Genomic DNA, 44,419 nt, shown 5'->3' with positions numbered 1-44,419 from the left:
AGCATCCCACCAGCGGTTGGCCAGCGCGGCGAACTTGTCCAGCTCGGCCTGATCGAAATTGGAGGAAGCGTGGGGGGCAGTCATGAGGGGTCCTTGCGGATGCAGCGGCTGGGCGGTGGCGTAGGGCATGGGCGTGGTTCTACAGGCGTCATGGAAGTCAGCGCGAGAAGCCGGGCACCGGGTCCTGGCTGACCGGCCCCAGCAACCACGATCCCCATTCGGGAAGATGCGGCTTGGCTTCGCGCTCGCCAGGCAGCGGCAGTTCGGTATTGCGTGCCAGCGGCTGCACCAGACGCGGGGTGACGATGATCACCAGCTCCTTGTCCTGGCGCTTGTAGTCGAAGTTGCGGAAGAACGAACCAATGATCGGCAGGTCGCCCAGCAGTGGAATCTTGTTGACGTTGGAGACGATGTTGGAGCTGACCAGGCCACCGATGACGAAGCTCTCGCCATCGCCCAGCTCGACCGTGGTATCGGCGCGACGGGTGGTGATCGAGGGAATCTGCACGTTGTTGAGCACGATCGCGTTGCTGTAGTCCAGGTCGCTCGCCTCCGGCGCCACCTTCAGCGCGATCCGGTTCGGCGCCAGTACCGTTGGGGTCACGGTCAGGCCGATGCCGAAGGGCTTGTAGGTGATGGTGGTGGTGCCAAGCCCCTGCGGCTCCAGGATCGGCAGCTCGCCACCGGCCAGGAAGCTGGCGCTCTGGCCGGACAGTGCCACCAGCGTCGGCTCGGCCAGCACGCGCGCCATGCCATTGCTCTGCAGCAGTTCGACATCGGCGTTCCACAGTCCCTTGGTCGAGCCGAACACCAGCCGGAACGCCGAGGAAATCGGCGACACGGCCTCGTTGCTGCTGTTGCCTTCCTTCATGCCGGGCAGCAGGCCGGTATTGCCAGGCAGGCCAGTGCCGGGCCGCGCGAAGCCATAGGCGAAGCCGCCGTTGCGGTTCTGGAAGTTGATGCCGATCTGCTTCATCGCGGTCTTGTTGAACTCGACCACCTTGACCTCGACCTGGACCACGCCCCCACTGTTGATGGTGGACGCATCGGCAAGCATGCCGTCCTTGCCCAGCGCCATCGCCGCAGTGCGCTGTTCCTGCATGTGCGTGAGCATGCTGTCGGTGCTTCCCTGCAGGAGGCCCTGCTGGTCCTGCTGGGTGAACACCAGCCCGGTACCGCCGGTGCTGGCAGCGCCCTGTACGGCGCTCTGCACCCTTACCGTCAACCGCTGTGGCTCGGCCTGTCTGCGGTGCCACAGCAGCAGGGTGGTGGTACCGGGCATCTTGCCGACCAGCAGCGCCTGGCGCTGCCCGCGCAGCATCACGATGTCGGCCACACCCGGGTCGGCAATGGCCACCCGCTCCAGGTCGGCCGGCAGGTTCCAGGGACGCTGCTCGCGCGCCTGCAGCACCAGGTCATCGGCGGCCACGCTCGTTGCCGGCGCCAGCAGCACCAGCAGCAGGGCCAGCCAGCGCTGGCGGAGGGAGAGGCGTGGACGGCGGCGACGTTCGGTCATGGATGCACTCGATGCAGGTCAAAGGGAGGCACGGGATGCGGAACTGTCGCCGCGGATGATCTCGATCCCCGACGCGCGCGGTGCACTGCGACGTGGCGCCGGCGCGCGCGACGGTGAATCCGGGGTGCCGCGTTGCGGTGCACTGCCACGTCCGGCCAGCGCGTCGCTGTCGATACCGGCAAAAGCGTGGTTCTCCGGCCGCTGCAGGGCGAGCTGCTGTTCGGCGTCGAGCCCACGCAGCGGGTCGATCACTCCGCGCGATTGCGGGAACAACGCCAGGTCGGGCAGGCCGGTATCGGCGGGATTGCGCAGGGCCAGGAAAAGCTTGCCCTGCTGCGCACCCAGCAGCAGCCGGTTGGCGTCGGCCACCGGTACCGCAAGCACCGCGCTGCGTGCGGGTTGCGGCGCTTCATTGCTGTTGCTGTGCGTGCTGCCACTTCCGGTGATGTCGGCAGCGCGCGGGTCGTTGCGGGAGTCGGCCTCGCTGTTGGAAGTAGTCTCTGTGGCCACCGGCACGATGTCCTGCTGGCCGTAGCTCAGGACGCGCAGGCGCGACAGCAGCAGGCGCGTCTGCGCGGCTTCGCCAGGGCTGTTGATGTTGGGCTGGGCGTTGCGGAGGTTGAGGAAGACGTCGACGAAATCACCGGGAAGGATGCGGTTGCCGGCACCGACCAGTTCGTCCACGGGCACGGCCAGTGCACGCTCGCCCGGCCGCAGCTGCAGCGAGAAGCCCTGAGCCAACGCGCTGCCGTTGATCACACTGCCTTCGGCAATGTCCTGCACCGGCACCTTGCCGGTCACGGCGGCAATGCTGGTAGCGGCGCCGGGGACGGGTGAGGTGCGCTGGGCCAGGCGCAGGCCGTTGGCGCTGATCGGCTCGCCCGCAGGCAGGCGTGCCACGGCTTCGACCACGGTGATCGCCTGCGTCTCGTTGTGAGCGACTGGTGCGACCGTTGCAGGTGCGGCGGGTTTGCGCCCGATCATGAAGGCGATCAGCGCCAGCAGCACGGCCAGGCCGATCAGGGCGACGGCAGCGATGCGGGTCAACTTGAGCATGGAACCGTCTCCAAAGTACCGATCATCAATTGCCGCTGCCGAGATCGAGCTGCGCGACCGCGACGCTGCGGATGGGGGCCTGCATCACCCACTTGTAGAGCGTGGCGGTGCCGGGCAGGAAGGGATGGTTGGCGTAGTCGTAGCTGACCGTCACGGTCATGCACTGGGCCGTGGCCAGACCGGCGCAGGGCGCCTGTGCCGACACCACGATGGCGTCGCTGCCCCCCGCGCTGCAGTCCACGTTCTGCCTGGAAAACTGCAGCAACCATTGCATCGAGGTGCGTGCGGCGACGCAGGCGGCTGTGCGTCGTTCGCTGGCGGTGCCGTAGCGCAGCGAGGCGCGCGCGCCTTCGGCCGAGGCGGTGGCCAGGGTCTGTTGCGCCGCCATGATCATCACCCCGGAGAAGGTGAACAGCAGCAGCGGCAACAGGCCGAGCATCAGCATCAGGGCGAACTCGATGCTGGCGACACCGCGTTGCAGGCGTGGGCTGCGGATGTTCATGGTGCACCTCCGTAGATGCTGGCCAGCACCCAGCCGATGGCGGCCAGTGCCAGGTAGGCTGCATAGGGAATGCCACGTCGTCCCTGGCGGGCGGCCTGCATGTCACGCAGCACCGGATGCGCTTGCCACTGCGTGCTGGTGCGATTGACCTGCATCTGCAGGTGACCGGGCAGCAGCACGCCCAGGCGGCGACCGGCCAGCACCAGCACGGCATGCAACCCAGCCGTGAGGCTCGCTACCAGCCAGACCGGCAGCAGCGCCTGCCAGCCCAGCATCAGGCCCACCACGGCGAAGAACTTCACGTCCCCGGCGCCCATCCAGCGCAGGGCATGGAACGGCAGCAGCGCCAACAGGCCGATCGCCGCGCCGGCCAGGTGGGGCAGCCACGGCTGGCGCGGCGCACTGAACTGGCCGACCACGATCACCGCAGTGGCGATCACGCATGCGGCGACCAGCCAGGTGTTGGGCACCCGACGGGCATACAGATCACTGATCGCGATCCGCAGGCAGACGCCGATGGCCAACAATCCCAGCACTGTCATCGCACACTCCATCGTCCGTCACTGGACGGTCTTCGCCTGGTTCCATGCGCCCCGCCGTCGCGGCCCTGCCGGCCGCGCGCGGTCGCCGCTCAGGTCGTCGAGCCCGACGCCTTGGTGGCCAGTGCGGAGAGGTTCTTGAACAGCGTTTCGAAGAACCCCTTGATCTGGTCGTTGCCGACCGCAATCAGGACGCCAGCGATGACGGCAGCCAGCAGCCCGTACTCGAGCGCGGTGACGCCGTCTTCTTCCTTCAGGAATTTGCGGATCGATGCGTTCATGACCAATGTCTCCCTCTACCTGTCTGCGGATGCAGTACACCTGCGTTGGGCGGTGGCCCGGCTCCGCCGGGATCGTCCGTGGGCCTCCGCGCGTCCTGGCGGAGGAGGCACGGCGGGACTGGCCCGCTGTGCTCAAGCAGGGTGATCGTTTCCAGGCGGGACATCGGCCGCACGGTCGCGACCGGACGGCCCGGGGCCGGTGGTCGAGGCATTCAGTGATGCGTGCGTGGTCATGCTGTCCCCCTGGGTGCGGCCAGATCAGATGGCCGGATCACCGTAATGTCGACTTTGCCTGAATGGCGGTTGGCTGCAACCGGAACCTATATGCAAATTCGGCAGAAACCCCGGAAGCCTGAAAATTTCAGATGGTTTCTGTGACGAAAATCCGTTCGCACGCAAAACGATTCATTGTCGTGCAGATAATGTGATTCGCTTTGTGGTCCATGCGAAAACCGTGCCAGCCGCTCCGACATTTTCTTCACTTGTGTATCCATTTTCATCATGCCGGGCCGCGGGTTTACCTTTGCCGATTATTGGGCATACTCGCATTCAAGCTCTTGCATTGATTTGTACGATCGCATCGACGCCGGCGCCGCCGGCGTGGCAACAGAAATGGATTCTGGATCGTTGTGCGCCCTGTCAGGCAGTGGGGGCCGCAGCGGATGGCGGATCAACGGGGGGACAACACTGTCATGGTCGATGGTGGGGTAGAGGACAGCGACGACAGCGGCCTTCGGTCCATAGACCTGGCCACGCTGAGCGGCGTGCTTCGCGTCTGTGATGTCGAACTGCTGCTGCTGGATGGCAACGGGCCACGGGCGGCGTTCGCTTCGCGCGTGCACGAGGAAGCCCTGTTCTGCAGCATCAGCTGCGGCTTCCATTGCCGTGGCCGTTTCATGCTGCCGCCGGACTGGGCGATGCTGGGGTACCTGCACGCCACCGATGAAACGATGAGCTGGTGCCACGGCGTGCCGCTCACGCCGGGCATGGCGCTGACGATCATGCCGGAGGGCATCAGTGAGTTCACCCTGAGCCCGGGCACGCACATGACCCTGATGCTGGTGCCGGTGGCCCGCGTCCAGCGCAAGCTGACCGAACTGAGCCTGCGCAGCACGCCACCTGCTGGCCAGGCACTTTCGCTGTTCAACCTGGCCAGCGACGCCACGCCGCTGGCGCGCCATTACCAGCAGCTGCACCTGCAGCTGGGACAGGGGGCAGGGCTGCAGCCGGATGAAACCGAGAACCTGCTGCATGAGCATGTGCAGGCCCTGCTGGGCGCCGGTGCGGCGGATCGCCCGGGCTGTACCCGTGCGCGGCGCACGCATTATCTGATCGCGCAGCGTGCAGAGAACTTCATGCGGCTCAACCTGCGTCGCAACATCTACATGAACGAGATCTGCGATGCCGCCGGCGTCAGCGAGCGCGGCCTGCGCTATGCGTTCGAGGACCTGTTTGGAACCTCGCCGAACCGCTACCTCTCCATGCTGCGCCTGTGCGCGGCCTGCCGCAGCCTGTCGATGGCAGACTCCAGCCGTCGCTCGGTGAAGGCGATCGCCCTGAGCTGCGGGCTGTGGGACCTGTCGCGCTTCGCTGACAACTACCGCAAGGTATTCGGCGAACTGCCGCGCGACACCCTGATGCGCGCACCCGCGCAGATCGGCCAACCGGCCTGATCCAGGCCCGGCAAGGGTTTTTGCGGTGTTTATGCCGGAATTGCGTATCCGCTTGCCGATCGTGTTGCCGCTTATGCATAGCCGGCTGCCGATTCCGGCCGTGGATTTGCCGGAATGCGCGATTGCCGTGCCGGATTGAAGTGCACCGCCCTCGTTGCAACCGCTGAAATGTCAGTCACCTGCCTAGCGGCAAGTCCACTGACATTCCAGTTGTTCGCCTACGGGGGAAATGCTCATGAACCGCATCTACCGGCGTGTATGGAACCGCCAGCTCAATGCTCTGGTTGTGGCCTCGGAACTGGCCACCGGCGACAGCGGCGGCAGCGCCGCACGCGATCCGCGCGCCTTCCTGCTGATGCCCACGGCCCTGGCGCTGGCACTGCTGTGTGCGCTGGCCAGCGGTCACGCTGGGGCCTCGGAAACCAATCAATCGCTGCGTGACCTGCAAGCACTCGCGGCAAAGTATGCGCAGCCGATGCCGGTCAAGGTTGACGCGGCAGTGGCCCTGGCTGCCGCCGCGCGGCAGGCGCAGAACAGCCCCGCAATCAGTGCGGATGCTCGTCTGGGCCTGCAGTTGAATACCACGTCGCTGCCGCAGGTATCTGACGTGTTGCCGGCCACCGTGCAGGTGAAGCTGGCAGCGAACACCGTGCCGAAGCAAGTGGCCGTGCCGGCGCTGGTGGCTGATGTCCGCGCCAATGTTGGCGTGGGCAACGCTGCGGCCAGGGCGGCACAGGTGGATGCATCGCTGGCTGCGCACGTCGCGCCCGGCGCCCAGGCGCCGCTGGGCGTCGCTGCCGATGCGCGCGCCAGGGCCAAGGTCGGCATCGCTGGCCGCCAGGTCGCTTCGATCGATACGGGTGCCCGGGCGGCCGCCGGCCTCAGCGGTGCAGCCGCCGGATCACTGCCTGGGCTGAAAGCCACCGTCGACGGCAAGGCCGACACGCATCTGGCGGTCGCTGGCCATCACATCGAAGGGCAGGGCCAGGCCCGGGCGACGGCGGCAGTCACGCTGCCGGCCAAGGAGGAGCTGCCGGGTGAAACCCATGATCGTGCCATCAGCGCCGCGTTCGATGCCGGCGTCGCCGGCAAGGTGCGCGTGCAGGCGCCGGACGGCCAGGAGGTAGTGGCCGATCGCAACCTGAAGCTGGCCGGACAGGCGACCGTCGCGGCGCAGCACAGCGCACTGGGCGTCGGCAACCTGGTGGGTGGTGCGGTGGGTGCTGTCGGTGGGACGCTTCACAGTGCCGCGGGTGCAGTTGGTAGCGCGGTGGGTGGCGCGCTGAACGGTACAGTCGGCACTGTTGGCGGCGCAGTGGGAGGCACGCTCAACAACACGGTAGGCGCAGTCGGCGGCGCAGTGGACGGTGCTCTGAACGGCACTGTCGGTACCGTTGGAAGTGCAGTGGGCGGCGCACTGAACGGCACCGCCGGCCAGGTCGGCAGCGCCGTGGGCGGCACGCTCAACAACACGGTTGGCGCAGTCGGTGGCGCAGTTGGTGGTGCTCTGAACGGCACCGTCGGCCAGGTTGGCGGCGCCGTGGACGGTGCTCTGAACGGCACTGTCGGTACCGTTGGAAGTGCAGTGGGCGGCGCACTGAACGGCACCGTCGGCCAGGTCGGCGGCGCCGTGGGCGGCATTCTCAACGGCACCACCGGCAGCCCCACCGGCGACCTGGGCGGCGTGCTGGGCAGCACGCTGGGCAGTGTCGGAAGCGCGGTGGGCAACCTGCTCAACGGCAATCTCAATGGCACCGTCGGCAACCTGGGCAGCGCCGTGGGTGGCCTGGTGGGAGGCACGCTGGGCAGCCTCGGCCTGACCCAACCCTCGGCGATTCCGCCAACCAGCCCGAAGGCGCCCGCGCCGGCCGATCCGAATGCTGGCCTGATCATCGGCACCGGTGGCCTGGTCGGCAATGTCGGCCAGCTGATCGGGCCGACCACCACCAGCCTGTTCGGCGGCAACGGCTACCTGAGCAACGGCAATCTCAAGCTCAGCAACGCCAACGTCATGCAGACCTATTCGACGGTCAATGTGCTGGGCCTGCCGGTAGTCAACCTGTCGCCGGTCGGCAGCACGCTCAATGGCCTGGGCGGCGCAGCCACGGGCGGCAGCTCGCACCTGACCCTGATCGGTGGCGTGACTTCCGACAGTTACATCTACAACATCAACAACGGCAATCCCGGTGGCCTGCTGGGCCTCCTTCTGCCAACCGACTCGCCGGCGTGGGCGGCCAAGTGCCTGGACATCGCGCTGGCCGATATTTCCTGCTGGGCGGTCAACGCGGCACAGGACTACCAGGTGTTGATGGGCGATGGCGCCTTCGCCAACGGGTCCAAGGAAGTGGTGATCGGTGCCAATGCACGCCATGAACTGCCGAAGGTCGATGCCAATGTCGCCTTCCCCGGCGATGGCGTCAACGATCCCAGCAATCCGACCGGCGTGCCGACGGCCGACTATGCCGCCCGCATGGGCCACTCGGTCGTCGTCGGTGACAGTGCCGTGGGCACCGCCAACGGACAGACCCTGCTGGGTGCCGAAGCCACTTCGAACCAGGCCAACTCGGTCGCGCTGGGTTACCGCTCCGCTGCACTGCGCGGCGCTCAGGCCAGCTACAGCGCGTACGGCCTCACCGCACCCCAGGTCTCGGCCGGCGAAGTGTCGGTGGGCACGGCCGGTGGCGGCGAGCGGCAGATCACCAACCTTGCCGCGGGCAGCGCCAATACCGATGCTGTCAACGTGGCCCAGCTGAAGGGCGCCATCAGTCTGATCGACGATGTGGCCTCCGCAGCGGTCACCTATGACCTGGACGGCTCGGGCAACCCGAACTATCGCCGGGTCACGCTCGGCGCAGGCACCGGCACCACCACCATCGGCAATCTTGCCGCCGGCGCGGTCACCGCCGGTAGCCTGGAGGCGGTCAACGGCGGCCAGCTGGCGGCTACCAACAGTGCCATCGCCAGTTTCTTCGGTGGTCGTGCGGCTTTCGATCCGGCCAGCGGCATCTTTACTGCACCGTTGTTCGAGATCAGCACGATCTCCACTGGTGGTGCCATCGCCAAGGGCCTGTATGAGAATGCCACCGATGCCTTCGCCGCAGTCGATGGCTCGCTGGTCAACCTCAATACGCAGATCACCGACATCCGCAACGGTGGCACCAAGTACCTGCGGGTGAACTCGACCGGTACCGAGGCGCTGGCCACCGGCGCCGACTCGATCGCGGTCGGTACCAACGCCCGCGCCACTGCCGCCAACAGTATCGCGGTGGGTGCCGGCAGCCTGGCCGACCGTGCCAACAGCGTGTCCATCGGTGCGGCCGGTGCCGAGCGCCAGGTCACCAACATGGCGGCCGGTACTGCTGCGACCGACGCGGTCAATGTTGGCCAGCTGCAGGCATCGGAACAGGGCGCGCTGCGCTATGACCTCAACGCCGATGGCAGTGTCAACTACGCCAGCGCCACGCTGGGCCAGACCGGCACGGCAACCACGCTGCGCAACCTTGGCCCGGGCCAGGTCAGTGCCACCAGCAGTGAGGCCATCAATGGTGCCCAGCTGTTTGCCGCCAACCAGGCGGTAGCCACCCATCTGGGCGGTGGTGCCGCGGTCGATGCCAACGGCGTACTGACCGCACCGACCTACTCGATCAACAACGTCGCCGCCAACGGCACCGTGACCAAGGGCAGCTACAACGATGTTGGCACCGCGTTCGATGCCGTCAGCAACTCGCTGGCCAACGTTGCCGACCAGACCGGCGAGATCGACAAGCTGGCCGTGAAGTACGACGTCGATGGCAGTGGCAACGTGCTCAACAGCGTGACCCTGACGGGTACCGGCACCGGCGCGGTGAAGATCACCAACGTCGCCGCCGGCAGCATCCTGGCTGGCAGCAGTGATGCCATCACCGGCGACCAGCTGTTCAGCACGAACAGCACCATCGCCACCTACTTCGGCGGCACCACCGCCTACAACGGCACCACCAACGTGTGGACCGCGCCGACGTTCAGCATCTCCAGCATCGCCACCGATGGCACCTTCACCAGCGGCGACTACAACAACGTCACCGCCGCCTTCACCGCTGTCGACGGCTCGCTGAAGGTCCTAAACCAGCGCATCACCAATGGCGGTGGTGGCAGTGCGTACCTGGCGGTCAACTCAACGGCGGCCGCAGCCACCGCGGCAGGTGCGGAAGCGGTGGCGGTCGGCCCGCAGGCCAGCGCAGCCGGTGCGAACAGCGTGGCGGTCGGCAACGGTGCCAGCAGCAGTGCCGGCAACAGCGTGGCGCTGGGTGCCGGTTCGGTCGCCAGCGTCGGTGCACAGAGCGGCTACACCGGCGCCTACGGGCAGACCGGTGCCAGCAATTCGGCCGGTGAGGTCTCGGTCGGCAGCAGTGGCAGCGAACGCAAGATCACCCACGTAGCCGATGGCTCGGACACCTATGACGCGACCAATGTCGGCCAACTGAAGAACGGCGTGAACTACGCCATCGACGAGTCGAAGAAGTACACCGACCAGAAGATCCAGAACATCACCAACGTGGCGGGCAGCTTCCGCGCCAACAACACCAACAACCTGGCCGATCCGTCCGCCAGCGGCGCCAACTCGGCCGCCGGCGGCGCAGGCTCCACCGCCGCCGGTGCCAACTCGACCGCGCTGGGCAATGGTTCGCAGGCGCAGGCCGACAACTCGGTGGCATTGGGTGCGGGTTCGGTCGCGAACCGGGCCAACACGGTCTCTGTCGGTGCCGCCGGTGCCGAACGCCAGGTGGTCAACGTGGCAGACGGCTCGCAGGCCACCGATGCGGTCAACGTGCGCCAGCTGCAGGCTTCGCAGCAGGGCACGATCCGCTACGACACCACGGTGAACGGCGCGACCAACTACAACAGTGTCACCCTGGGCAGCACCAGCAGCGGCCCGACCACGGTCCGCAACGTTGCCGCCGGCACCGCCGGTACCGACGCGGTCAATGTGGACCAGTTGAAGTCGGGCATGGCGCAGACCCTGGACTGGTCCAAGGCCTACACCGACGAGCGAATGGGCGGCTTCGAGCGCGACCTGCGCAAGACCGACAATCGTGCTTCGGCCGGTATCGCTTCGGCGATGGCCACCGCAGCGCTGCCGCAGCCGAGCGAGGCGGGCCGCAGCATGGCCTCGATCGCCGCCGGCAGCTACAACGGCGAATCGGGCGTGGCGGTCGGTATCTCCGGTGTCTCCGAAGGCGGCCGCTGGATCTACAAGTTCAGCGGTTCGACCAACAGCCGTGGCGAGGCCGGTGTGGCCGTCGGTGCCGGCATCCAGTGGTGATCCCCGCCGCCGGGCCGCACCCGCGGCCCGGCATCGCGGAAACGTCTACAGGGGGAACGAAATGAAACAGCATCGCATCGCCCGCGCCGGCCAATGTGCCGCCACGCTGGGCCTGATCCTGGGGATGGGCCTGCTGGCCGCCTGCCGCAGCCATGCACCGGCCGCCGACGGTCCTGCCGAAGCCACCGCCGTGCACTTCCCGGAGGCCTCCAGGGCCTCGCTGAAGGAAGGCATCTATCCCGACGTCGCCGACCTGCGCCGCTTCGCGCCGGGCATGAGCAAGCGGCAGCTGTACACGCTGCTGGGCACGCCGCACTTCAATGAAGGCATGTGGGGCGTGCGCGAGTGGAACTACCTGTTCAACTTCCGCACCGCGCAGGGCGCGGAGTACTTCACCTGCCAGTTCCAGGTGCGCTTCGACAGCAAGGGCATCGCGCAGGGCGGTTATTGGAAGCCGGAGTCGTGCGCGGCCGTGCTCGAACCGCCGCGGCCACCAGCGCCGCTGGCACCGGCACCGCTGCCGGAGCAGCCCCTGCGGCTGTCGGCCGACGCGCTGTTCGGATTCGACAGCGCGGTACTCAGCGCCGAAGGCCAGCAGGCGGTGCAGGGCATCCTGGCGCAGGTACGCGAGGCCGCGCAGGTGCAGTCGATCAAGGTAACCGGCTACACCGACCGCATTGGCAGCGCCAGCTACAACCAGGCACTGTCGCAGCGCCGCGCCGATGCCGTGCGCAACGCGCTGGTGCAGGGGGGCGTGCCTGCAGCCAGCATCAGTGCCGAAGGACGCGGTGCGGCCGAGCCGATCGTGCAGTGCGAGCAGCGCAACCGGCGCGAGCTGATTGCCTGCCTGGCGCCGAACCGGCGCGTGCAGATCGCCGGGATGGCACAGCCACGTTGACCTTCCTGCGCCGGGGCGATGCCCCGGCATCCCGAGTCCCCCCTGACCGCCGGCAGGCGTGGCAACGTCTCCCCCGTCGTCCACGCCTGCCTGCGGCTCAGGTTTCCAAACGGTGCACGCGATGAATGCCCAATTCCTGCCCCTCTCCATGAAGACGGAAGCTACGCTCAGCGTGTATGGCCAGCTCGGCAACCATGCCGTGGTGCGCATCCCCGGGCGGCGCCTGCCGGGCCTGATCCTGCAGGCCGATACCGTGGCCGGGTTCCTGGCCCAGCTGCAGGAAGCCCAGGCCTGCCTGCGCAGTGGCCGCGCACAGCGCACCGATGCCGAGCTGGACATGCTGATCGACGTGCTGCAGCAGTGGTATGCACTGATCGAATCGCGCCTGGCCGACGCCGGCGAGGCCCTCTAGCAAAAAAAGGGACGGAGGGGATTAAGTCGTTTCCGGCACAACCGGGGCATATGCGACTTAATCCCCTCCGTCCCCTTTTTTCAAGCGTGGGCGCGGATCAACCAACAGGCGGCATCCACGCGAACGCGGTCACCTTCGATGAACGGCGCGAATGCGGCCAGTGCTTTTTCGCGAAGCACTGCGGCGCGGGCTTCCGGCATCGATCGCAGGGCCAGTCCCAACGGTCCCAGGTGACCGACATAGGTCGGCAGGTCTTCGCGGGCGAGCGAACAGGGCAGGTCCACCGCAACCACTTCCACGTCATTCCAGCCGGCGGCCTGCAACAGGCGCTGCACGCGCTCGCCATCGGCAAAAGCGAACTGTCCCGGTGCGCCGGGTACGCGGGGCGGAAGATCCAGTTCATCGCCAATGGCGCGCTCGGCGGTGGTCATGAACGGATTCTCCCCGGCACTGCGCCACGCGATGAAGCGCAGCCCAGCGCCCGGTGTCGTGGCACGATGCAGGTTGGCGAACGCGGCCTGGCTGTCCTCGAAGAACATGACGCCCAGCCGCGACTGGATCCAGTCGAAGTGCGCGGGCGGCAGCGGATGGCGCTGCGCGTCTGCCACGATGAAGTCCGCGTCCAGTCCTGCCGCCTTGGCGCGCTGATGGGCCAGCGCCAGCATCGGCGCGGAGATGTCCAGGCCGGTGCAATGTGCCGCGGGACGCGCTGCGGCCGCGGCCAGCAGGCTGGCGCCGGTGCCGCAGCCGATGTCGAGCAGTTCGGTAACGGTCTCAGGAAGTTCGGTGACCAGCAGGTCAGCCATCGGCTGGAACAGGCCGTCAAGAACAGCCTGTTGCGCAACCCACGCCTGGCCGCCAGGGCCGTTCCACAGGGCGTACTGATCAATGGGAGATGTGCTGGCCATGGCCTTGCCTCGCCGGGTAGTTGCCCATAGCTTGGTGCTTGAAGGTCACTTGAGGTCAAGCCCGTGCGTGAACTGGATATCGGCGAGGTGGTCAAGCGCAGTGGCGTGCCGGCCTCGACCCTGCGCTACTACGAACAGCTGGGGTTGCTGCAGGCGCTGGGGCGCCGCGGCCTGCGCCGGCAGTACGACGCGCAGGTGCTGGAACGGCTGGCGCTGATCGGCCTGGGCCAGGCGGCCGGGCTGTCGCTGCAGCAGATCGGTGCATCGCTGCCGTCGCAGCAGGGGTGCATCTCACTCGACCGCGAGGCGCTGCTGGCACAAGCCGAGGTGCTGCAGCGGCAGATCACCCGGTTGCAGCGGGTGCGCCGGCACCTGCAGCGCGCAGCGGCCTGCCCGGAAGCGCAGGACGCGCGGCAGTGCGGTTCATTCCGCAAGCTGCTGCGGGCACAGCAGCGCATGACGGGTGGGTGAGAGAAGCGCATCCACGCATGGCGTGGATCTACTGCACCACGAACTCGGTAGATCCACGCCATGCGTGGATGAATCAATCGCGGGTACTGACTTCCCACGTGGCATGCAGCACGCCCGGCACCTGCTCCATCCGTGCCAGCACCACGTCCAGTTCATCGGCACTCACGGCCGTACTGACCAGCACCGCGATCACATCGGTAGGCGCGTCGGCATGCTCGACTAGCTGCACATCGCCCACCGGATACTGCGCCGCTTCCAGCGCATCGACCAGGCGCTCGCGCACCCGCGGCACGGCGTCGGCATCCACGCTCAGGCGCACCTCGTAGGTGGCTTCGGTCGCTGCCTCGTTGATCGGAATGCGGTTGATGGCATTCACCAACGGCCGCAGCAGGGTGTTGCCGGCGATGATCAACACGGTCAGCAGCACGCCCTCGGCCAGCATGTCCGCGCCGGTGCAGCTGCCGACCGCTGCAGAGCACCACAGGGTGGCGGCGGTGTTCAGGCCACGCACGTTCATGCCTTCCTTCATGATCACGCCGGCGCCGAGGAAGCCGACACCGGAGACCACGTAGGAGATCACCCGCACCGCCTCGGCGCTGCCGGCGATGCGCATGCCGAGGTCGACGAAGGCGGCGGCGCCGACCGCCACCAGCACATTGGTGCGCAGGCCGGCGGTGCGTTGCCGGTACTGGCGCTCGGCACCGATCAACGTACCCAGCACGAAGGCGGCCAGCAGGCTGACCACGGTGTCGGCGAAGGGACCTGCCTGGAAGGTCTCAATGAAGCGCATGGCCGGAGTCTACCCGGTCGAGGTGACAGTAGATCCACGCCATGCGTGGATTTCGAAAGTGCCAGAAGCGACTTAATCCCCTCCGTCCCCTTTTTGCGGGGTCAGTCGGTGTCGTCGACGCGCTCGCCCATCAGTTCGCGCTGGCGCTTGTCCAGCTCCTCGGCGTAGCGCTTGCGTACGAAGGCTTCGGACACCACGCCCAGCACCTGGCCGTCGGCGCCGACCACGGCCAATTCATCGGCCTGGGTCTGGTCGAAGCGCTGCATCACGCTGACCACGTCCGCGGACGGCGAAAGCGACACGTCACGGTTCTCGGCCAGCTCGCCAATCGCCGTCTCCGGTTTCACGCCGTCGCTGTAGACGCGCGGAATCTGCACGATGCCGGCGTAGTGGCCCTCGCTGTCGATCAAGATCACCCGGCTGCCCGAGCCCAGCGGGAAGCGCTGTCGGAACGCCTCGGCGTCAAGGTCGGACGGGGCGGTGGCCACGCCCTTGCGCATCAGTCGCCCGGCGTTGAGGTTCTGTACCCAGCCCACGTCGCGGGCACTCTTGATGGTCTCCCCGCGCAGGTGCATGCGCCAGGTCGAGAACGAATAACCAAACCACTGCCGTACCAGCGTGCTGGACACCAGCACCGCACTCATCACCACGCTGGTCAGCAGGAAGTCGTGGGTGCCTTCCAGTACCAGCATGGCCATGGTCATCGGCGCGCCGACCACGGCTGCGGCCAGCGCCGCCATGCCGGCCAGCGCGGCGGAGGTGGCGTCGACCACCGCCACGCCGGTGGCCATGGCCAGCAGGCCGGCGAACAGCGCGCCGACCAGGGTGCCCATGAACAGCGAGGCGAAGAACAGGCCGCCACGGAAGCCGAAGCCCAGCGAGATGCCCGAGGCCAGGCACTTCAGGGTCAACAGGCCGCCGATCCAGATCAGCGGCAGGTGCGTGGTCAGGTCCAGATGCAGCGCGCCGTGGCCGGACGACAGCACCTGCGGGCTGGCCAGGGCCAGCGGTATCAGCAGCAGTCCACCGACCACCGGCCGACCCCAGGCAGGCAGCGGGCTGCGCTTGACCGTGCCCTCGATCGAGGCGATCAGCCGCATGATGGCAATGCCGACCATCGCGCAGCAGCAGCCGAGCAGGCCGTAGATGGCGTAGTCGGCGGCGCGAACGTCGATGGTCGAGGCAGCGGGCAGCAGGTAGGCCTCGATGCCAGCCTGGTCGGCCACGAACGCGCCGGCCAGCGCAGCCACCGCCACCGGCGCCAGTGCGGCCGGGGTGTAGGCGCCGATGACGATCTCGAACGCATAGAACGCGCCCGCCAGTGGCGCACCGAAGGCGGCGGCGATGGCGCCGGCGGCACCGGCGCCGACCAGGATGCGCACGTCATTGCGGCGCAGGCGCATCACCCGGCCCAGCTGCGAACCACTGCCGGCGCCCATCTGCGTATACGAAGCCTCCAGACCCACCGAGGCGCCGCAGCCATTGGACAGCAGGGTCTGGGTCAGCACGATCAGGTTGTCGCGCATCGACATGCGGCCGCCATGCAGGGCATTGGCTTCCACCGCATCGAGCAGGGGCCGCTTGAGCCGGGTCGCGGCCAGGCTGACCAGGCCGACCAGCAGGCCACCCAGCGGCAGCACCAGCAGCGCGGTCCATGTCAGCGAGGGCAGGGAGCTCAGGCGCATACCGTCGTCCAGCCCATACAGCGTGCCCTGCAGCCAGCGCGCGATGCCCGACTGCAGCAGGGTCAGGTAGCCGGCGATCAAGCCGACCAGCAACGCCAGCGCGATGAACCACAGGTCGCTGCCACGCAGGCGCAGGCGCAGGCCCTGGAAGGCCAGATGCAGGCGCGATGGCGAAACAGGCAGTGACATGGTGGCGGCATGATACGCCGCCACCGTGAGCGCCACCGTCACTGCATCGGGCGGTTATGGCCTCAGAAGCGGTAGCGGCCCTGCACGTAGAACGTGCGCGGCGCGGCCACCATGCGGCCGGCGTTGCCATCAACGTTGCGGGTGTACCAGCGCTTGTCGGCCAGGTTGTTCACGCCCAGCGCAATCTCGCTGTCGCCCAGGCCCGGCACCTGCCAGGCCACCTGCGCGTTCCACAGGCGCACGCCCGGCACGCGGCCCACGCGCGCATCGGCGGTTTCTTCCCAGGTGTTGGCGGCATCGGAGAACTGGCCGCTCTGGTGGGTGCTGGAGACATTGAAGGTCCAGCCGGCCAGTGCGTAGCGGGCGCCGACGCTGTCGGTGTCGCGCGAGTAGAACGGCACGTCCAGGCCACGGTTGTCGCCCGACTGCTGGATCGCCTTGGTCCAGGTGTAGTTGGCGTACAGCTCCAACCCGGCCAGCGCACTGTCCTCGGCGAAGTGGTACTCCAGTGCACTCTCCACGCCCTTGTGGTCGGTGGCGCCGATGTTCTGGAAGGTCGGCGGGGTGATTCCCGGCACCTGCAGGATCTGGTTGTCGAAGCGCATCTTGAACACGGTCACTTCCGCGCGCAGGGCGCCGTCCTGCCAGCGCGCGCCCAGCTCGGTGGTCCTGGCGATTTCCGGGTTCAGCGGGTTGTTGGCCGTCTGCGAATTGAGCTGGATGTTCTGCACCGGCCCGAACGAGGTGGTGTAGTTGCCGAACACGGTCAGCTGCGGAGTCAGCAGATAAGCGATGTTGAGCGAGGGCAGAGCCTTGTCGTTGCGGCTGCTGAAGGTCGCCGCGCCACCGGTCTGGCGGCGGTCCATGTCGATCCACTCCATGCGCACGCCCGGGGTGATCCGCCACTGGCCGATCGCGATGCGGTCGTCGATGTAGAAGGCGTGCGCGTCGGTGGCGTTGTCGAAGCGGGTGGTGGCACTGGCCGCGCCGGTGCGGCGGGCGACGGTGTAGCTGCGGTCGTTGCCGCGCTCGCGCAGGAAGCGGTAGCCGGCGGTGATGTCATGCATCGCGCTGCCCCAGTGCAGGCGCTGGGTATAGCGCGGCTCGATGCCGAGCACGCGGTAGTCGCGCGGCTGCACGGTCAGCTGGGTGTTGGCGGCGTTGATCAGCGAGCTGGCACGGGTGCTCTCGTTGTAATAGGCCAGCACCTCGAACTCGCTGTTGGCCGACAGCGTGTTGGTGTAGCCCAGGTCGACGCCGGTGCGGTGGCCCTTCCAGAAATCGGTGGGGCGGGTGTTCTGGAACGGATCGGCCTCGTACTGGTTGCGGGTCAGGCCGCCCGGGGTCAGCGAGCGCACATCGTAGTAGGACAGCTTGGCGCGCAGTTCCTGCTGCGCATCGATGGCGTAGGCGAACTTCAGCGCGAGATCATTGAAGCGGTCATCGCTGCCCCGGCGCCAGCCGCGACCATCCTGGCCGGAGTACAGCAGCGCCGCGCCCAGGCCATTGTCGCCGGTACCGCCGAGGAAGGCGTTGTACTGGGTGCTGTCACCGCCGCCGTGGTCGTAGGCGGTGTAACGCACGCCGGCTTCGCCGTGCAGGCCGGCCTCGGTGGGAATGGAGCGGGTGCTGAAGTTGATGATGCCGCCCACGTTCTGCGGCCCGTAGCGCACCGCGCCGCCGCCGCGCACCACGTCGATCGACTCGATGTTGGACAGGCTGGTCGGCGCGAACGACAGCTGTGGCTGGCCATACGGCGCCACCGCCAGCGGCACGCCGTCCAACAGTACGGTCGAGCGCGGCGAGTAGCGCCCGGTGAGGCCGCGCACGCCGATGTTCAGCGACACCGAACTGCCTGCGGTGCCGGAGTTGTCGGTGACTTGCACGCCGGGGATGCGGCGCATCGCATCGCCGAGGCTGGCCGCGCCGCTGGCCTCGATGCGCTGGCGGTCGACCACGGTGCGCGCGCCGGCGAAGCTCTTCACGCTGTCATGCAGGCCGGTGCCCAGCCAGCTGCCCGAGACCTGGATGCTGTCCAGCGTGGTGGCGCCGTCCTGGGCGAAGGCGGTGGCGGCCGGGAGCAGGCACAGGGTAAGGGCGGCGGCCAGCGGCAGGCGGGCCGGTTGCAGGGCAGGGATGGGCATCGGTGCGGGCTGTGGACGGCGGTAAATGAGAATTATTGCTGATTCCATTCGTCAATGGAATGCGCCGCCGGTTCACGCTGTTCCCCCGGTGGTAGAGTGGGCGATTGCTTCCTGACTCGCTGAGATCTGCCATGTCCCAAGCCGCCTTCTACCCCGTCGGAACCCCTGGCCAGCCGTGGGGAGCGGCGGAACGGGAGACGTGGCGTGGCCGCCAGCAGCGCCTGCGTCGCTATGACGAGGAAGTGCTGCCGCGCATCGAGGCGCTGGCCCCGCGCTTCGACAAGGTGGCCTATGGCCAGCTCGACTACGCTGGCGAGACCTACACCCTGTTCGCCCTGCGCAGCCGCGATTGGAACCCGGCGCTGCCGGCTGCCCTGGTTACCGGTGGCGTGCACGGTTATGAGACCAGCGGCGTGATGGGCGCGCTGGAATTCCTCGAAAAGCACGCCGCCGACTACGCCGGCAAGGCCAATCTGCTGGTGGCACCGTGCGTGAATCCGTGGGGCTTCGAGCGCATCAACCGCTGGAACTTCGATGCGATCGACCCGAACCGCAATTTTCGTGTCGACGGCCCGGCCCGCGAGTCGACCGCGTTGATCGAGCTGATCGCACCGATCAAGGGTCAGTTCGTGCTGCACATCGACCTGCACGAGACCACCGACAGCGACGAGAGCGAGTTCCGCCCGGCGTTGGCCGCGCGTGACGGCAAGCCGTTCGAACCGGGCCTGATCCCCGATGGCTTCTACCTGGTGGATGACAGCGAGAACCCGCAGCCGGCCTTCCAGCAGGCGGTGATCGCCGCGGTGGAGAAGGTCACCCACATCGCGCCGGCTGACGACAAGGGCGAGATCATCGGTTCGCCGCTGGTGGCCCACGGCGTGATCGAATATCCGCTGGTGAAGCTGGGACTGTGCGCGGGCATCACCGGTGCGAAGTTCACCACCACCACCGAGGTCTACCCGGACAGCTCCCGGGCGACCCCGCAGCAGTGCAACGACGCGCAGGTGGCTGCGGTGTGCGCGGCACTGGATTACGCGCTCGCCCATCGTTGACCCCTTTTTCACCCCAACGCGTCGGCCCACCACAGTGCGGCCGGTCCCGGCGGCGCGTCGCGGCGCCAGAGCAGGTCGCTGTGGATGCGCCGCGGCCAGCCGGGCAGCGTCAGTTCCACCAGTCGCCCGCGGTCATAACGCTGCACCAGTGCCCGCGGCAGCTCGGCCCAGCCGATGCCGTCCTCGGCCATCTCCATCACCATCAGATAGTCGGTGGCGGTCCAGGCCAGGCCGGTGACGATGTGGGATTGATCGACCTCCGCACTCAATCGCACCTGCCGGTGCCGCGCCAGCTGTGCGGCGCTGCGACGGCCGGCGCTGGCCAGTGGGTGCTCGCGCGCCACGTACACCGACAGTTCGCTGTGATGGGCCAACGGCCGGGCCATCAGGCCATCCGGATAGCTTTCCTGTTGCGGCAGCAGGCCCAGCGCGGCGCGGCCGCTGCCGACCAGCTCCAGCACGTCATCGCCTTCGGCATCCAGCCATTCCAGTTCGATCTCCGGGAATGCTTCGGCAAAGCGCTGCAGCACGCGCTGCCCCGGATCGAGCTGGTACACGTCGGAGAACACCACGGTCAGCCGCGCTTCGACCGGCGCGGCCAGGCGCACACTCAACTGCTGCAGGCGGGCATCGGCGGCGAGGATTTCCTGGGCATGGCCGAGCACCTGGCGCCCGGCCTCGGTCAACCGGGGGTAGCGCCCGCTGCGGTCGAACAGGCTCACCCCCAGGTCGGCCTCCAGATGGGCAATGGCGGTACTGACCGTTGACTGGGTCTTGCGCAGGCGGCGCGCCGCCGCCGAGAACGAGCCCAGCGCGGCGGCTTCCACGAAGGCCTGCAGGGATTCAGGGGAATAGGGCATTGATCCATCGCTCCTGTCGATGGGATCTATTTTGATACCACCGTAAAAGGCGATGATACTGGCCGTCGTCGCCCCTGTCTGCGGGGCGTTCCGGACCCTCCACGCATGCCGTGGACCCATTGAAGAGGCGGCGCGGTCCCCGCCCTGCAAGGAGCTTCACATGTCCCGTACTGTTCCCGCCCGTGGCGCGCTGGCCGCCTGGGCCTGCCTGACCGTGGCGATCATCGCCGAGGTGGTCGGCACCTCGTTCATGGCCCATGCCGCCCGCGACGGCGGCTGGAGCGGCTACCTGATCATGGCCGGCGCACTGGCGCTGTCCTACTTCTTCCTGGCGCAGTCGGTGCGCCGCATCGCCGTGGGCGTGGCCTACGCGGTGTGGGAAGGCCTTGGCCTGACCCTGCTGACCGTGGTCGGCCTCACCGTGTTCGGTGAAAGCCTGTCGCTGCAGCAGCTGGCCGGCCTGATGCTGGCCGTGGCCGGCATCGTCTGCGTCACCCTCGGGGAGGCGCACTGATGAATACCCTGGCCCTGTTTTTCGTGATCTGCTCGGCGCTGACCGACGTCGCCGCCAACATGATGGTGGCCAAGTCGGAAGGTTTCCGTCGTTGGCGCTGGGGCGTCGGTGCGATCGTCCTGGTCTGGATCGCCTTCGCCCTGCTGGGCCAGGCCGTACGCTACATGGATCTGGCCACGGCCTATGCGATGTGGGGGGCGATCGGCGTGATCGGCACCGCCACCTGCGGCCGCCTGTTGTTCGGTAACCGCCTGCGGCCGATCGGCTGGGTTGGCATCGCCCTGGTCACGGCGGCGGTACTGCTGCTCAGCACCGCCAAGTAGCAGCACGCCCGGTCGCGAGCGGGGCGGCGATGATGCAGCGATTTGCGAAGTCGCCCGCGCTCATCGACACTGCGGTTTTCCACATGGAGTGCCCGCATGTTCAGCCACATCACCGTAGGAACGAACGACATGGATGCCGCGCGTCGCTTCTACGACGCCCTGTTCGCTGCGATGGCCGCGCGTGCGGGCGTATTCGACGAGAAGGGACGGCTGCTGTACTTCAAGGATGGACGGATGTTCGGTGTAACCGCGCCGATCGATGGGCAGCCAGCGTGCCATGCCAACGGTGGCACCATCGGTTTCAGTCTGGGCAGTGCAGAGGCCGTGCGTGCCTGGCAGGAAGCTGGAGTGGCTCACGGTGGTACCGCCATCGAAGATCCGCCCGGCGTCCGCAACATGTCCGGTCGGCAGGTGTTCCTGGCCTATCTGCGTGACCCGGATGGCAATAAGCTGTGTGCGGTGCATGTAATGTCGTGATCGGACAGGATGCGCGTGGCCGCGCCGCAGGCGGTGCGCGCGGCCCGCGCAAGCAAGGGTGCGTCGCAGCGCGCGCGTGATACCACGGAATGAGCGGACGGGCCTGCGACCACAGGCCGCAACTTCATGCTCTGTCCACTGCGGTTCAGCCAGAATCGGTCGGCTAACCCTTTGATCTACCGGAGAACGCCGCCCCATGGAAGTACTGGAGCCGCAACAATCCCCGGTGCGCACCCTTCGGCCTGTGTTCGCCTTCGCGGCGATCGTTGTCGTGGCGTTCGCGCTGTTCGTCAGCCTGTTCCCGCTCGGCGCGGGCCGCCTTCTGCTCAAGGCACAGGACTGGGCCGCCCTCAACGTCGGCTGGTACTACCTGCTGGCCATGACCCTGTACCTGGTGTTCGTGGTGGGCGTGGCGCTGTCCAAGTACGGAGGCATCAAGCTGGGTGCCGACCATGACGAGCCGGAGTTCAGTTACCTCTCATGGGCCGGCATGCTGTTCGCCGCCGGCATCAGCATCACCCTGTTCTTCTTCTGCGTATCCGAACCGCTGACCCACTACCTGCAGCCGCCGCAGGGCGATCCGGCCGCAGGCGAGGCTGGCGCGCGCCAGGCCATGCAGCTGCTGTTCCTGCACTGGGGCCTGCACGGCTGGGGCGTGTTCGCGCTGGCGGCGATGGCGATGGCCTACTTCGCCTATCGCCACAACCTGCCACTGGCCCTGCGCTCGGCGCTGTACCCGCTGATCGGCAAGCGCATCAATGGCCCGATCGGCTACACCGTGGATGCGCTGGGCATCGTCGCCACCGTATTCGGCATCGGTGCCGACATGGGCTTCGGCGTGCTGCACCTCAATGCCGGCCTCTCGCACCTGTTCGACATTCCGCACTCCAACCTGGTGCAGATCATCCTGGTGGTCAGCATGATGGGCGCGGCCGTGGCCGTGGCCGTGTCCGGCGTCGAGAAGGGCGTGCGCTGGATGGCCAACATCAACATGCTGCTGGCGATCGCGCTGGTGCTGTTCATGCTGTTCGCCGGGCCGACGCAGTACCTGTTCAGCACGCTGATGCAGAACCTGGGCGACTACCTGGGCAGCGTGGTCGGCAAGAGTTTCGATGTGTACGCCTATGGCGGCCGACCGGAATGGCTGGGCGGCTGGACGGTGTTCTACTGGGCCTGGTGGATCGGCTGGGCACCGTTCGTCGGCCTGTTCATCGCGCGCATCTCACGTGGCCGCACCATCCGCGAATTCGTGTTCGGGGTGCTGCTGATCCCGCTCGGCTTCACCCTGGCCTGGCTGTCGATCTTCGGCAACAGCGCGCTGGACCAGGTGCTCCACCACGGCCAGCAGCAACTGGCGCAGCTGGCGGTGGATGACCCACCGACCGTGTTGTATGCACTGCTGGATGGCTACCCCTGGAGCCGCGCGGTGATCACGGTGACAGTGCTGGTCAGCTTCATCTTCTTCGTGACCTCGGCCGACTCGGGCGCGGTGGTGTTGTCCACGCTGTCGTCGCATGGTGGATCACCCGAAGACGATGGTCCGCGCTGGCTGCGCGTGTTCTGGGGCACAGTGATTGCGGTGCTGACCGCAGGGTTGTTGCTGGCCGGCAGCATCGATGCATTGAAATCGGCGGTGGTGCTGGCATCGCTGCCGTTCTCGGCGATCCTGCTGCTGATGATGTGGGGCCTGACCCGCGCGTTCAGTGACGAGTCGCACCGCAAGCGCGCGCTGCAGTACCGGCCGTCGCCGTTGATCGGAGACGATCGCCATCATCAGGGCTGGCGCCAGCGCCTGAGCCAGGCCATGCACTTCCCGGTGCGCGACCAGGTCTACCGCTTCATGGATGACACCGTGAAGCCGGCGATGGAGGCGGTGGCCGAACAGCTGCGCGGGCAGGGTTGGGATGTATCCACCCGCTTCGAGGCTGGCGACATGGAGCTGACGGTGAACCACGGCGAGCAGCAGGACTTCCTGTACCGGGTGATCCTGAGCGGCTACCTGACCCCGTCGTTCGCCGCGCAGCAGCTGCGCAACCAGCGCTACTACCGCGCCGAGGTGCACCTGTTCGAAGGCAGCCAGGATTACGACCTGGTCGGCTACAGCCGCAAGCAGATCATCAACGACATCATCAGCCAGTACGAACGGCACCTGCAGTTCCTGCACCTGAGTCGGTGATGGTAGTGCCGGCCGCTGGCCGGCAACGCGAACGGGGCGGCGCATCATCGCCGCCCCGTTGGCGCATCAGAACCGGTAGCGCGCACCCAGCGAGACGAACTGTCCGCGAAGGTTGTACTGGCTGATGTCGAAGCCGTTGGAACCGCCAGCCGGATCGAACGGCGGATCCTTGTCGGTCAGGTTCAGCACCGACAGCGACAGCGTGGTATTCGGAATTCCCTCGTACGCCACGTAAAGGTCCAGCTGGTGATACGGCTTGACGCGGTTACGCAGCCCCGGATTGCTGGTCGCCGTCGCCACGCGCTGGTCGTAGCCGCTCACGTACTGCAGGCTCAGCGTGCTGCTCCAGTCGCGCACCGCCCAGTTCAATGAGGTGGTGCCGCGCGTACGCGGCAGTGCGCCGTGGCGGTTGTTGCCGGCGCCTTCGTACGGCGCCTGGCCGGCTACCAGCGGCTGCTTGAAGCTCAGCAGGTGGGTCCAGCTGCCGGCCACGGTGAAGTTGCCCCAGCCGTCGGTACGGAAGGTGCGGCTGGCGTCCAGGTCCAGGCCGGAGGTGGTCAGTTCGCCCTGGTTGGCGTACTGGTTGGTGATGAACTGGATGCGTCCCTGCGCGTCACGCTGCACGCGACCCGGGAACAGCGTCGGGTTGTCGACGATGAACTGCGCGCTGTCCGGCTTGACCAGGTTGTCCTGCTCGATGCGGTACCAGTCCAGGCCGATGCTGGTGTCGCCATCCGGCGACCACACTGCACCCACGTTGAAGTTGCGCGAGCGCTCGGCCTTCAGGTCCGGGTTGCCGGTGCGGATGTTGGTCACGCCACGGCTGCCGCCCGGTTGCAGGGGGTCCAGCGGATCGATCACCGAGCCGTAGCTGACGGTCTGGCCCGGCGCGATCTCCGGCAGCGACGGTGCACGGAAGCCGCGCGAGAACGAGCCGCGCAGCAGCAGGCTGTCCAGCGGCTGCCAGCGCAGCGCCACCTTGGGCGAGAACGCTTTGCCGAAGTCATCGTAGTGATCGCCGCGACCGGCTACCTGCAGTTCCAGGGTGCGATGCAGCGGCACGCTCAGTTCGGCGTAGGCGGCGCTGACCTGGCGCTCGCCGTTGACCACGTTGATCGCCGGGCGCAGTTCGGTGCCCGACAGCACCTGGGCACTGGTGCGCGCATCCAGCGATTCCTTGCGGAACTCCGCGCCCCAGGCGAAGCCGACCGCACCGGCGGGCAGCTCCCACAGCGAGGTCGAGGCTTTCAGGTTCAACGCGTGCAGCTTGTACCAGCCTGGCCGCTTGGTCTGCAGACGCAGTGCATCCAGCGCGCCCGGCGTGGCGGACGGGTTGAGGAAGTTGTAGCTTCCGTCGCGCAGGATCTGTTCGAACGCATAGCGGTTGACGAAATTGTCGACGTACTCGCGCTGCGCACTTTGCGAGGTCAGCGCCGCGACTTCCCAGTCCCAGCGTTCACCGCTGCCGCGCACGCCCGCCAGGGCACGGTAGAACACCTGCGTGTTGTCCTTCAGGCGCGGGCCGAGATCGAAGAAGGTGTACTCGAACGGCAGCGGCGTGCTGCCCGGGTTGTTCGGGTGGCCGACCGGCAGCACCGCCGGCACGTCAATCAGCGTGCCGGTGGCCGGGTTGTACGCGCGCAGGCCGGGGCCGACGGTCAGCGGCGCGCTGAAGATCTGGTCGGCCTTGTTGTGGCTGTACAGCACATCGGCGAAGGCCTCGACGCTGCCGTTGAAGCGGTAGGTTGCACTCAACGAGGCCTGCAGGCGCTCGGCGCCGGGTTGCAGGGTCTTGAACGGCTGCGCATTGAAGGCGCAGGCCTGGCCGGGCAGGGTACTGCCGAAGTCGCTGTACGGGCGCAGCTGGCTGCCCTCGGGGCAGTTGGCGAACGGCTGCGGTGCACGTGGGTTGGACAGCCAGTTGCCACCGGCGGTGGACCAGCCGGCCAGGCGTCCGCCGGGCTTGTCGCGGAAATCGCCGCTGCGGGTATAGGCGCGCTGGTCGGCGTCGAGGCGATCACGCTTGAGCAGGTCCAAGCCGAACAGCACGTTCCAGCCCTGCTGCTCCAGGTCGCCGAAGCCGGCCAACAGGTTGGCCTTGCGTTCGTTCAAGCCGCCTTGGGTGGCGGTACCGAAGCCGCCACCGACTTCCACGCCCTGGAAGTTCCTGCGCAGGATGATGTTGATGACCCCGGCGATGGCATCGGAACCGTACACCGCCGAGGCGCCGTCCTTGAGCACTTCGATGCGCTCGACCGCGCTGATCGGCAACGCGTTGAGGTCGACGAACGTGTCCTGGGTATTGAGTGCGAAGCCGAAGTTGGACACGCGGTAGCCGTTGACCAGCACCAGCGTGTTCTTCGGTGACAGGCCACGCAGGCCGATCGAGGCAGAGCCGGCGGCGAAGCTGCCCGTGTACTGCTCGTCGAAGCTGTTGCCGGCATTGGCCGACAGATTGCGCAGCACGTCGGTGAGTGTTGAACGACCGGTCTGCTCGATCTGTTCGCGGCTGACGATCTGCACCGGGTTCGGCCCGGCGGTATCGCTGCGCTTGATGTTGGAGCCGGTCACCAGCACGGCGCCGAGGGTGGTGCTGTCCTTGCCGGCATCGGTGGTTTCAGAGGCGCTGGCGGTGCCAGCAGTGAGGCCCAGCGCGATCGCGCCGGCAAGCAGGTTCAGGGTGGTGCGGTACATGGAAGCGGCAACGCCGAACGGGGGAGGAGCCGTCAGTACCGCATGCAGGTACCTGCGCCTTCCAATGACGAAAGCGCATTCAGTTATACATCACAGGTTCTTAACGACCGGAGCAGGCAGCGGCGGACCGTATCCGGGCGCCGCTACTGCATTCAACCCCGATCCATTCAATCGACTGGGTGAATTATCAGGTCGGAGACGAAAATCCAGAGGCTGTCCGGTATGTCGTTGTGGCAAGCAAGCCCCATATCCGTGATGCTTTCAGGAAACTGGACCAGCACCCGCATGCCACGTTGATGCCTGGTCATGGAAGTCTGGGATTCCTCAAGAACAATGGTCCCGTTGGTACCGATCAACCTCCAGTAGTCTTCGGAGGGCCGAACATCGTCAGGAGGGGATTTGCTCCCGAGAAAGGTCGCCAGCAGCACCTTCCGACCATTCATTCCGCTCAACGTGATTCCTTCTTCAGCAAAGACGATGTAGACATTATCCATTGGGATGACGGCGGCGCGCGGCGCCGCCGGATCCAGTGCCTAGCATCACGGCCGCAGCAGCACCTTGCCATTGCGTCCCGACCCAGCACCGGCCTTCGCTGCCTGGGCGATATCGTCCAGCGCGAAGATCTGCTCCACCGGCAAGGTCAGTTCGCCGCTGGCCGCACGCTTCAGCAGCTCACCCACCAGCCGGCGCTTGTCTTCCACCGCCATCGCCTGGCTGACCTTGCTGCCCCAGAAACCCTTCACCGTGGCCTCCTTGTAGATCAGGCCGCCGGCTGGAATGTGCATCGGCTCGCCACTCATCACGCCGAACGACACCAGCGTGCCGTGGTGGCCGAGCAGGTCGACCAGGTCACCGCTGGCATCACCGCCGATGGAATCCACCGCGGCCGCGGCCTGTGCTTCGCCGGTCGCTTCACGCACGCGATCCTTCCAGCCGTCCACCGAGGTGTCGAATACATGATCGATGCCCAGCGCCTGCAACTGCGCTACGGCCGCGGCATTGCGCACCAGGTTGGCCACGTGCACGCCGCGCGCCTTTGCCAGCATCGCCAGCGACTTGCCGACCGCGCCGTTGGCGGTGTTCTGCACGATCCACTGGCCTGCTTGGACGTGCAGGAATTCCAGCAGCATCAGCGCGCTCAGCGGCATCGCGATCAACTGTGCGGCCATCTCGTCCGGGATCGCCTCCGGCATCGGAATCACCATGCGTGCCGGTGCGACGAAGGCCTCGGCCCAGGTGCCGTGCACCGAGGCGGCGGCCACCCGCTGGCCGATCTGCAGGCCGTCCACGCCATCGCCGAGTGCATCGACCACGCCCAGTGCTTCACTGCCACCGATCGCGGGCAATGTCGGCTTGTACCCGTAGAGGCCACGCACGGTCAGCAGGTCGTGGTTGTGGATCGAGGCCAGCACGGTGCGGATGCGCACCTCGCCGGGGCCAGGCTCGGGCAGGGCGGCATCGGCAATGGCGAGGACGTCGGCCGGGTTGCCGAAGGAGGAGTACTGGGCAGCGCGCATGGGGCGGTGTTCCGGGGAAAGTGGATGTTGTACCGAACTGGGGACGCAGGGCATGTCGACAAGGCGTCGCCGCTGCAACACGGCATCCTGCGACTGATCGTCGCGGCATGTCGTGATTACCGCATCTTGTGTTGACGGTGCGCGTCATCCCCACTATGTTGTGGCCGTCACTCCCGGTCAGCCGCCGCCGCCGGACATGTAGCAAACGTCCCGCGGCCCGCCCCTGAAGGCTTGCCGTGTCGACGCGGCCGCCATCGTGCGGACGCAGGTCGCCCCCCACGGCCCGGATACCGGCCGCAGGCGCAGGCAGATGCCGACGACCTACGTTCCCGCACCCTGGCAATCCACCCGTTCGCCCCGTGCGCCGGTATCGCGTCCAGGGCCGCCATGGCATCGACCGCCAATGCGCGTGCGAGCCTGGAGTTTCACCACCATGACCGACAGTACCTTCCGCGTGGCCGATCCGGCCGGCGCTGGCGACGCTTTGCGCGCTGGTGGCGTGCGCGTGCCGACCTGGATCACCAAGGAGGCCGGCAACCGCCGCCTGCCGTTCGACGCCGAGCGCCTGCAACGCAGCATCGACGCGGTGCATGCCGAGTTCCCGCAGCTGGATGTGAGCGACTACCGCCGCGTGGTGCAGGCAATGGTCGAGCGCAAGCCCAGTATCAGCGCCGACGACCTGGTCGATTTGCTGATCCGCGAGGCCGAATCGCGGGTGGACCTGGTCGCGCCCGAGTGGGAACAGTTCGCCGCGCGCATCTACCTGCGTCGCCTGTACAAGCGTGCCAGCCGCAACCGCTTCTACGATGTCAGCCTGAAGTACGGCTCCTACGTGGGCCTGCAGGAAAGCCTCGCCGATCGTGGTATCTACAGCAACGACATCCTGCGCTGCTATTCCAAGGAAGAGCTGCAGCAGGCCGGTGAGATGATCGATCCGGAACGCGACCGCCTGTTCGCCTACAACGGCCTGTACCTGCTGGCCACGCGCTATCTGGCCAGCGACCGCAGCCGCGAGGTCTATGAACTGCCGCAGGAGCGCTGGCTGACCATTGCGCTGTACCTGATGCAGGAGGAAAAGCCGCGCGAACGCCGCATGCAGCTGGTTGGCGAGGCGTACTGGGCGCTGTCCAACCTGTACATGACCGTGGCCACGCCGACGCTGGCAAATGCCGGCAAGGTGGGCGGCCAGCTGTCCAGCTGCTTCATCGACACGGTGGACGACAGCCTGCAGGGCATCTATGACTCCAACACCGATATCGCGCGCGTGTCCAAGCACGGCGGCGGCGTCGGTGCCTACCTGGGCTACGTGCGCAGCAGCGGCGCACCGATCCGTGGCGTGGCCAATTCCTCCGGCGGCGTGGTGCCGTGGATCAAGCAGCTCAACAACACGGCGGTGTCGGTTGATCAGCTGGGCCAGCGCAAGGGCGCGGTGGCGGTGTACCTGGACATCTGGCACCGCGACATCGAAGCCTTCATGGACCTGCGCCTCAACAACGGCGACCAGCGCCTGCGCGCGCACGATGTGTTCACCTCGGTGTGCGTACCCGACCTGTTCATGGAAGCGGTCGAGCGCCGCGCCGACTGGTACCTGTTCGACCCGCACGAGGTGAAGCAGGCCAAGGGCTGGTACCTGCAGGACTTCTACGATGAGAAGCGCGGTTCGGGCAGCTTCCGCGACCGCTATGCCGAGCTGGTGGCCGATGAGAGCATCAGCCGCCGCACGGTGAAGGCCATCGATCTGTTCAAGCGGATCATGCTCAGCCAGCTGGAAACCGGCAACCCGTTCCTGTTCTACCGCGACGAGGTCAATCGCAGGAACCCGAACAAGCACGCGGGCATGATCTATTCCAGCAACCTGTGCACCGAGATCCTGCAGAACATGAGCCCGACGCGGATGATCCAGGAGATCGTCAGCGGCGACCAGATCGTCACCACGCGCCGTGCGGGCGACTTCGTGGTCTGCAACCTGTCCTCGATCAACCTCGGCCGGGCGATCAGTGCGCCGGATGACCTGCTGGCCACCGATGTGCTGGAGCGCCTGATCCCGATCCAGGTGCGCATGCTCGACAACGTGATCGACCTCAACGCGTTGCCGGTGCCGCAGGCCACGATCACCAACCGCAAGTACCGCGCCATCGGCCTGGGCACGTTCGGTTGGCACCACCTGCTGGCGCAGCAGGCGATCCAGTGGGAATCTCCGGATGCCGAAGAATTGGCCGACCGTCTCTACGAACGCATCAACTTCCTGACCATCCAGGCCAGCGCGCAACTGGCGCAGGAGAAGGGCAGCTACCCGATGTTCGCGGGCAGCGACTGGCACAACGGACGCTATTTCAGTGACCGCGGCTACAGCGGCGTGGCCTGGGACAGCCTGGCCCGCGAGGTCGCCACGCATGGCCTGCGCAACGGCTGGTTGCTGGCCGTCGCGCCGAACATGAGCACCGCGCAGATTGCCGGTTCCACCGCATCGATCGACCCGATCTACAGCGCGTTCTACTACGAGGAGAAGAAGGACTTCCGGCGGCCGGTGGCAGCACCGGGACTGTCGCTGGAGACCTGGCCGTACTACGAGAAGGGCGCCTACAAGGTCGACCAGTTCGCCAGCGTGCGCCAGAACGCGCGCCGCCAGCGGCATGTCGACCAGTCGATCAGTTTCAACCTGTACGTGCCCAGCACCATCCGTGCGAGCACGCTGCTGGAGCTGCACCTGAGCGCCTGGCGCGAAGGCCTGAAGACCACCTATTACGTGCGCTCCAACGACATCGACATCAGCGAATGCGAGTGGTGCGCCAGCTGACCACCGGCGACCCACGGTAGTGCCGGCCGCTGGCCGGCAACACGATAGAAAGAGAACGAAGGCAGAAGCCCATGGCAACCCCCCTCGACCGCATCAAGATCCTCGAACCGCGCCATCCCAACCGCAGCACCGGCATCATCAACGGCCAGACCAGCGGCATCCTCAACTGGAACGATATCCCGTACCCGTCGTTCTATCGGGCCTACAAGGAGCTGTCGACCAACTTCTGGATTCCCGACGAAGTGGACATGAAGCTGGATGCGCGCCAGTACGGCGAGCTGTCAGGGCGCGAAAAGAACGCCTACGATTCAATCATCGGCCTGCTGGCCACGCTGGATTCACCGCAGACGCGCTTCATCTACAACGTGGCCGAGTACATCACCGACCCGGCCGCGCATGCCAACGCGGCGATCATCGGCCAGCAGGAAGTGATCCACAACGAGAGCTACAGCTACGTGCTGGCCTCGATCACCGACCTGCCGAACCAGAACCGGATCTTCGAGATCGCCCGCACCCACCCGACCATCATCAAGCGCAATGCCCCGATCATGGGTGCGTACGACGACTTCATGCGCGAGAAGACCGCCGAGACCCTGCTCAAGTCGTTGATCCAGTCCTCGATCCTGGAGGGCATCAATTTCTATTCCGGGTTCGCGTACTTCTACAACATGGTGCGGCAGAACCGCATGAACGGCACCGGCAAGATCATCAGCTTCATCAATCGCGACGAGCTGGCCCATACCAAGTTCATCAGCGAGCTGATCCGCGCCATCATCGGCGAAAACCCCGAGCTGCAGACCAATGAGTTGACCGCCTATGTGCACCAGTCATTCGAACATGCCATCGAGCTTGAGACGCAGTGGTCGTCGGAGGTGCTGGATGGCATCGATGGCATCGACGTGGACGAGATGGTGCGCTACGTGAAGTACCGCGCCAACAAGATGGCCGGCATGCTCGGCATCGAGCGCCTGTACAGCGACACCACCGACAACGTGATGCCTTGGATCAGGGCCTACGCCGACAACTTCACCGAGACCAAGACCGACTTCTTCGAGATGCGCAATGCAAGTTACAAGAAGACCAACGTCGACAACGGCTTCGACGACCTCTGAGCCCGGCACCGCGCTGAGCATCCTGATGGTGGTCGCCTCCTTGAGCGGCAACACCCGCGAGCTCGGCCGGCAGATCGCCGAGCGTTGCCGCGCCGCAGGTCATGCGGTGCACTGGCAGGAGGCCGACGACCTGCGGCAGGCGCCGCCGCTGGCTGCCGGCGAGGCCGACCTGGTGCTGCTGGGCTGCTGGACCGACAACGCCGGGCGCACGCCAGCGGAGATGAAGGCGTGGGTGGCTGGCATTGCCGAGCGCGGTCAGCAGCCACGCCAGCTGGCGGTGTTCGGCACCGGCGAAACGCAGTGGGGGCAGGAGTACTACTGTGGTGCCGTGCACCGGCTGATCCGCTATTTCCGCAGCGACTACCCGCCGCTGGAGATCGAACAGATGCCGCATGGCGAGCGTCATGCCGAAGCCATCGACGCCTGGACCGATGCGGTCCTGGCCCACTACTGGAGCAACCACGATGCAGATCATCGACGCCACCACGCCTGAGCAGTTCCAGCAGCTGCTGGCCGAGCACCCGCGGGTGCTGGTGGATTTCCACAAGGACCAGTGCCCCGGGTGCCGGATGCTGGAAGTGTCGCTGCACCGGGTGGCCAACAGCGTAGCGGGGCAGGGCACCACCTTGCTTCGCGTGCAGCTGGAAGTGCTGGGTGAGGCGTTCTTCAGGGAACTGGGGCTGCGGCAGACGCCGACGCTGTCCCTGTTCCGTGATGGTAACGAACGCACGCGCCTGGCCGGGTTCCAGTCGCCGCAGCAGATCGAGGCCGCGATCGCGCTGCATTTGTAGAGCCGAGCCCATGCTCGGCTGCCGTTCGCACGGTGAGCGATGAGTCGAACATGGCTCGACTCTACAAGGTATCCACGCATGGCGTGGATCTACCGGGGCAGGGTCCGTGGTTTGGCGTCAGGCGCCGCTGAAGGTATCCACCAGCAGCTTCACGTTCAACACCACGATCACCAGCGCGACCACCCAGGCGATCGCGCCCAGCCAGCGCGGGGCCACCAGCGCCCCCATCGTCACCTTGTCGGTCACGATCCGCACCAGCGGGATGATCGCGAACGGCAGCTGCATTGACAGCACCACCTGGCTCAGCACCAGCAGCTTCACCGCGCCCTGGTCGCCAAACAGCAGGATCACCACCACCACCGGAATGATCGCCAGTGCGCGGGTGATCAGCCGTCGCAGCCACGGCGGCATTCGCAGGTGCAGGAAACCTTCCATCACGATCTGGCCGGCCAGCGTCGCGGTCACCGTCGAGTTCAGGCCGGAGGCCAGCAACGCGATCGCAAACAACGTCGCCGCCGCGCCCACGCCCAGCATCGGCGCCAGCAGCTGGTGCGCCTGCTCGATGTCTTCCACATCGAAACGGCCATTGGCATGGAACACCGCCGCCGCCAGGATCAGGATGCTGGCGTTGATGAACAGTGCCAGCGTCAGCGCGAGGGTGCTGTCGGTCACCGCCCAGCGCAGCGCGCTGCGACGGCCTTCATTGGTACGCGGGTAGGCGCGGGTCTGCACGATGGACGAATGCAGGTAGAGATTGTGCGGCATCACCGTGGCACCGATGATGCCGATCGCGATGTACAGCGCGTGCGGATCGGTCACCACCTGCGCGCGCGGAATGAAGCCGCCCAGCACCGCCATCACTGGCGGCGCAGCCATCGCGATCTGCACCATGAAGCAGGCGAAGATCACCATCAGCAGCGCGATCACGAAGGCTTCCAGCGCACGGAAGCCGCGGTTCATCAGCAGCAGGACCAGCAGCGTATCCAGCGCGGTGATCACCGCGCCCCACAGCAGCGGCAGGTCGAACAGCAGCTTCAATGCGATCGCGGTGCCGATCACCTCGGCCAGGTCGCAGGCGATGATCGCTGCCTCGCACAGCGCCCACAGCGCCAGGTTCACCGGCTTCGGGTACCGCGCGCGGCAGGCCTGCGCCAGATCCATGCCGGTGGCGATGCCCAGCCGTGCCGACAGCGCCTGCAGGATCACCGCCATCAGGTTGGAGATGAGGATGACCGACAGCAGCAGGTAGCCGAAGCGCGAACCGCCAGCGAGGTCGGTGGCCCAGTTGCCTGGGTCCATGTAGCCGACCGAGATCATGTAGCCCGGGCCGAGGAAGGCCAGCAGGCGAAACCACCAGTGCCCCTTGTCGGGCACCGCGACCGAGGCGTTGAGCGCACCCAGGCTGGCCGGAGTGGAGGCCGAAGGGTCGTGGGGCGCCAGGGTGTTCATGGGTCCGAATATAGCTCCTGCTATAGTCATTAGCAATGTGAAACAATCGTCTTTATCGTGTGACTGGTCCAGAATTCAGGTTCAACACCGGATTGCACCGGAAGGACAGGCGCAGGCGTGGGCAAGACCGACGATTCGACATCGCTGAAAAGCACCCCCTTGATCGAGGCCGAGCGCCAGGTCGAGAGCTTCCGGCAAGTGCGCGAGGCGCACCGGATGGAGCTGGTGGAGGACTATGTCGAGCTGATCTCGGACCTGCTGGCCGATGGCGGCGAGGCCCGCCAGGTCGACATTGCCACGCGCCTGGGTGTGGCCCAGCCCACCGTGGCGAAGATGCTGCGGCGCCTGGCCCGTGATGGTTGGGTGGTGCAGCGGCCGTACCGCGGCGTGTTCCTGACCCCGGAAGGCGAGGCGCTGGCCCATGCCAGCCGCCAGCGGCACCAGACCGTGGAGCGTTTCCTGCTGGCGCTGGGCGTGGACGCAGACACCGCGCGGCGCGATGCGGAGGGCATCGAGCACCATGTCAGCGAACAGACGCTGGCGTTGTTCGAGGCATTCGTGCGCAGGGCCGAGGGCGGCTGAGCCACGTTTCCTGTAGAGCCGAGCCATGCTCGGCTGCTGTTCGCGCGATGACAGGGAGCATCCACGCATGGCGTGGATCTACAATCCAGGCGGGCAGCGCGCCTGCTGTTGCGCGCACGCGCGTTTCGTCCATTCCTTCAACACTGGCTGCAGGCCTTCATAGCGCCGGCCCTGCCATCCGTTGGCCAGCACCTTCCCATCCGCATCGATCAGCACCAGGTTCGGTGGTCCCAGCCCGGCCAGTGCCTGCAGTGCGGGCATGCGCGCGGCGCGGCGCGGGTCCAGTACCGGCCACGGCATGTCCTGCGCGTGCATGTAGCGCCGCAATGCAGCCTCGCTCTCATCCAGGCTGACGTACACCACTTCGGTATCGGCGCCGGTCTCGCGCAACGCGTCGCGCACACTGCGCAGCGTGGGTACGAAGGCATGGCACGGTGCACACCAGTCGGCGCCGAAGTACAGCGCCACCAGCTTCGGTGGCGGCGACCATTGCATGGGCCGCAGTGACCGCTGTTCTGGCCGCATCAACGAGGCGGCGACCTGCGCGTGCAGGTCTGCCGCCATCGCCGGTACGGCCAGCAGGAGCGCGCCGGTCAGCAACAGCGTCCGCAGTGCTTCAGAACGCATAGCGCAGGTTGAGGTACCACGAGCGCGCGAAGCGCGGCCCGTAGACATAGTCGCTGTCCCGCAGCGCGCCCACTTCGAGGTCCTTCTGGCGCTGGTCGAATACGTTCTTGACGCCCGCAGCTACCGACACTTCCTGCTGCGCCTGTGCGCCCAGATGCCGGTGCCAGCGCGCACCAAGGTCGGTGACCAGGAACGAACGTGTGCGGTGCAGCTCGCCCAGCCGGTTGTTCAGCACCGACATCGGCCCGGTATGGCGCAGCGCGACGAAGGTCTCCCACGGTTCGGCCGGAATCCAGCTGAGCTGTGCCAAGCCGGTCCAGCGCGGTGTCTTCAGGTAGTCGCGGCTTTCGATCACAGTGTCACCGCCGTCGCCGGTGTCATCGAAGATGCGCTGCGGTTCGCGGAAGCGTGAGCGGTACCACGAGGCACCGGCGGTCAGGCGCCACTGCGGCGACGGCTGCCAGCCGAGGTTGGTTTCCGCGCCCAGCACGTTGGAGCCGGAAGCGTTGTAGCGCAGCTGGCTCAGCTGGCCGTCATCGCCGCGCTGGATCTCGCCCAGCGCGAAGGTGTCGCGGATGCGTGCATAGGAGGCGGTGGCATCCCAGCTCCACACCGGATTGGCCGGGTCCGAACGCCAGTCGAAGCCGAACAGGGTGGTCAACGCGCGTTCCTCTTTCAGACCGTCCGTGTTGCGCACGCGCACCTGCTCGCCACCCAGCGTATCGACATGCACGTCCTCGACGAAGATCTCCGGGGCACGGAAGCCGGTGGCGATGCCGGCGCGCCACTTCAGGTTCGGGGTCGCCTGCCAGGCCAGCGCGATACGCGGCGAGAACACTGCGCTGTCCAGTTCCGAGCTCTTGTCCACGCGCGCACCCAATACCAGGTCGACGTTGTCGCGCAGGCTCCACTCGTCCTGGATGAAGGCGCCGATGTTGTGGAAGGTGGCGTCTTCCAGCACCGCCAGGCGCTGGCCATCACCGGTACGGTTGTCGTCGCCCAGCGCCTCGTGCTTGTACTGCACACCGAAGGCCAGTGCATGCGCGCCCAGCCGCCAGTTCAACTGGCTGTCGATGTAGTGCAGCGGGTTGTGGGTGTGGCCGTACTGGCGCCATGAACGCGAGGCCGCGCTGCCGGCCAGGTTGCGGTCAAGCTGCAACGGGTCATGGCCGGGCGCCGAGGGATCGGTGACCACGTCGCCCAGGCCGCCGTAGAAGCTGTCGCGGTCGATGTCGGCGAAGGCGTAGGCCAGGCGGAAATCGACGTCGGCGGTGATCTCCTGGTCCCACGACACACTGCCGCGGCGGTATTTCGTATCCAGCGATTCGGCGATGTTGGCCAGGTACTCTGGCTGGTCCAGGCGATTGCCGCCGCGGCGGGTTTCATCGGTCACCTGCAGGTCCAGGCGCAGCCGCGTGCCCGGCGTGGGCGCGTACCAGGCCTGCAGCCCGCCGACCTTGAGGTTCTTGCGGGTGATCTCGGTGTAGCCGTCACCGTTGTAGTCGATGCCGTTGTTCCAGTTGCGCTGGGCAATCACCGACAGACCAGCGTCTGCGTCCTTGGCGACCAGGTCCAGTCGAACGTCGGCGTTCTTCTGAGGTGTACCCTCCAGCACATCCACGCCGGCCTGCACATGGCCGCCGCTGCGCGCCGGCAGCGGCGGAATCAGGTTGATCACACCGGCAACCGCGCCCGGTCCGTACAGCGCCGAGCCACCGCCCTTGACCACTTCGATGCGGTCGACGAACCCGGCCGGGATCTGTTCCAGGCCGTACACGCTGCCCAGCGTGGACAGCAGCGGGATGCCATCGAACAGGAGCTGGTTGTAGGCGCCGGGCAGACCCAGCAGCTGTACTTCGCTGGTGTTGCAGTTCTGGCAGTTGCTCTCCACGCGCAGGCCGTTGATCAGCTCGGCGGCGCGCGAGAAGTCGGTGGCCGCGCGCAGCGCGATGTCTTCCTTGCGCAGCACTTCCGTGCGGATCGGCACGTCCGACAGCAGGCGTTCACTGCGCGTGGCGGTGCTGACCTTGACCTGCACACGGTCCAGTTCGGTCGGTTTCGGAGTGTCAGCCAGTGCAGGCAGCGGCAGGGCCAGGGTAATGGCGGCGGCCAGGGGCAGCCGATGGAAGAGGGGCGTGGCAACGGGCATGAGGGCGTCGTCCTTGGGGGAAGAAAGGCGGCGAGGGCGACCTGGCTGATGCACATGGAAGCAGCGGCTTATCAATATAGCAAGTGCTATATAACGAAGCCGCAGCAATTCCGAGTGGAGCGCCGGCCGGGCCAGATCACGGGAGTGTTATAACATTACATAAAACAACCACAAACCTGCCGGTGGTCATGTCCGGAGGATGGAGTTGCCGTGTGGGCAGGGAGGTTGGGGTCAGAGCCCTTTCCTTTGGAAAGGGATTCGACCCCAGGGCGCGATCGTCAGCCGCGGCGGAATGCGGCGGGCGTGCGGGCGCCGACGATGATCATGCGGATCATCGTGGAGATCTGTTCGACCAGCTCCGGATCCTTCTCCGGAGGCAGGTCCATGGCGGTGGCGCCCATCGCGAACACCAGCCGGGTGATGGCCTTGGCTACCAGTTCCGGAGCGTGCAGCACCGCGCCATCCAGTGCGGCCAGGCGCACCAGGTCGTGCTGCAGCTCTTCCTCGAAATAATGCAGCTCGCGTTCGACTGCGTGCTTGAAGTCGTCCGAGCCGACCGCGCCTTCGCGCAACAGCACGTGCAGCAGCTTGTCGTCGGCGCGCAGCTGTTCCATGAAAGTCTCCACCGAGACCCGCACCACGCTGGTGGCGGTGGAGGTGGCGCGCTGGCGGGCCTCGCCGATGATGGTGCGCAGCGAGCGGCCGGCTGCGTCGATCAGCGCTACGGCCAGTTCGTCCATGTCGCGGAACTGCCGGTAGAAGCTGTTCGGCGCGATGCCGGCCTCGCGTGCCACTTCGCGCAGGCTGAGCGTCGACAGACTGCGGTGCGGCCCGATCAGCTTCAGGGCGGCGGCCAGCAGATCTTCGCGGCTCACCGTACGGCGGGCCGGGCTGTTGGCATCTTCAGGCGTCGACAAGACGGTGGCGGCGGCCATGACGGTTCCGGTGGGGCGAGGCTGAATCATACCCAATCCGGTTCAATATACACATGTATACACAGGTGTATGTGCGCCCGTATAGTGCGCCCATGAGCGCTGTCGTCCGTCCATCCCTGTTCTCTCCGTACCGCTGGGTCTCGCCGTCGCTGTTCGATTTCTGGGCGGGCCAGCTCAATCCCCTGTGGACCCTGCGCGAGCCGGTGGCCCGCCTGGTCCGGCGCGAGCCGGCCGGCGAGGGCGCGGCGACCCTGGTCCTGCGCACCAACCGGCACTGGGCCGGCATGCGCGCGGGCCAGCACGTCACCCTCGGCGTGGAGATTGAAGGACGCCTGTGGCAGCGCAGCTACAGCCCCACCGCGCTGGGACCGCGCGAACTGGCGATCACCGTCAAGGCGGTCGACGGCGGCCGGGTCAGCCAGCATCTGGTCAACCACGCACAACTGGGTGAGCTGTTCCGCCTGGAGGCTGCGTTCGGAGAATTCCAGTTGCCGGCCGCGGCTCCGGTATTGCTGCTGGCGGCCGGTAGTGGCATCACGCCGATGCGCAGCCTGCTGCGCGACGCCTGCCAGCGCCCGCTGGCCGCGCCGGTGGACCTGTTCTACTGGGAGCGCAGTGCCGCCCAGCTGCAGTTCCGTGATGAGCTGCAGGCGCTGGCCGCGCGCCAGCCGAACCTGCGTGTGCACCTGCTGACCACCCGCGAGGGTGATGTGCCTGCCGCACGCATCGATACTCACGATCTGCAGGTCGCCGGCGATGACACCCCGTTGGCGCAGCGCCACGTGCTGGCCTGTGGCCCGGATGGATTCGTTGCCGCTGCGCGCGAACGCCTGGCGCACCAGGTTGCGGGTTTCCAGGCGGAAGCGTTCACTCCGCCAGCGCCGTTGCGTGACGCCAGCAGCGAAGGCGAAGTGTCGCTGACCCTTGCCCGCAGTGGCCGCCAGCTGAGCGTGCCGCGCGGCCGCTCGTTGCTGGAAAGCCTCGAAGCCCATGGCATCAAGCCCAAGCATGGCTGCCGCATGGGCATCTGCAATACCTGCAGCTGTGACCGTGTCAGTGGCGCCACCCGCCACCTGCGCACCGGCGACCTGCAGTCCGAATCGGCACAGCCGGTGCGGATCTGCGTGAGCGCACCGACCACCGACCTGACCCTGGATCTCTGAGGACGCCTGCCATGACCCGCGCCACCGACCGTGCCCTGAGTACTGCCGAGATGCATGCCTTCGGCGAGGAACTCGACGCGATCCGCGACCGTGTGATCGGCAGCCTCGGCGCCTCCGATACCCGCTACATCCGCCGCGTGGCCGCCGCCGTGCGCTGGTTCGGCGTGGGTGGCCGTGGCCTGCTGTTCCTGGCAGCGTTTTCGCCGCTGTTCTGGATGCCGCTGCTGTGGCCGGCCGCGATCACCGGCACGCTGCTGCTGGCGCTGTCGAAGATCCTGGAGAACATGGAGCTGGGCCACAACGTGATGCACGGCCAGTTCGACTGGACCGGTGATCCCAAGCTCAATGGCAACACCTACGAGTGGGACATCGTTGCCACCGCCGACAACTGGCGCAAGACCCACAATTTCCGCCACCACACCTACACCAATGTGCGTGGCATGGACGATGACATCGGCTATGGCCTGCTGCGCATCTTCCCCGAACAGCGCTGGAAGCCGTTCTACCTGCTGCAGCCGATCATCGCGCCGATCTTCGCACTGCTGTTCCAGTGGGGTGTGGCCGCGCAGGACCTTCGCCTTGGCCGCTGGCTGAAGGGCCGCATGAGTGCCCGTGCGATGTGGCTGCAGACCCGCCCGGTGGCGCGCAAGATGCTGCGCCAGGTGCTGAAGGACTACGTGTTCTTCCCGCTGCTGGCGGGTCCGTTCTTCCTCACCGTGATGCTGGGCAACCTGGTCGCCAACGGCCTGCGCAACATCTGGACCTACGTGATCATCTTCTGCGGGCACTTCACCGCCGAATCGGAAACCTTCCCTAAGGAGTGCCTGCGCAATGAGTCGCGCGGCCACTGGTACCTGCGCCAGCTGCGCGGTTCGTCCAACATCAGCGGTGGGTTCCTGATCAACGTGCTGTCGGGCAACCTCAGCCACCAGATCGAGCACCATTTCTACCCGGATCTGCCGGCCAACCGCTATGCGGCCATCGCCAAGGAAGTGAAGGACATCTGCCGCCGCTACGGCCAGCACTACAACAACGGCTCGCTGCCGCGCCAGTTCGGCCAGGTGGTCTGGCGCATCCTGCGCCACGCATTCCCGAGCAAGCCGCGCCGCCTGCCGATGCCGGACATCATGTCCGCACCGGCATCTGCCAACGCGGGCTGATCGACTCAGCCCGCCTTCGCCAGGGCCGCCTGCTCGCGGTCCAGGCGTCGCAGGAACACCTGCATTTCCTTGCGTGCCTGCTGGTCGCCCTTGCTGCCGGCCACGCTCAAGCCGCGCTGCCACGCCTCACGGGCCGCCTGTGGCTGGCCACTGGCCAGCCAGGCTTTGCCCAGCAGCTTCCAGGCCGCCGAGTACTGCGGATCAAGCACCACGCAACGGCCCAGGTGGGTTGCCGCGCGTACCGGGTTGCCGGCATCCAGCCAGCCCTTGCCCAGGCCGAAGCGCAGCAGCGCGCCGTCCTTGCCGGCGGCAAGCATGCATTCCAGAGCTTCGATGTTCATCCGCGTACCTCCGCCAGCAGCTCGGCCGGGCCGGGCTGGAAGCGGCCGCGATGGAACAGCAGTGGCGCGCCGCCGTTCTCGTGCACTTCGATGATGCGGCCGGCCAGCAGCAGGTGATCGCCCACCGGCCACTGCGCGTGGCGGGTACAGGTGAGATGGGCGACCGCACCGGTGATGCGGGGTGGGGCGTCCTCGTCGTCATCCAGCAATGCCAGGCCGTCGAAGCGGTTGCGGACCTGCGGATCGGCGAAGCGCCGGGCCAGTGCTTCCTGGTCGGCCGCCAGCACGCTGAGCGCAAAGCGCGTGGCGCGCTGGAAGGTGGACAGGCTCTGTGCGTGCAACGCCAGGTTCCACAGCACCAACGGTGGCTGCAGTGAGACCGGTACGAACGAGTTGATGGTCAGGCCGACCGGCTTGCCCTGTGCATCGCGCGCGCAGACGATGGCCACGCCGGTCGGGAAATGGCCGAGCAGCCGCCGCAGGGCACGCGGCGGCATCTCGACCGATGGCACCGGGGCCGGGGCGGGGAACACCCCGGCCCACGGCCCGGCGTAGGGCAGTGTCTCGCCGCTCATGAGGCCCGGGCCTGGTGGTAGCGCCGGCCGACCTCGGCCCAGTTGATGATGTTGAAGAAGGCGCCGATGTAGTCCGGGCGGCGGTTCTGGTAGTGCAGGTAGTAGGCGTGTTCCCAGACATCCAGTGCGAGGATCGGGGTGTGGCCGGACAGGCCCACGGCTGCACCCATCAGCGGGCTGTCCTGGTTGGCGCTGCTTTCCACCTGCAGGCGACCATCGCGATCGCGGGTCAGCCAGGCCCAGCCACTGCCGAAGCGGGTCTGCGCGGCCTTGCTGAAGGCATCCTTGAAGGCATCGAAGCCGCCAAGGTCACGGTCGATGGCGGCGGCCAGTTCATCATCGGGTGCACCACCGGTGGGGCTGAGCACGGTCCAGAACAGGCTGTGGTTGGCGTGGCCGCCGCCGTTGTTGCGCACCGCGCCACGCTGCGCCTCGGGCACGGCATCGAGGTTGGCGATCAGCGCCTCGACCGGTTGCTCGGCGATGCCGGCCTGCTCGATGGCGGCATTGAGGTTGTTGACGTAGGTCTGGTGGTGCTTGCTGTGGTGGATCTCCATCGTGCGCGCATCGAAGTGCGGCTCGAGGGCGTCGTAGGCGTAGGGGAGCGGGGGAAGCGAGTACGACATCGAAGCAATCTCCGTGGGGAAGGCCAGAGGGGCTGGCCGTGGGGAGATCGTTATCGCACCTCAACATTGGTTGAGGTCAAGGGGCGGGATTGAGGTGCGTGCGCGTTCATCGCTTTGATTCTTCCTGCAGGACAGCACGAGCGGAATGGTAGTGCCGGCCGCTGGCCGGCAACCTCCTGACGTCGTGCACGGCGCGATGCCGGCCAGCGGCCCGCACTACCCCTTTCAGCGCCACGACCATTGCAGGCTGACGTTGGCTCGCCGTCCCGGCCCCGGTTCGTAGAAGCGCCCGTTGCCGTCGTTGACGATCACCGAGCCGATGTAGGCCTGGTCCAGCACGTTCTCCAGCCGGGCGAAGGCGCGCAGCTCGCCACCTGGCAGTGTCCAGAGACGACCGGCTTCCAGGTTCAGCAACGCGTAGCCCGGCGCCCGCTCCGTGGCCACGTCGTTGACCAGGGTATCGGTGCTGGCGGCGGCCTCCAGCGCCCACTGCCAGTCGGCCGGGGTCCACTGCAGCCGGGCAAACGCCTGCTGGCGCGGTACGCCGGGCAAGCGGCTGCCAGCGGAAACCCAGGTGTTCGAGGTCAGGTACGGCGCACGCACCTGCGCCTGCAGCCAGGTCCAGGCCACCTGCAGTTCCAACTGTTCTGCCAACGGCTGCCGGTAGCGCAGTTCCACGCCCTGGCGGCGGGTGCGGCCGATGTTGCGATAGGTGCTGCGTCCGCCGATGTTGCTGGCAACTGCCAACTCATCGTCGGTATCTGCGCGGAACAGGCTGATATCGAGCTGGGTTCCGTCCTGTGCATGCCATTTGCTGCCCACCTCCAGGCTGCGGCTGCGCGCCGCCGCCAGATCCAGCGCCAGTCCCGCCTGCCCGTCGGCGCGATACCCCAGCTCGTTGAAGGTGGGCGTCTCGAAGCCACGGCCCACCGCCGCGTGCAGCCGCCACTGCGGGCTGGCCGCGAAGCTGATCCCGGCCACCGGCGTGGTGGCCTGGTAGCGGCGGTGGCCGCTGTCGTCCGGGTTGCGGGCGGTGATGTAGCGATCGTCGGATTCGAAGCGCACGGCGCTGCGACGCACGCCAGCCAGCAATGACCAGCGTGGACTCCACTGCCACCACGCCTGGGCGAACTGATCGACGTTCTGCACGGTGTCGATCTGGTCTCTGCGCAGCTGCCCACGCACGCCGAGAGCGCTGCCGATGAAGTTCTCATGGCCGGTGCGATGCTGGCGCTGGCGGTCGGCGCTGAGCCCGGCCACCAGATCCAGCGGCCGGCCGGCGAGGTCGCCGTGCCAGCCCCAGCGCGCGTCCAGCCCGCCATAGCCGCCCTCCAGGTCGATCACCCCGCCGGCATGCAACGGGCTGTTGGTCTGAGCTGCCGGCGGGATCGGCAGGTACTGGCGTACCGCGCGCTGGCCGGCATAGCCCATCAGCTGCCAACGCTGCGCCCTGGTTTCACGGGTCCAGCGCAGGCCGGCCTGCTGCTGGCGCACCGATTTACGGGTGTTGTACTGGTGCGCCACGGCGGTGGCCTGGCGCGGATCGGCCGCCACCTGGGCACGGCTCAGGCCCAGCGGGTCCTGCGCATCGGGGGCATCGAAGGCATTGAGCAGCAGCTCCAGCCGCCCCCCGCCGAGATCGCCACCGATACGCGCAGCGAGCGATTCGCGGCGGGCACGGCTGTGGTCGCGCCAGCCATCGGTGCGGAAGTGATTGGCGGCGATGTTGTAATCCAGAACACGGCCGGCACCCTTCAGTTGCGCGCCGACGCTGAGCGTGTTGTCGGCACCCGCGTTGACGCGCAGCCGCCACGGGTCGCCGGCCTGGCCCTGTGCGCTCCAGACCTGCAGCACGCCGCCGGAGGAATTGCCGTACAGCGCCGAGAACGGTCCGCGCAGCACGTCGATCCGTTCGGCACCGAGCAGGCTGGCATGCGACAGCTGGCCCTGTCCGTCGGGCATGGTCGCCGGCACCCCGTCGATCAACACCCGCACCCCACGCACACCGAAGGTCGAGCGCGCACCAAAGCCACGGATCGACAGCTGGGTGTCCTGCGCGAAGTTCTGGCGGTCACGGGCGACCAGGCCCGGGACCCCGGCCAGCGCCTCGGACAGCTGTGCGCCGGCGCCCGC

Annotated in this window: 38 protein-coding genes and 1 pseudogene; 17 read left to right on the top strand and 22 right to left on the bottom strand. The window is 67.0% G+C overall.

The window, feature by feature from the left end; all coding sequences use genetic code 11:
- The 6 genes and pseudogenes from ABGA94_RS11425 to ABGA94_RS11400 all read right to left on the bottom strand — a co-directional run.
- A pseudogene (locus tag ABGA94_RS11425) lies at window positions 1-84 on the bottom strand (bifunctional 3-demethylubiquinol 3-O-methyltransferase/2-polyprenyl-6-hydroxyphenol methylase); the annotation flags it as partial.
- Window positions 85-157: 73 nt separating this feature from the next.
- Window positions 158-1,516, bottom strand: coding sequence for a type II and III secretion system protein family protein (locus ABGA94_RS11420; RefSeq protein ID WP_065178477.1), 1,359 nt, complete (start codon window positions 1,514-1,516; stop codon window positions 158-160).
- Window positions 1,517-1,534: 18 nt separating this feature from the next.
- On the bottom strand, window positions 1,535-2,572 hold the full coding sequence (gene cpaB / locus ABGA94_RS11415) for a Flp pilus assembly protein CpaB (protein WP_095377121.1): 1,038 nt from the start codon (window positions 2,570-2,572) through the stop codon (window positions 1,535-1,537).
- 25 nt (window positions 2,573-2,597) lie between these two features.
- A complete protein-coding gene (locus ABGA94_RS11410; RefSeq protein WP_197599166.1) occupies window positions 2,598-3,074 on the bottom strand; it encodes a TadE/TadG family type IV pilus assembly protein in 477 nt (158 codons plus the stop codon).
- On the bottom strand, window positions 3,071-3,616 hold the full coding sequence (locus tag ABGA94_RS11405; protein ID WP_053500173.1) for a prepilin peptidase: 546 nt from the start codon (window positions 3,614-3,616) through the stop codon (window positions 3,071-3,073). The genes ABGA94_RS11410 and ABGA94_RS11405 overlap by 4 nt, the downstream gene beginning before the upstream one ends.
- Window positions 3,617-3,705: 89 nt before the next feature.
- Window positions 3,706-3,894 carry a Flp family type IVb pilin gene (locus tag ABGA94_RS11400; protein ID WP_005416979.1) on the bottom strand — a complete coding sequence of 63 codons (189 nt, stop codon included), beginning with the start codon at window positions 3,892-3,894 and terminating at the stop codon, window positions 3,706-3,708.
- 692 nt (window positions 3,895-4,586) lie between these two features.
- Between ABGA94_RS11400 and ABGA94_RS11395 the strand changes: the two genes are divergently transcribed.
- The 4 genes from ABGA94_RS11395 (at window position 4,587) to ABGA94_RS11380 (ending at window position 12,179) form a co-directional block, all read left to right on the top strand.
- Window positions 4,587-5,567, top strand: a complete 981-nt coding sequence (locus ABGA94_RS11395; protein WP_053500175.1) for a helix-turn-helix domain-containing protein — start codon at window positions 4,587-4,589, stop codon at window positions 5,565-5,567.
- Window positions 5,568-5,802: 235 nt separating this feature from the next.
- Window positions 5,803-10,869 carry a YadA-like family protein gene (locus ABGA94_RS11390; RefSeq protein ID WP_375367319.1) on the top strand — a complete coding sequence of 1,689 codons (5,067 nt, stop codon included), beginning with the start codon at window positions 5,803-5,805 and terminating at the stop codon, window positions 10,867-10,869.
- 61 nt (window positions 10,870-10,930) lie between these two features.
- Window positions 10,931-11,767, top strand: a complete 837-nt coding sequence (locus ABGA94_RS11385) for an OmpA family protein (RefSeq protein ID WP_338167493.1) — start codon at window positions 10,931-10,933, stop codon at window positions 11,765-11,767.
- A gap of 148 nt (window positions 11,768-11,915) precedes the next feature.
- Window positions 11,916-12,179 carry a DUF6959 family protein gene (locus tag ABGA94_RS11380; protein ID WP_223224455.1) on the top strand — a complete coding sequence of 88 codons (264 nt, stop codon included), beginning with the start codon at window positions 11,916-11,918 and terminating at the stop codon, window positions 12,177-12,179.
- Between the two features lie 80 nt (window positions 12,180-12,259).
- On the opposite strand, the gene ABGA94_RS11375 is transcribed toward ABGA94_RS11380, so the two are convergent.
- Complete coding sequence (locus ABGA94_RS11375; RefSeq protein ID WP_262220940.1) at window positions 12,260-13,087, bottom strand: class I SAM-dependent methyltransferase; 828 nt, start codon at window positions 13,085-13,087, stop codon at window positions 12,260-12,262.
- A gap of 63 nt (window positions 13,088-13,150) precedes the next feature.
- Here ABGA94_RS11375 and ABGA94_RS11370 point away from each other — a divergent pair, with 63 nt between their 5' ends.
- Window positions 13,151-13,558, top strand: a complete 408-nt coding sequence (locus ABGA94_RS11370) for a MerR family transcriptional regulator (RefSeq protein WP_111127994.1) — start codon at window positions 13,151-13,153, stop codon at window positions 13,556-13,558.
- A gap of 73 nt (window positions 13,559-13,631) precedes the next feature.
- On the opposite strand, the gene ABGA94_RS11365 is transcribed toward ABGA94_RS11370, so the two are convergent.
- The 3 genes from ABGA94_RS11365 to ABGA94_RS11355 all read right to left on the bottom strand — a co-directional run bounded on the left by ABGA94_RS11365 (window position 13,632) and on the right by ABGA94_RS11355 (window position 18,366).
- Complete coding sequence (locus ABGA94_RS11365; RefSeq protein ID WP_262233556.1) at window positions 13,632-14,348, bottom strand: MgtC/SapB family protein; 717 nt, start codon at window positions 14,346-14,348, stop codon at window positions 13,632-13,634.
- Window positions 14,349-14,449: 101 nt separating this feature from the next.
- Window positions 14,450-16,222, bottom strand: a complete 1,773-nt coding sequence (locus ABGA94_RS11360) for a chloride channel protein (RefSeq protein ID WP_375367316.1) — start codon at window positions 16,220-16,222, stop codon at window positions 14,450-14,452.
- 62 nt (window positions 16,223-16,284) lie between these two features.
- Window positions 16,285-18,366, bottom strand: a complete 2,082-nt coding sequence (locus ABGA94_RS11355; RefSeq protein ID WP_375367314.1) for a TonB-dependent receptor family protein — start codon at window positions 18,364-18,366, stop codon at window positions 16,285-16,287.
- Between the two features lie 131 nt (window positions 18,367-18,497).
- Here ABGA94_RS11355 and ABGA94_RS11350 point away from each other — a divergent pair, with 131 nt between their 5' ends.
- Window positions 18,498-19,418 carry a M14 family metallocarboxypeptidase gene (locus ABGA94_RS11350; protein ID WP_111127998.1) on the top strand — a complete coding sequence of 307 codons (921 nt, stop codon included), beginning with the start codon at window positions 18,498-18,500 and terminating at the stop codon, window positions 19,416-19,418.
- An 8-nt stretch (window positions 19,419-19,426) separates the two neighbouring features.
- On the opposite strand, the gene ABGA94_RS11345 is transcribed toward ABGA94_RS11350, so the two are convergent.
- Window positions 19,427-20,278, bottom strand: a complete 852-nt coding sequence (locus ABGA94_RS11345) for a LysR family transcriptional regulator (protein ID WP_188238485.1) — start codon at window positions 20,276-20,278, stop codon at window positions 19,427-19,429.
- A gap of 160 nt (window positions 20,279-20,438) precedes the next feature.
- Here ABGA94_RS11345 and ABGA94_RS11340 point away from each other — a divergent pair, with 160 nt between their 5' ends.
- The 4 genes from ABGA94_RS11340 to betT all read left to right on the top strand — a co-directional run bounded on the left by ABGA94_RS11340 (window position 20,439) and on the right by betT (window position 23,768).
- Window positions 20,439-20,792, top strand: a complete 354-nt coding sequence (locus ABGA94_RS11340; protein ID WP_005416959.1) for an SMR family transporter — start codon at window positions 20,439-20,441, stop codon at window positions 20,790-20,792.
- Window positions 20,792-21,115 carry a multidrug efflux SMR transporter gene (locus ABGA94_RS11335; RefSeq protein ID WP_111128000.1) on the top strand — a complete coding sequence of 108 codons (324 nt, stop codon included), beginning with the start codon at window positions 20,792-20,794 and terminating at the stop codon, window positions 21,113-21,115. Before ABGA94_RS11340 ends, ABGA94_RS11335 begins: the two co-directional genes overlap by 1 nt.
- Before the next feature lie 96 nt (window positions 21,116-21,211).
- Window positions 21,212-21,592, top strand: a complete 381-nt coding sequence (locus tag ABGA94_RS11330; RefSeq protein ID WP_021204273.1) for a VOC family protein — start codon at window positions 21,212-21,214, stop codon at window positions 21,590-21,592.
- Window positions 21,593-21,788: 196 nt separating this feature from the next.
- Window positions 21,789-23,768, top strand: coding sequence for a choline BCCT transporter BetT (gene betT / locus ABGA94_RS11325; RefSeq protein ID WP_329915910.1), 1,980 nt, complete (start codon window positions 21,789-21,791; stop codon window positions 23,766-23,768).
- Window positions 23,769-23,834: 66 nt separating this feature from the next.
- On the opposite strand, the gene ABGA94_RS11320 is transcribed toward betT, so the two are convergent.
- From ABGA94_RS11320 to ABGA94_RS11310, 3 genes are all read right to left on the bottom strand, one after another.
- Window positions 23,835-26,462, bottom strand: coding sequence for a TonB-dependent receptor (locus ABGA94_RS11320; RefSeq protein WP_375367311.1), 2,628 nt, complete (start codon window positions 26,460-26,462; stop codon window positions 23,835-23,837).
- A gap of 167 nt (window positions 26,463-26,629) precedes the next feature.
- Complete coding sequence (locus ABGA94_RS11315) at window positions 26,630-26,956, bottom strand: hypothetical protein (protein WP_095377111.1); 327 nt, start codon at window positions 26,954-26,956, stop codon at window positions 26,630-26,632.
- 45 nt (window positions 26,957-27,001) lie between these two features.
- Window positions 27,002-27,979 carry a zinc-binding dehydrogenase gene (locus ABGA94_RS11310; RefSeq protein WP_065179191.1) on the bottom strand — a complete coding sequence of 326 codons (978 nt, stop codon included), beginning with the start codon at window positions 27,977-27,979 and terminating at the stop codon, window positions 27,002-27,004.
- Window positions 27,980-28,412: 433 nt separating this feature from the next.
- On the opposite strand from ABGA94_RS11310, the gene ABGA94_RS11305 reads away from it, so the two are divergent.
- The 4 genes from ABGA94_RS11305 to ABGA94_RS11290 all read left to right on the top strand — a co-directional run bounded on the left by ABGA94_RS11305 (window position 28,413) and on the right by ABGA94_RS11290 (window position 32,679).
- Entirely contained in the window at window positions 28,413-30,776 is a 2,364-nt protein-coding gene (locus tag ABGA94_RS11305) for a ribonucleoside-diphosphate reductase subunit alpha (RefSeq protein WP_375367308.1), read from the top strand.
- A gap of 71 nt (window positions 30,777-30,847) precedes the next feature.
- A complete protein-coding gene (locus ABGA94_RS11300) occupies window positions 30,848-31,888 on the top strand; it encodes a ribonucleotide-diphosphate reductase subunit beta (RefSeq protein WP_005416944.1) in 1,041 nt (346 codons plus the stop codon).
- Between the two features lie 25 nt (window positions 31,889-31,913).
- Entirely contained in the window at window positions 31,914-32,381 is a 468-nt protein-coding gene (locus ABGA94_RS11295) for a flavodoxin (protein ID WP_080375118.1), read from the top strand.
- Window positions 32,353-32,679 (top strand): thioredoxin family protein, encoded by a 327-nt coding sequence (locus tag ABGA94_RS11290; protein ID WP_005416939.1) that lies wholly within the window; start codon window positions 32,353-32,355, stop codon window positions 32,677-32,679. The genes ABGA94_RS11295 and ABGA94_RS11290 overlap by 29 nt, the downstream gene beginning before the upstream one ends.
- A 117-nt stretch (window positions 32,680-32,796) precedes the next feature.
- On the opposite strand, the gene ABGA94_RS11285 is transcribed toward ABGA94_RS11290, so the two are convergent.
- Window positions 32,797-34,128 (bottom strand): Nramp family divalent metal transporter, encoded by a 1,332-nt coding sequence (locus ABGA94_RS11285; RefSeq protein ID WP_375367306.1) that lies wholly within the window; start codon window positions 34,126-34,128, stop codon window positions 32,797-32,799.
- Between the two features lie 117 nt (window positions 34,129-34,245).
- Here ABGA94_RS11285 and mntR point away from each other — a divergent pair, with 117 nt between their 5' ends.
- On the top strand, window positions 34,246-34,710 hold the full coding sequence (mntR, locus tag ABGA94_RS11280) for a manganese-binding transcriptional regulator MntR (RefSeq protein ID WP_005416934.1): 465 nt from the start codon (window positions 34,246-34,248) through the stop codon (window positions 34,708-34,710).
- A 78-nt stretch (window positions 34,711-34,788) separates the two neighbouring features.
- On the opposite strand, the gene ABGA94_RS11275 is transcribed toward mntR, so the two are convergent.
- The 3 genes from ABGA94_RS11275 to fabR all read right to left on the bottom strand — a co-directional run bounded on the left by ABGA94_RS11275 (window position 34,789) and on the right by fabR (window position 38,421).
- Window positions 34,789-35,337: a thioredoxin-like domain-containing protein gene (locus tag ABGA94_RS11275; RefSeq protein WP_065179192.1), complete on the bottom strand. Its 549-nt coding sequence runs from the start codon at window positions 35,335-35,337 to the stop codon at window positions 34,789-34,791.
- Window positions 35,327-37,486, bottom strand: coding sequence for a TonB-dependent receptor plug domain-containing protein (locus tag ABGA94_RS11270; RefSeq protein WP_375367304.1), 2,160 nt, complete (start codon window positions 37,484-37,486; stop codon window positions 35,327-35,329). Before ABGA94_RS11270 ends, ABGA94_RS11275 begins: the two co-directional genes overlap by 11 nt.
- A 278-nt stretch (window positions 37,487-37,764) precedes the next feature.
- On the bottom strand, window positions 37,765-38,421 hold the full coding sequence (fabR, locus tag ABGA94_RS11265) for an HTH-type transcriptional repressor FabR (protein WP_005416927.1): 657 nt from the start codon (window positions 38,419-38,421) through the stop codon (window positions 37,765-37,767).
- Window positions 38,422-38,513: 92 nt separating this feature from the next.
- On the opposite strand from fabR, the gene ABGA94_RS11260 reads away from it, so the two are divergent.
- Window positions 38,514-39,584, top strand: a complete 1,071-nt coding sequence (locus tag ABGA94_RS11260; protein ID WP_069138334.1) for a ferredoxin reductase — start codon at window positions 38,514-38,516, stop codon at window positions 39,582-39,584.
- An 11-nt stretch (window positions 39,585-39,595) separates the two neighbouring features.
- Entirely contained in the window at window positions 39,596-40,744 is a 1,149-nt protein-coding gene (locus ABGA94_RS11255; RefSeq protein ID WP_005416924.1) for an acyl-CoA desaturase, read from the top strand.
- 5 nt (window positions 40,745-40,749) lie between these two features.
- Here ABGA94_RS11255 and ABGA94_RS11250 read toward each other — a convergent pair whose 3' ends face one another.
- The 4 genes from ABGA94_RS11250 to ABGA94_RS11235 all read right to left on the bottom strand — a co-directional run.
- The gene (locus tag ABGA94_RS11250) at window positions 40,750-41,085 is read right to left on the bottom strand and encodes a lipopolysaccharide assembly protein LapB (protein WP_053498539.1); all 336 of its coding nucleotides are present in this window, start codon (window positions 41,083-41,085) and stop codon (window positions 40,750-40,752) included.
- Entirely contained in the window at window positions 41,082-41,660 is a 579-nt protein-coding gene (locus ABGA94_RS11245; protein ID WP_053498541.1) for a flavin reductase family protein, read from the bottom strand. Before ABGA94_RS11245 ends, ABGA94_RS11250 begins: the two co-directional genes overlap by 4 nt.
- Window positions 41,657-42,286, bottom strand: coding sequence for a superoxide dismutase (locus ABGA94_RS11240; protein ID WP_111178780.1), 630 nt, complete (start codon window positions 42,284-42,286; stop codon window positions 41,657-41,659). The genes ABGA94_RS11245 and ABGA94_RS11240 overlap by 4 nt, the downstream gene beginning before the upstream one ends.
- A gap of 225 nt (window positions 42,287-42,511) precedes the next feature.
- The coding region (locus ABGA94_RS11235) for a TonB-dependent receptor family protein (RefSeq protein WP_375367301.1) at window positions 42,512-44,419 on the bottom strand (1,908 nt) is incomplete at its 5' end.

The sequence above is a fragment of the Stenotrophomonas sp. 3diitr2024 genome (assembly GCF_042136455.1).
Lineage (GTDB): Bacteria > Pseudomonadota > Gammaproteobacteria > Xanthomonadales > Xanthomonadaceae > Stenotrophomonas > Stenotrophomonas sepilia.
The sequence above is the reverse complement of the archived record's forward strand: the minus strand, read 5'-3'. Positions and strand labels throughout refer to the sequence as shown.

Bases quoted from the DNA above. Each gene is read 5' to 3' on its own strand.
- ABGA94_RS11260 (WP_069138334.1), top strand. From the start codon at position 38,514: ATGAGCGCTGTCGTCCGTCCATCCCTGTTCTCTCCGTACCGCTGGGTC.
- ABGA94_RS11305 (WP_375367308.1), top strand. From the start codon at position 28,413: ATGACCGACAGTACCTTCCGCGTGGCCGATCCGGCCGGCGCTGGCGAC.
- ABGA94_RS11360 (WP_375367316.1), bottom strand. From the start codon at position 16,222: ATGTCACTGCCTGTTTCGCCATCGCGCCTGCATCTGGCCTTCCAGGGC.
- betT (WP_329915910.1), top strand. From the start codon at position 21,789: ATGGAAGTACTGGAGCCGCAACAATCCCCGGTGCGCACCCTTCGGCCT.
- ABGA94_RS11390 (WP_375367319.1), top strand. From the start codon at position 5,803: ATGAACCGCATCTACCGGCGTGTATGGAACCGCCAGCTCAATGCTCTG.
- ABGA94_RS11400 (WP_005416979.1), bottom strand. From the start codon at position 3,894: ATGAACGCATCGATCCGCAAATTCCTGAAGGAAGAAGACGGCGTCACC.
- ABGA94_RS11315 (WP_095377111.1), bottom strand. From the start codon at position 26,956: ATGGATAATGTCTACATCGTCTTTGCTGAAGAAGGAATCACGTTGAGC.
- ABGA94_RS11270 (WP_375367304.1), bottom strand. From the start codon at position 37,486: ATGCCCGTTGCCACGCCCCTCTTCCATCGGCTGCCCCTGGCCGCCGCC.
- ABGA94_RS11375 (WP_262220940.1), bottom strand. From the start codon at position 13,087: ATGGCCAGCACATCTCCCATTGATCAGTACGCCCTGTGGAACGGCCCT.
- ABGA94_RS11310 (WP_065179191.1), bottom strand. From the start codon at position 27,979: ATGCGCGCTGCCCAGTACTCCTCCTTCGGCAACCCGGCCGACGTCCTC.
- ABGA94_RS11380 (WP_223224455.1), top strand. From the start codon at position 11,916: ATGAAGACGGAAGCTACGCTCAGCGTGTATGGCCAGCTCGGCAACCAT.
- ABGA94_RS11365 (WP_262233556.1), bottom strand. From the start codon at position 14,348: ATGCGCTTCATTGAGACCTTCCAGGCAGGTCCCTTCGCCGACACCGTG.
- ABGA94_RS11255 (WP_005416924.1), top strand. From the start codon at position 39,596: ATGACCCGCGCCACCGACCGTGCCCTGAGTACTGCCGAGATGCATGCC.
- ABGA94_RS11345 (WP_188238485.1), bottom strand. From the start codon at position 20,278: ATGCCCTATTCCCCTGAATCCCTGCAGGCCTTCGTGGAAGCCGCCGCG.
- ABGA94_RS11285 (WP_375367306.1), bottom strand. From the start codon at position 34,128: ATGAACACCCTGGCGCCCCACGACCCTTCGGCCTCCACTCCGGCCAGC.
- ABGA94_RS11295 (WP_080375118.1), top strand. From the start codon at position 31,914: ATGGTGGTCGCCTCCTTGAGCGGCAACACCCGCGAGCTCGGCCGGCAG.
- ABGA94_RS11240 (WP_111178780.1), bottom strand. From the start codon at position 42,286: ATGTCGTACTCGCTTCCCCCGCTCCCCTACGCCTACGACGCCCTCGAG.
- ABGA94_RS11385 (WP_338167493.1), top strand. From the start codon at position 10,931: ATGAAACAGCATCGCATCGCCCGCGCCGGCCAATGTGCCGCCACGCTG.
- ABGA94_RS11350 (WP_111127998.1), top strand. From the start codon at position 18,498: ATGTCCCAAGCCGCCTTCTACCCCGTCGGAACCCCTGGCCAGCCGTGG.
- ABGA94_RS11410 (WP_197599166.1), bottom strand. From the start codon at position 3,074: ATGAACATCCGCAGCCCACGCCTGCAACGCGGTGTCGCCAGCATCGAG.
- ABGA94_RS11330 (WP_021204273.1), top strand. From the start codon at position 21,212: ATGTTCAGCCACATCACCGTAGGAACGAACGACATGGATGCCGCGCGT.
- ABGA94_RS11355 (WP_375367314.1), bottom strand. From the start codon at position 18,366: ATGCCCATCCCTGCCCTGCAACCGGCCCGCCTGCCGCTGGCCGCCGCC.
- ABGA94_RS11405 (WP_053500173.1), bottom strand. From the start codon at position 3,616: ATGACAGTGCTGGGATTGTTGGCCATCGGCGTCTGCCTGCGGATCGCG.
- ABGA94_RS11245 (WP_053498541.1), bottom strand. From the start codon at position 41,660: ATGAGCGGCGAGACACTGCCCTACGCCGGGCCGTGGGCCGGGGTGTTC.
- ABGA94_RS11290 (WP_005416939.1), top strand. From the start codon at position 32,353: ATGCAGATCATCGACGCCACCACGCCTGAGCAGTTCCAGCAGCTGCTG.
- ABGA94_RS11275 (WP_065179192.1), bottom strand. From the start codon at position 35,337: ATGCGTTCTGAAGCACTGCGGACGCTGTTGCTGACCGGCGCGCTCCTG.
- ABGA94_RS11340 (WP_005416959.1), top strand. From the start codon at position 20,439: ATGTCCCGTACTGTTCCCGCCCGTGGCGCGCTGGCCGCCTGGGCCTGC.
- ABGA94_RS11250 (WP_053498539.1), bottom strand. From the start codon at position 41,085: ATGAACATCGAAGCTCTGGAATGCATGCTTGCCGCCGGCAAGGACGGC.
- ABGA94_RS11320 (WP_375367311.1), bottom strand. From the start codon at position 26,462: ATGTACCGCACCACCCTGAACCTGCTTGCCGGCGCGATCGCGCTGGGC.
- cpaB (WP_095377121.1), bottom strand. From the start codon at position 2,572: ATGCTCAAGTTGACCCGCATCGCTGCCGTCGCCCTGATCGGCCTGGCC.
- ABGA94_RS11300 (WP_005416944.1), top strand. From the start codon at position 30,848: ATGGCAACCCCCCTCGACCGCATCAAGATCCTCGAACCGCGCCATCCC.
- ABGA94_RS11420 (WP_065178477.1), bottom strand. From the start codon at position 1,516: ATGACCGAACGTCGCCGCCGTCCACGCCTCTCCCTCCGCCAGCGCTGG.
- ABGA94_RS11335 (WP_111128000.1), top strand. From the start codon at position 20,792: ATGAATACCCTGGCCCTGTTTTTCGTGATCTGCTCGGCGCTGACCGAC.
- fabR (WP_005416927.1), bottom strand. From the start codon at position 38,421: ATGGCCGCCGCCACCGTCTTGTCGACGCCTGAAGATGCCAACAGCCCG.
- ABGA94_RS11395 (WP_053500175.1), top strand. From the start codon at position 4,587: ATGGTCGATGGTGGGGTAGAGGACAGCGACGACAGCGGCCTTCGGTCC.